The sequence below is a fragment of the Pseudomonas sediminis genome (genome assembly GCF_039555755.1).
Lineage (GTDB): Bacteria > Pseudomonadota > Gammaproteobacteria > Pseudomonadales > Pseudomonadaceae > Aquipseudomonas > Aquipseudomonas mendocina_D.
The window spans coordinates 1-55,631 of record NZ_CP154631.1; the positions used below are offsets into that span (position 1 = coordinate 1).

58 protein-coding genes and 1 pseudogene (1 of these 59 running past the window's edge) are annotated in these 55,631 nt (G+C 62.2%); 12 read left to right on the forward strand and 47 right to left on the reverse strand.

The genetic code is table 11. The features are described from left to right. Positions 1-36: 36 nt before the first annotated feature. A pseudogene (locus AAEQ75_RS00005) lies at positions 37-1,772 on the forward strand (S8/S53 family peptidase). 7 nt (positions 1,773-1,779) lie between these two features. On the opposite strand, the gene AAEQ75_RS00010 reads toward AAEQ75_RS00005, so the two are convergent. From AAEQ75_RS00010 to AAEQ75_RS00025, 4 genes are all read right to left on the reverse strand, one after another. Further along, entirely contained in the window at positions 1,780-2,103 is a 324-nt protein-coding gene (locus tag AAEQ75_RS00010; protein ID WP_343350478.1) for a low molecular weight protein tyrosine phosphatase family protein, read from the reverse strand. After that, positions 2,100-2,630 (reverse strand): GNAT family N-acetyltransferase, encoded by a 531-nt coding sequence (locus AAEQ75_RS00015; protein WP_343350479.1) that lies wholly within the window; start codon positions 2,628-2,630, stop codon positions 2,100-2,102. Before AAEQ75_RS00015 ends, AAEQ75_RS00010 begins: the two co-directional genes overlap by 4 nt. Positions 2,631-2,694: 64 nt before the next feature. Further along, entirely contained in the window at positions 2,695-3,264 is a 570-nt protein-coding gene (locus AAEQ75_RS00020; RefSeq protein ID WP_074675208.1) for a DUF1285 domain-containing protein, read from the reverse strand. 262 nt (positions 3,265-3,526) lie between these two features. Then, on the reverse strand, positions 3,527-4,129 hold the full coding sequence (locus tag AAEQ75_RS00025; RefSeq protein ID WP_343350480.1) for a DUF4823 domain-containing protein: 603 nt from the start codon (positions 4,127-4,129) through the stop codon (positions 3,527-3,529). Between the two features lie 316 nt (positions 4,130-4,445). Between AAEQ75_RS00025 and AAEQ75_RS00030 the strand changes: the two genes are divergently transcribed. Further along, positions 4,446-5,522 (forward strand): ArsO family NAD(P)H-dependent flavin-containing monooxygenase, encoded by a 1,077-nt coding sequence (locus AAEQ75_RS00030; protein ID WP_343350481.1) that lies wholly within the window; start codon positions 4,446-4,448, stop codon positions 5,520-5,522. 24 nt (positions 5,523-5,546) lie between these two features. Here AAEQ75_RS00030 and arsJ read toward each other — a convergent pair whose 3' ends face one another. From arsJ to AAEQ75_RS00055, 5 genes are all read right to left on the reverse strand, one after another. Next, positions 5,547-6,776: an organoarsenical effux MFS transporter ArsJ gene (gene arsJ / locus AAEQ75_RS00035; RefSeq protein WP_343350482.1), complete on the reverse strand. Its 1,230-nt coding sequence runs from the start codon at positions 6,774-6,776 to the stop codon at positions 5,547-5,549. 118 nt (positions 6,777-6,894) lie between these two features. Further along, positions 6,895-7,899 carry an ArsJ-associated glyceraldehyde-3-phosphate dehydrogenase gene (locus tag AAEQ75_RS00040; RefSeq protein WP_343350483.1) on the reverse strand — a complete coding sequence of 335 codons (1,005 nt, stop codon included), beginning with the start codon at positions 7,897-7,899 and terminating at the stop codon, positions 6,895-6,897. Positions 7,900-7,912: 13 nt separating this feature from the next. Continuing rightward, positions 7,913-8,413 carry a cyclin-dependent kinase inhibitor 3 family protein gene (locus AAEQ75_RS00045; protein ID WP_343350484.1) on the reverse strand — a complete coding sequence of 167 codons (501 nt, stop codon included), beginning with the start codon at positions 8,411-8,413 and terminating at the stop codon, positions 7,913-7,915. 18 nt (positions 8,414-8,431) lie between these two features. Beyond that, entirely contained in the window at positions 8,432-9,145 is a 714-nt protein-coding gene (gene arsH, locus AAEQ75_RS00050) for an arsenical resistance protein ArsH (RefSeq protein WP_430523433.1), read from the reverse strand. 50 nt (positions 9,146-9,195) lie between these two features. Next, positions 9,196-9,972 (reverse strand): metalloregulator ArsR/SmtB family transcription factor, encoded by a 777-nt coding sequence (locus tag AAEQ75_RS00055; RefSeq protein WP_343350486.1) that lies wholly within the window; start codon positions 9,970-9,972, stop codon positions 9,196-9,198. 106 nt (positions 9,973-10,078) lie between these two features. Here AAEQ75_RS00055 and arsB point away from each other — a divergent pair, with 106 nt between their 5' ends. Then, entirely contained in the window at positions 10,079-11,149 is a 1,071-nt protein-coding gene (gene arsB, locus AAEQ75_RS00060) for an ACR3 family arsenite efflux transporter (RefSeq protein WP_343350487.1), read from the forward strand. A 185-nt stretch (positions 11,150-11,334) separates the two neighbouring features. Here arsB and AAEQ75_RS00065 read toward each other — a convergent pair whose 3' ends face one another. Together AAEQ75_RS00065 and AAEQ75_RS00070 are read right to left on the reverse strand one after the other, a co-directional pair. Beyond that, positions 11,335-12,303, reverse strand: coding sequence for a GTP 3',8-cyclase MoaA (locus AAEQ75_RS00065; RefSeq protein WP_343350488.1), 969 nt, complete (start codon positions 12,301-12,303; stop codon positions 11,335-11,337). Positions 12,304-12,382: 79 nt separating this feature from the next. Next, positions 12,383-13,006, reverse strand: coding sequence for a TetR/AcrR family transcriptional regulator (locus AAEQ75_RS00070; RefSeq protein WP_003461933.1), 624 nt, complete (start codon positions 13,004-13,006; stop codon positions 12,383-12,385). A 75-nt stretch (positions 13,007-13,081) separates the two neighbouring features. Here AAEQ75_RS00070 and AAEQ75_RS00075 point away from each other — a divergent pair, with 75 nt between their 5' ends. Then, the gene (locus AAEQ75_RS00075; protein WP_343350489.1) at positions 13,082-14,215 is read left to right on the forward strand and encodes an aminotransferase class V-fold PLP-dependent enzyme; all 1,134 of its coding nucleotides are present in this window, start codon (positions 13,082-13,084) and stop codon (positions 14,213-14,215) included. A 351-nt stretch (positions 14,216-14,566) separates the two neighbouring features. Here the strand turns inward: AAEQ75_RS00075 and AAEQ75_RS00080 are convergent, their stop codons facing one another. The 13 genes from AAEQ75_RS00080 to AAEQ75_RS00140 form a co-directional block, all read right to left on the reverse strand. Continuing rightward, entirely contained in the window at positions 14,567-15,355 is a 789-nt protein-coding gene (locus tag AAEQ75_RS00080; protein ID WP_343350490.1) for a TatD family hydrolase, read from the reverse strand. Positions 15,356-15,469: 114 nt separating this feature from the next. Continuing rightward, complete coding sequence (locus AAEQ75_RS00085; protein ID WP_003245164.1) at positions 15,470-15,826, reverse strand: PilZ domain-containing protein; 357 nt, start codon at positions 15,824-15,826, stop codon at positions 15,470-15,472. Between the two features lie 126 nt (positions 15,827-15,952). Next, entirely contained in the window at positions 15,953-16,945 is a 993-nt protein-coding gene (locus AAEQ75_RS00090; protein ID WP_343350491.1) for a DNA polymerase III subunit delta', read from the reverse strand. Continuing rightward, on the reverse strand, positions 16,938-17,570 hold the full coding sequence (gene tmk / locus AAEQ75_RS00095; RefSeq protein WP_343350492.1) for a dTMP kinase: 633 nt from the start codon (positions 17,568-17,570) through the stop codon (positions 16,938-16,940). The genes AAEQ75_RS00090 and tmk overlap by 8 nt, the downstream gene beginning before the upstream one ends. Positions 17,571-17,579: 9 nt before the next feature. Next, the gene (gene mltG / locus AAEQ75_RS00100; protein ID WP_343350493.1) at positions 17,580-18,635 is read right to left on the reverse strand and encodes an endolytic transglycosylase MltG; all 1,056 of its coding nucleotides are present in this window, start codon (positions 18,633-18,635) and stop codon (positions 17,580-17,582) included. A 3-nt stretch (positions 18,636-18,638) separates the two neighbouring features. Beyond that, a complete protein-coding gene (pabC, locus tag AAEQ75_RS00105) occupies positions 18,639-19,454 on the reverse strand; it encodes an aminodeoxychorismate lyase (RefSeq protein ID WP_343350494.1) in 816 nt (271 codons plus the stop codon). Then, positions 19,454-20,698 carry a beta-ketoacyl-ACP synthase II gene (gene fabF, locus AAEQ75_RS00110; protein ID WP_256834636.1) on the reverse strand — a complete coding sequence of 415 codons (1,245 nt, stop codon included), beginning with the start codon at positions 20,696-20,698 and terminating at the stop codon, positions 19,454-19,456. Before fabF ends, pabC begins: the two co-directional genes overlap by 1 nt. Positions 20,699-20,809: 111 nt before the next feature. Further along, the gene (gene acpP / locus AAEQ75_RS00115) at positions 20,810-21,046 is read right to left on the reverse strand and encodes an acyl carrier protein (protein WP_003245177.1); all 237 of its coding nucleotides are present in this window, start codon (positions 21,044-21,046) and stop codon (positions 20,810-20,812) included. Between the two features lie 228 nt (positions 21,047-21,274). Then, entirely contained in the window at positions 21,275-22,018 is a 744-nt protein-coding gene (gene fabG / locus AAEQ75_RS00120) for a 3-oxoacyl-ACP reductase FabG (RefSeq protein ID WP_343350495.1), read from the reverse strand. Positions 22,019-22,033: 15 nt separating this feature from the next. After that, on the reverse strand, positions 22,034-22,972 hold the full coding sequence (gene fabD, locus AAEQ75_RS00125) for an ACP S-malonyltransferase (protein ID WP_343350496.1): 939 nt from the start codon (positions 22,970-22,972) through the stop codon (positions 22,034-22,036). A gap of 126 nt (positions 22,973-23,098) precedes the next feature. Next, on the reverse strand, positions 23,099-24,109 hold the full coding sequence (gene plsX / locus AAEQ75_RS00130; protein WP_430523434.1) for a phosphate acyltransferase PlsX: 1,011 nt from the start codon (positions 24,107-24,109) through the stop codon (positions 23,099-23,101). 3 nt (positions 24,110-24,112) lie between these two features. Then, positions 24,113-24,295, reverse strand: a complete 183-nt coding sequence (gene rpmF, locus AAEQ75_RS00135; protein WP_037048542.1) for a 50S ribosomal protein L32 — start codon at positions 24,293-24,295, stop codon at positions 24,113-24,115. Positions 24,296-24,308: 13 nt separating this feature from the next. Continuing rightward, positions 24,309-24,836 carry a YceD family protein gene (locus AAEQ75_RS00140; RefSeq protein WP_343350499.1) on the reverse strand — a complete coding sequence of 176 codons (528 nt, stop codon included), beginning with the start codon at positions 24,834-24,836 and terminating at the stop codon, positions 24,309-24,311. Positions 24,837-24,946: 110 nt separating this feature from the next. Here AAEQ75_RS00140 and AAEQ75_RS00145 point away from each other — a divergent pair, with 110 nt between their 5' ends. Beyond that, entirely contained in the window at positions 24,947-25,528 is a 582-nt protein-coding gene (locus AAEQ75_RS00145; protein ID WP_343350500.1) for a Maf family protein, read from the forward strand. Positions 25,529-25,716: 188 nt separating this feature from the next. On the opposite strand, the gene sppA is transcribed toward AAEQ75_RS00145, so the two are convergent. Genes sppA through rluC form a run of 3 tightly spaced genes read right to left on the reverse strand, consistent with a single transcriptional unit; the run spans position 25,717 to position 28,325 of the window. Next, a complete protein-coding gene (gene sppA / locus AAEQ75_RS00150; RefSeq protein WP_343350501.1) occupies positions 25,717-26,694 on the reverse strand; it encodes a signal peptide peptidase SppA in 978 nt (325 codons plus the stop codon). Further along, entirely contained in the window at positions 26,684-27,379 is a 696-nt protein-coding gene (locus tag AAEQ75_RS00155) for an HAD-IA family hydrolase (RefSeq protein WP_343350502.1), read from the reverse strand. Before AAEQ75_RS00155 ends, sppA begins: the two co-directional genes overlap by 11 nt. After that, positions 27,372-28,325 (reverse strand): 23S rRNA pseudouridine(955/2504/2580) synthase RluC, encoded by a 954-nt coding sequence (gene rluC / locus AAEQ75_RS00160; protein WP_343350503.1) that lies wholly within the window; start codon positions 28,323-28,325, stop codon positions 27,372-27,374. Before rluC ends, AAEQ75_RS00155 begins: the two co-directional genes overlap by 8 nt. Positions 28,326-28,903: 578 nt before the next feature. Between rluC and rne the strand changes: the two genes are divergently transcribed. Beyond that, entirely contained in the window at positions 28,904-31,951 is a 3,048-nt protein-coding gene (gene rne / locus AAEQ75_RS00165) for a ribonuclease E (RefSeq protein ID WP_343350504.1), read from the forward strand. A 113-nt stretch (positions 31,952-32,064) separates the two neighbouring features. Here rne and murB read toward each other — a convergent pair whose 3' ends face one another. The 8 genes from murB to AAEQ75_RS00205 all read right to left on the reverse strand — a co-directional run bounded on the left by murB (position 32,065) and on the right by AAEQ75_RS00205 (position 38,875). Then, positions 32,065-33,084, reverse strand: coding sequence for a UDP-N-acetylmuramate dehydrogenase (gene murB, locus AAEQ75_RS00170; RefSeq protein ID WP_343350505.1), 1,020 nt, complete (start codon positions 33,082-33,084; stop codon positions 32,065-32,067). Beyond that, positions 33,081-33,545, reverse strand: a complete 465-nt coding sequence (locus tag AAEQ75_RS00175) for a low molecular weight protein-tyrosine-phosphatase (protein ID WP_343350506.1) — start codon at positions 33,543-33,545, stop codon at positions 33,081-33,083. The genes murB and AAEQ75_RS00175 overlap by 4 nt, the downstream gene beginning before the upstream one ends. Beyond that, on the reverse strand, positions 33,545-34,309 hold the full coding sequence (gene kdsB, locus AAEQ75_RS00180) for a 3-deoxy-manno-octulosonate cytidylyltransferase (protein WP_343350507.1): 765 nt from the start codon (positions 34,307-34,309) through the stop codon (positions 33,545-33,547). The genes AAEQ75_RS00175 and kdsB overlap by 1 nt, the downstream gene beginning before the upstream one ends. After that, complete coding sequence (locus AAEQ75_RS00185) at positions 34,310-34,495, reverse strand: Trm112 family protein (protein ID WP_013714804.1); 186 nt, start codon at positions 34,493-34,495, stop codon at positions 34,310-34,312. A gap of 22 nt (positions 34,496-34,517) precedes the next feature. After that, positions 34,518-35,519, reverse strand: a complete 1,002-nt coding sequence (gene lpxK / locus AAEQ75_RS00190) for a tetraacyldisaccharide 4'-kinase (protein ID WP_343350509.1) — start codon at positions 35,517-35,519, stop codon at positions 34,518-34,520. Further along, positions 35,520-35,948 carry an ExbD/TolR family protein gene (locus AAEQ75_RS00195; RefSeq protein WP_125878645.1) on the reverse strand — a complete coding sequence of 143 codons (429 nt, stop codon included), beginning with the start codon at positions 35,946-35,948 and terminating at the stop codon, positions 35,520-35,522. After that, on the reverse strand, positions 35,945-36,577 hold the full coding sequence (locus tag AAEQ75_RS00200) for a MotA/TolQ/ExbB proton channel family protein (RefSeq protein ID WP_017677620.1): 633 nt from the start codon (positions 36,575-36,577) through the stop codon (positions 35,945-35,947). The genes AAEQ75_RS00195 and AAEQ75_RS00200 overlap by 4 nt, the downstream gene beginning before the upstream one ends. Before the next feature lie 72 nt (positions 36,578-36,649). Then, on the reverse strand, positions 36,650-38,875 hold the full coding sequence (locus AAEQ75_RS00205) for a DNA internalization-related competence protein ComEC/Rec2 (protein ID WP_343350511.1): 2,226 nt from the start codon (positions 38,873-38,875) through the stop codon (positions 36,650-36,652). 128 nt (positions 38,876-39,003) lie between these two features. On the opposite strand from AAEQ75_RS00205, the gene AAEQ75_RS00210 reads away from it, so the two are divergent. Then, entirely contained in the window at positions 39,004-39,531 is a 528-nt protein-coding gene (locus AAEQ75_RS00210; protein ID WP_125878644.1) for a DUF2062 domain-containing protein, read from the forward strand. Positions 39,532-39,569: 38 nt separating this feature from the next. Here the strand turns inward: AAEQ75_RS00210 and AAEQ75_RS00215 are convergent, their stop codons facing one another. The 3 genes from AAEQ75_RS00215 to AAEQ75_RS00225 are packed head-to-tail and all read right to left on the reverse strand — an operon-like array spanning position 39,570 to position 42,767. Further along, the gene (locus AAEQ75_RS00215; protein WP_125878643.1) at positions 39,570-40,814 is read right to left on the reverse strand and encodes a lipoprotein-releasing ABC transporter permease subunit; all 1,245 of its coding nucleotides are present in this window, start codon (positions 40,812-40,814) and stop codon (positions 39,570-39,572) included. Then, positions 40,814-41,500, reverse strand: a complete 687-nt coding sequence (lolD, locus tag AAEQ75_RS00220) for a lipoprotein-releasing ABC transporter ATP-binding protein LolD (protein WP_371919635.1) — start codon at positions 41,498-41,500, stop codon at positions 40,814-40,816. The genes AAEQ75_RS00215 and lolD overlap by 1 nt, the downstream gene beginning before the upstream one ends. Positions 41,501-41,519: 19 nt before the next feature. After that, on the reverse strand, positions 41,520-42,767 hold the full coding sequence (locus AAEQ75_RS00225) for a lipoprotein-releasing ABC transporter permease subunit (RefSeq protein ID WP_125835824.1): 1,248 nt from the start codon (positions 42,765-42,767) through the stop codon (positions 41,520-41,522). A gap of 278 nt (positions 42,768-43,045) precedes the next feature. Between AAEQ75_RS00225 and AAEQ75_RS00230 the strand changes: the two genes are divergently transcribed. The 5 genes from AAEQ75_RS00230 to AAEQ75_RS00250 all read left to right on the forward strand — a co-directional run bounded on the left by AAEQ75_RS00230 (position 43,046) and on the right by AAEQ75_RS00250 (position 47,541). Then, positions 43,046-43,612: a PilZ domain-containing protein gene (locus tag AAEQ75_RS00230; protein ID WP_003461983.1), complete on the forward strand. Its 567-nt coding sequence runs from the start codon at positions 43,046-43,048 to the stop codon at positions 43,610-43,612. Positions 43,613-43,631: 19 nt separating this feature from the next. Continuing rightward, complete coding sequence (locus AAEQ75_RS00235; RefSeq protein ID WP_179545305.1) at positions 43,632-43,940, forward strand: phosphodiesterase; 309 nt, start codon at positions 43,632-43,634, stop codon at positions 43,938-43,940. After that, the gene (locus AAEQ75_RS00240; RefSeq protein WP_343350515.1) at positions 43,937-44,656 is read left to right on the forward strand and encodes a glycerophosphodiester phosphodiesterase; all 720 of its coding nucleotides are present in this window, start codon (positions 43,937-43,939) and stop codon (positions 44,654-44,656) included. The genes AAEQ75_RS00235 and AAEQ75_RS00240 overlap by 4 nt, the downstream gene beginning before the upstream one ends. 711 nt (positions 44,657-45,367) lie before the next feature. Continuing rightward, on the forward strand, positions 45,368-46,753 hold the full coding sequence (mgtE, locus tag AAEQ75_RS00245) for a magnesium transporter (RefSeq protein WP_343350516.1): 1,386 nt from the start codon (positions 45,368-45,370) through the stop codon (positions 46,751-46,753). A 59-nt stretch (positions 46,754-46,812) separates the two neighbouring features. Then, positions 46,813-47,541: an MgtC/SapB family protein gene (locus AAEQ75_RS00250; protein ID WP_343350517.1), complete on the forward strand. Its 729-nt coding sequence runs from the start codon at positions 46,813-46,815 to the stop codon at positions 47,539-47,541. Positions 47,542-47,871: 330 nt separating this feature from the next. Here AAEQ75_RS00250 and sthA read toward each other — a convergent pair whose 3' ends face one another. From sthA to AAEQ75_RS00295, 9 genes are all read right to left on the reverse strand, one after another. Beyond that, positions 47,872-49,266 carry a Si-specific NAD(P)(+) transhydrogenase gene (gene sthA, locus AAEQ75_RS00255; RefSeq protein WP_099526433.1) on the reverse strand — a complete coding sequence of 465 codons (1,395 nt, stop codon included), beginning with the start codon at positions 49,264-49,266 and terminating at the stop codon, positions 47,872-47,874. 96 nt (positions 49,267-49,362) lie between these two features. Further along, positions 49,363-49,593, reverse strand: a complete 231-nt coding sequence (gene nqrM, locus AAEQ75_RS00260) for a (Na+)-NQR maturation NqrM (RefSeq protein WP_161866466.1) — start codon at positions 49,591-49,593, stop codon at positions 49,363-49,365. Then, positions 49,590-50,513, reverse strand: a complete 924-nt coding sequence (locus AAEQ75_RS00265; protein ID WP_106734879.1) for an FAD:protein FMN transferase — start codon at positions 50,511-50,513, stop codon at positions 49,590-49,592. The genes nqrM and AAEQ75_RS00265 overlap by 4 nt, the downstream gene beginning before the upstream one ends. Before the next feature lie 104 nt (positions 50,514-50,617). Beyond that, entirely contained in the window at positions 50,618-51,841 is a 1,224-nt protein-coding gene (gene nqrF / locus AAEQ75_RS00270) for an NADH:ubiquinone reductase (Na(+)-transporting) subunit F (protein WP_343350519.1), read from the reverse strand. 15 nt (positions 51,842-51,856) lie between these two features. After that, complete coding sequence (nqrE, locus tag AAEQ75_RS00275) at positions 51,857-52,465, reverse strand: NADH:ubiquinone reductase (Na(+)-transporting) subunit E (RefSeq protein WP_160020372.1); 609 nt, start codon at positions 52,463-52,465, stop codon at positions 51,857-51,859. Further along, on the reverse strand, positions 52,465-53,139 hold the full coding sequence (locus tag AAEQ75_RS00280) for an NADH:ubiquinone reductase (Na(+)-transporting) subunit D (protein WP_343350521.1): 675 nt from the start codon (positions 53,137-53,139) through the stop codon (positions 52,465-52,467). The genes nqrE and AAEQ75_RS00280 overlap by 1 nt, the downstream gene beginning before the upstream one ends. Continuing rightward, positions 53,136-53,924 (reverse strand): Na(+)-translocating NADH-quinone reductase subunit C, encoded by a 789-nt coding sequence (locus AAEQ75_RS00285; protein ID WP_343350522.1) that lies wholly within the window; start codon positions 53,922-53,924, stop codon positions 53,136-53,138. Before AAEQ75_RS00285 ends, AAEQ75_RS00280 begins: the two co-directional genes overlap by 4 nt. Next, complete coding sequence (locus AAEQ75_RS00290) at positions 53,917-55,128, reverse strand: NADH:ubiquinone reductase (Na(+)-transporting) subunit B (RefSeq protein ID WP_024307551.1); 1,212 nt, start codon at positions 55,126-55,128, stop codon at positions 53,917-53,919. The genes AAEQ75_RS00285 and AAEQ75_RS00290 overlap by 8 nt, the downstream gene beginning before the upstream one ends. 3 nt (positions 55,129-55,131) lie before the next feature. Continuing rightward, positions 55,132-55,631: the 3' end of a Na(+)-translocating NADH-quinone reductase subunit A gene (locus tag AAEQ75_RS00295; RefSeq protein WP_343350523.1), read on the reverse strand. 838 nt of this gene lie beyond the right edge of the window; 500 of the gene's 1,338 nt are visible here — the last part of the coding sequence; its start codon lies off the right edge, out of view — the gene reads right to left on this strand; its stop codon occupies positions 55,132-55,134.

A 55,631-nucleotide genomic window follows, 5' to 3' on the forward strand; every position in this document is an offset into this window, starting at 1 on the left:
ATGCTGCCCAACCGCGTTCTTCTGTCCGCTCTCGTCATGGCTGTGCTCAGCCCGCTTGCCGACGCCCAGGAAGCTTTGCGCATCCAGAGTCTGCAACGCTGTGGCGATCTGCTTGCCAGTGAACGGCAGCAATGGTGCATGCAGGTGCGTGGCCTAGGCGAGAAGTTGCCCAAGCTGCATCTCGGCGACGACACCCTGCCCGCCTCGGCGGTGCAACGCAGCGGCGACACCCTGCGCCTGCAGCTCAACAGCAACGAACATCGCAGCGCACCGCTGTGGCTGGAAGACGGCTCGCGCGCCAGCAACCCGGTGTGGCTGTCGCTGCATCGCAGCCACGTGCTCGCCGCCGGCCCGGATGAAGTGGCGAAGAACATGGATGGCCTGACCACCTATGTCGATCTGGTCAGCCTGCTGATCGAGGAGAGCCACGACGGTCTCGACGAGGCCAAGCGTCTGGCGAAGAAATACGACGCCGAGGTGGTCGGCGTCATCCCGCCCCTGAACGTCTACCAGTTGCGCCTGCCGGTGCAGAACCTGACCGAGCGCGATGCGCTGGTGCTGCGCATCGGCAATGAAACCAGCGTCGATGCCGTGGTCGTGGAGGAAAGCGCGCCGGAGCGCGGTGAGGAAAGCGAGGCCGCGCGCAAGCCGGCACACAAACCGGAGAAGAACTCCGAGGAATGGGCGGCCAACCGCTTCATGGATGCGGTGAACTATTACCAGCGGCGCATTCCGGCGGGCGATACACCCATCGAAGCCGAGCCGATCCGCATCGGCGTGATCGAGCGCAACGTCGACTTCGACGCCCCGACTTCGCCGATTACCTCGGTGCCTGCCCCGACGGCCAGCCGCGCACCTGTGTCTATGCTCGTGACGCCGACGAGCCGGACAACCACGGCAGCACCGTGGCCGGCATCCTCGCCGCGCACTGGGACAAGGGCGGCAACACCGGTTTCCTGCGCGGGCTGGACAAGGCCAGCCAGGGCTTCGAGGTGATAGTCGAGCGCAACTCGGATGCCGGCATCACCGCCAATATCGCCGCGTCGGTCAACCTGGTGGAAGACGGCGTGCGCGTGCTCAACTGGAGCTGGGGCATTCACCGCGTCGGTACGCGCAACGTCGAAGGCGACGAGATCGACTCGCTGGTGCGCTCCGGCATCGCCATGAGCGGCTACGAGGAACTGCTGGAAGAATTCTTCCTGTGGCTGCGTGAGGAACACCCGGACGTGCTGGTGATCAACTCCGCCGGCAATGGCTCGTCCTACTCAGGCAGGGACGAGTACCGCCTGCCCTCCTCCTTCATCACCGAGCAACTGCTGGTGGTCGGTGGGCATCAGCGCAGCAAGAAGGACGAGGTTGAAATCGACGACCCGAGCTACGCGGTCAAACGCAACTCGTCGAACGTCGACATGCGCGTCGACATCACCGCCGCCGCCTGTGCCCGCGCCTCCACCCGTGAAGTCGACGCAACCGGCGAGGTGCATTGCGGCACCTCCTACGCCACGCCGCTGGTAACTGGCGTGGTCGCCGCCATGCTGTCGATCAATCCGCGCCTGCAACCGGAACAGGTGCGCATGCTGTTGCGCCGCAGCGCCATGACCATTGGCGGTGATTACGACTTCGAACCGATGGACGCCGAAGACCTGACCGCGCCGATCCTGCCGTCCGAGCGCAACTACCAAATAAGCAACAAGGACGTGGGCCGCTCGGCGCGGCTGGACATGCAGAAGGCGCTGGACCTGGCGGTACAGAGCCGGGATCGGGTGCGCTGAGCCAGGCTCAACGCAACAGAGCGGGCACCTTGCGCTGCAACAGGCTGACCAACTCCGGCTGCATGTAGCCGTAGTCATCGGGAATATCCAGGCAGATCACCCGCTTGCCTGCCAGTACCGCCCGGTACTGGCGCGTCAGCTTGCTGCGCTGGTTCTTCTCCATCACGAAAATCAGGGTCGCCCAGTCGAGCTGTTCTGCCGAAACACGAACCTCGGCGTCAGGGGCGAGCCCGGCTGAGTCGGTCTCGACGCCTGGCCACTGCGCGAATACCCGCTCGGCTGTCGGGCTGCGCAAACGATTGCGACTGCAGATGAACAGAGCGCGGATCACTCGCCGGAAACCCGCTCATAAAGCTCGACCGGCTCCAGCTTGCCCTGGCAACCGCACTGGCTGTGGCCCAGGCCCAGATGGCGGAACCCGGCCTTGAACAGTACACGGCCGGATTGCGGATTGCGCGCCAGATGGCTGGCGTGCAGGCGACGCAGACGCAGTTGCTGGAAGGCGAAATACACCAGGGCATTGCAGGCTTCGCTGGCGTAGCCACGGCTCCAGTAGGGCACGCCGATCCAGTAGCCCACCTCGGCCTCGCCTCGATTGATGTCCTTGAGCGCCATGCTGCCGACCAGCTTGCCGCTGTCCGACTCGGTGATGATGAAGTTGGCCGCCGCACCGCTGGCCCAATCCTGCGCGCAGCGTTCGATCCACTGCTGCGCCAGCGCGGGCGGATAGGGATGGGGAATGCTGCGGGTGACATCGGCGATGCGAAAATCACCGGCCAGGCGCTGTATCTCGTCGGCATCCTGCGGCTGCGGCGGGCGCAGCGTCAGGCGTTCGGTTTCGATGCGATGCTCATCCATTTGCGTCTCCTGTCAAACCCGTTGGGTGCGCTGCGCGTACCGGCGTTGCTCCCGAATTGCCCGCTCAGACCGGGGACGGCCCGATGGGATAGAACTCCCCGGCACTCCACACGCCCAACCAGGGCTCTCCGCCTATTTCGCGCTCCACCGCCAGTTCTACCAACTGGTAGAACACGTTGCGGTGAATCAGCGCCTCGAGGTTACGCCGCACCAGAATGTAGGGCGAGGGTTCGAGTGTCGCAGGATCGATCTCCACCCGAATCGGGTGTTCGACGCCGGCCACGACTTCGTCCTCGACATTGGTGGTAAAGCGCAGCACCTGCGCTTCGCCCTCACCTTCCACCTGCAGGGTCACGGCAACGAAGGGCGCATCCTCGACCTGGATGCCGACCTTCTCCACCGGGGTGATCAGGAAATAGTCCTCGCCGTCACGGCGGATGATGGTGGAAAACAGCCGCACCATGGGTTTGCGGCCGATGGGCGTACCCTGGTAATACCAGGTGCCATCGCGGGCGATGCGCATGTCGATATCGCCACAGAAATCGGGGTTCCACAGGTGCACGGGGGGCAGGCCCTTGCCTTCGCCCTTGGGGATCTGCGCCAGCAGGTCGCCGGCCTTGCCTGGATCGCTCATGCTCTCTCCTCGTCCATTGCTGCGAACCGAAGAGGATACACCGTGGCAGCTGTCGCGGCTAAAGCCCCTCCCACGAAGGTAGCGCGCGGATTGTGCCCTTTAAAGACGGTCTGAAATAGTCGTCATTCCCACGAAGGTGGGACAGCGGTTTCATCGCTGAACAGCGCTTGCGCTGGCCCGGAGGGGAATCATTCAGAGGCCACGAAAGTCCCAGACTCCCGCCTTCGCGGGAGTGACGGTAAATAGTTTTTTCAGGGCATCCTTAACGCCCGACACCGATCAGGCTGCGCGCGTAATCATGCAGCGGCGGGCCGATCAGGTCCTGCGGTCGGGCATCGTAGAACGTCAGGAATCCGCCACGGCTGCGAATCCGCGCGGTGTCCACCAGGTAGCGAGTGTTGGTTTCGATCAGCATCAGCTGAATCGATGCCCGGTCGGCGCCGAGACGATCCAGTGCTTCCTGATCTTCCCACTCCTCCAGGGTGCCGATACGGTCGTCGCTGTAGGCGAAACGGGCGTACAGCAGGTAGTGCGCGCCAGCAGCACGGGCTTCGGCCATGGCTTCGTCAAGACCTGCCGGCTGACGCGCGCGGCGCACCAGCGGGAAGTATTCGACGAAGCCCTTGAAGGCCTCCTCGGCCACCACATTGGGCCGCGGGTAGCCGTGGCCTGGCGGCACGAAGTGGCCTTGGGCGATGTAGATGAAGGAGTCCTGCTGCAGGCGCCGCGAAGCCATGCGCTCGGTGCGGCCATGGTCGAGAAAACCGGCATCGCGCAGGTGGTACTCGGCGCCACTGGCCAGATCGCTGACCTTCATGCAGCCAGCCAGCCCCAGCAGCGCCACCAGTAGAAGCAGGTTACGCATGAATCCATCCTCCTTATGCCGGTGACGGAAAACCGGCGGATAGCGCATAGATGCAGATTCTGCGCCAGCCTCATTCACGATGGTGTTACCAACGCCTGATGCCGGCTCATCTGCGCTGGATACTTCAGCGTCTCACCGAGGTCAGGGCACTGCTCAATGCCATGGCCCCGCGGTGCTCACCCCGCGCGCTGACAGCCGCATTTTGCCGCTGCTCGCTAACCTTCCCTCAACCAATGGCAGCAGACTTGTCGCACATCACCGTCCCAGGCCTGCATGGCGATAGACTCTCCCTTCCAAATAGCGCAGGAGCCCACAGATGACCGTTCAATCTGAAGCCATGCACGACGTGGTCATCATCGGTGGCGGCCAGGCCGCTCTGGCGACCGCGTACTTCCTGCGTCGCACCGGTTTGTCATTGGTGATGCTCGATGCCGAGGATGGGCCCGGCGGCGCCTGGCGTCACGGCTGGAATTCCTTGCGACTGTTCTCCCCGGCGACCTGGAGTTCGATCCCCGGCTGGATGATGCCGCCGGTTGAGGATGGCTACCCCACGCGCGATCACGTCGTCGATTACCTTACGCGCTACGAGCAACGCTACCAGTTTGCGGTGCAGCGCCCCGTGCGGGTCACTTCGGTGGAGCGCCTGGCGGGGGCGCTGCGCGTGTATGCCGAGCAGGGGTATTGGGACGCCAGGGCGGTGGTCAGCGCCACCGGTACCTGGAGCCATCCGCACATCCCTCACTATCCTGGCAGCGAGCTCTTTGGCGGCCAACAGTTGCACTCGGCCCACTATGTCGAGGCGCAGCCGTTCGCAGGTAAACGGGTGCTGGTGGTGGGCGCTGGCAACTCCGGGGCGCAGATCCTAGCAGAGGTTTCCAAAGTGGCCGACGCCACCTGGGTGACGCCCACCGAGCCGCTGTTTCTGCCCGATGATGTCGATGGTCGCGTGCTGTTCGAACGCGCCACCGAGCGCTGGAAAGCCCAGCAGGAAGGTCGCGTCATCGACCAGCCGGTGGGCGGGCTCGGCGATGTGGTGATGGTGCCGCCCGTGGTCGAGGCGCGGGAGCGCGGCGTGCTGCACGCGGTACGCCCCTTTCAACGTTTCACCCGCGATGGCGTGGTCTGGTCCGATGGCACGCAGAGCGAGGTGGATGCGGTGATCTGGTGTACCGGTTTCAAACCTGCGCTGGAACACCTGGCCAGCCTGGGGCTGATCACCGATGAAGGGCGAATCGAGGTCGACGGTACGCGCGCCATCCACGAACCCAGGCTATGGCTGGTGGGCTACGGCGAATGGACCGGCTCGGCCTCGGCCACCCTGATCGGGGTGACTCGCACCGCGCGCAGCACTGCCGCCGAGATCGAGCAGTTCCTGAGCACAACGCAGACCTGAAAGCCTCCGCTCCGAACGGCTGGGTCAGGCCTGCCGAGCGGACTCGCGATGTCTGGGCAAGGCGATGGAAATCAGCGCGGCGGCCAGCACGAACACGCTGGACACCCACAGACAGGCCTCCAGCCCATGGGCCTGGAAGACCCAGCCCGAAAGCAGCGTGCCGATCAGCCGCCCCAGCGCGTTGGACATGTAGTAGAAGCCCACGTCCAGCGATACGCCGTCCTCCTTGGCGTAGCTGACGATCAAGTAGCTGTGCAGCGAGGAATTCACCGCGAACAGCACGCCGAACAGCATCAGCCCGCCGAGCAAGACCACCTGCGCCGACCAGCCAGTGCCCAGCCCCAAGGCAATCAGCGCCGGCAGACCGGCCAGCAGTGCGGCCCAGACGAAAGCCGCGCGGCCGTCCGGCACATGCCCGCTTTGCTTGCCGGTGATGCGCGGGGCAAGCGATTGCACGATGCCGTAGCCGATCACCCAGGCCGCGAGAAAGCCACCGACCAGCCAGAAGTCCCAGCCGAACACGGTGCTCAGGTACACCGGCAGCGCCACCACGAACCAGACGTCGCGCGCACCGAAGAGAAACAGCCGGGCCGCCGAAAGAATGTTGATCGCCCGGCTCTTGGAGAGCATGTCGCGAAATTTCGGCTTGGCCTTGGCCTTGCCCAGGTCCTTCTTCAGCAATACCAGGCTGGCCAGCCAGATCAGCGCCAGTGCAGCGGCCATCGCCAGCACTGCGCCGGCAAAGCCAAGCACGGCGAGCAGCGCACCACCGAGGAAGAAGCCGACGCCCTTGAGCGCATTCTTCGAACCGGTGAGGATGGCCACCCACTTGTACAGCGTGCCCTGCTGACTGTCCGGCACCAGGAGCTTGATCGAGCTCTTGGCGCTCATCTTGTTCAGATCCTTGGCGATACCGGACAGCGCCTGGGCGCCCATGACCCAGGGCACCGTCAACCAGGCAGCCGGCACGGTGAGCATCAACAACGCCAGCACCTGCAAGCCGAGGCCGATGTTCATGGTGCGGTTGAGGCCCAGACGTGCGCCGAGGTAGCCACCCACCAGGTTGGTGACCACGCCGAAGATCTCGTAGAACAGAAACAGCGCGGCGATCTGCAGCGGCGTGTAGCCGAGGCTGTGAAAATGCAGCACCACCAGCATGCGCAGTGCGCCGTCGGTGAGGGTAAAGGCCCAGTAGTTGCCGGTTACCAAGAGGTACTGGCGGATCTCGGGGGAAAGTCGTGCGAGGGCGTGCATATCGATTCTACTCGGGGAGGTAGGTGCGATCAGGTGGGAGGGCTGGGCGGCATTCCGTTTTAGCCGCGACCTGCAGCGCTCCGGTCGCGGCTAAAGCCCCTCCCACACATCATCGATGTCAGCCGGCCTGGCCGACCATCCGCGCCAGCTCCACCACACGGTTGGCATAGCCCCATTCGTTGTCATACCAGGCATAGATCTTCACCTGAGTGCCGGCCACCACCATGGTCGACAGCGCATCGACGATGGACGAGCGCGGATCGGTACGGTAGTCGATGGACACCAGCGGGCGCTCCTCGTAACCAAGGATGTTCTTCAGCGGGCCATCGGCGGCCGCCTTGAGCAGCGCATTGACCTCCTCGGCGGTGGTGGCGCGCTCGACCTCGAACACGCAGTCGGTCAGCGAGGCGTTGGCCAGCGGCACGCGCACGGCATGGCCGTTCAACTTGCCGCGCAGCTCCGGGAAGATCTCGGCAATCGCCGTAGCAGAACCGGTGGTGGTCGGAATCAGGCTCATACCCGAGGCACGGGCGCGACGCAGATCCTTGTGCGGTTGGTCGAGGATGCTCTGGGTGTTGGTCAGGTCGTGGATGGTGGTGATCGAGCCGTGGCGAATGCCCAGCGCCTCGTGGATCACCTTGACCACCGGCGCCAGACAGTTGGTGGTGCAGGAGGCCGCAGTGACGATGCGGTGCTGCGCCGGGTCGAACAGGTGCTGGTTGACGCCCATCACCACGTTCAGCGCGCCCTGCTCCTTGACCGGCGCGCAGACCACCACGCGCCCCACGCCCTGGTCCAGATAGCCCTGCAGCACGGCGACCGTCTTCATCTTGCCGCTGGCCTCGAGCACCAGGTCGCAGCCACTCCAGTCGGTGTCGGAAATGGCCTTGTTGGCAGTCACCGCGATGCGCTTGCCGTCGATCAGCACGCAGTCGCCGTCGCTGCTCGCCTCATGCTGCCAGCGGCCATGCACCGAGTCGAAGTTGAGCAGGTGCGCGTGGGTAGCAGCGTCGCCTGCCGGGTCGTTGATCTGCACGAACGCCAGTTCGGGCCAGTTCCAGGCGGCACGCAGAGCCAGACGGCCGATGCGGCCAAAACCGTTGATGCCTACTTTGATGGTCATTTCGATGCCTCTGTCAGTGGGTCGTGTCGAACTGGTTGATCCAGTTGACGTGGGCGGGATGCTGGATGGCCTTGGGCCGCAGCGCCTGCACCAGGGCAATGGCCTCACTACGCGCGATGCCGGCTTCGATGAGGATGCGCGCAGCGATCAGGCCGGTACGCCCGGAGCCGCCCTTGCAGTGAATGGCCAGCGAGCGGCCTGCACGCAGGTGCTCGACGATCACCTGGCGGGACGCCCGCCAGCCCTCGCCGAAATCCTCCAGCGGCACCTGTTCGTCGGCCACCGGCAGGTGATACCAGGCCAGGTCCAGGGCCTGGCACTGCTGGGCGATCCGTTCGGCGCCGTTGGCGGAAAGCTCGTTGTAGGGCATCAGCGTGATCACACCCGCAGCACCGGCCTGTTTGAGCGCCAGCAGCGCATCTTCGAGCGTGGTTTCGCGGGTGCCAGGGCACGGTGTGAAGATCAGCGTGCCGGCCAGGCCGGGCACGTGCAGTACATCGTATGGATGAGTCATGGCGGGCAGTTCCTTCGCTCAGATGGCGCGCTGATTGACGCGTTTGGACAGTTCTTCGGCCGACTCCTTGCGCTCGGAGTAGCGATCGACCAGGTAGTCGGAGCGATCGCGCAGCAGCAGGGTGAACTTGACCAGTTCCTCCATCACGTCCACCAGGCGGTCGTAGAACGAGGACGGCTTCATCCGGCCCTCCGCATCGAACTCCATGAAGGCCTTGGGCACCGAGGACTGGTTGGGGATGGTGAACATGCGCATCCAGCGCCCCAGCACACGCAGTTGGTTGACCACGTTGAACGACTGCGAGCCGCCGCAGACCTGCATCACCGCCAGGGTCTTGCCCTGAGTCGGGCGGACCGCGCCCATGGCCAGCGGCACCCAGTCGATCTGCGCCTTGAACACGGCGGTCATCGCGCCGTGGCGCTCCGGGGAACACCACACCTGGCCTTCCGACCACTGCATCAGCTCGCGTAGCTCCTGCACCTTGGGATGGCTGTCCGGCGCATCGTCCGGCAACGGCAGGCCGCGCGGGTCGAAGATCCGCGTCTCGGCGCCGAAGTGCTGCAACAGACGCGCGGCCTCCTCGGTCAGCAGGCGGCTGAAGGACTTCTCGCGAGTGGAGCCGTACAGCAGCAGGATGCGCGGCGCGTGGGTCGAGGCCGATTCGATGATGAGCTTGTCCGCAGTCGGCAGATCGAGCAGTTGCAGCTCGGCGTTGGGCAGGTCGTCTTGCACGGTGTCGCTCCAGAAATGGGTCAGAACAGAATCTTTACGAGGCTCGCCTCTCAGTCACAGGCAGGCTTGCGCCCAGGGCGGTCACGCATCTGCCACAGGCGCTGCACATCCGGGCGCAGCCACTCGGCATTGCTGTCCAGGGTTCGCTTGAGCACATCCCTGACCCACTCGGGCAGGTGCGGATGCAGGCGGTAGTACACCCACTGCCCATTGCGCCGATCTTCCAGCAGACCGCTGCTGCGCAATAGCGCCAGGTGCCGGGAAATCTTCGGCTGAGCCTCTTCCAGCGCGGCGGTCAGCTCGCAGACGCACAGCTCCTGCTCGAGGGTAACGAGCATGGCGATACGTGCTCGCGTCTCATCGGCCAGGCACTTGAACAGTTCGGTGGGCGTCATGCCATCGTTGGCAGCAATGGCTGGCTTGCTCTTGATCAGCACGAACATCTTTATACGCTCGTGGATCTCGTGCAGGGTCTTGCGATAGGCGTCCTTCTGCGAGCTGGTCGCCGGATCTTCGAAATTCCAGGCGATGTATTCGCCAGTACCAGGCAGCGCCAGGCACTCCAGCGCAGACTTGTCACATAGCGTGATCACATAGTCGAAAGGCTCGCCCGCTACCTGCTCGACGGACTTGCTGAACAGCCCGGCGGTGGAAACGCCAAGGTGCTCCAGGGCATCGCGGGTGCGCGGATCGACCTCGGTGGGTGCGGTGCCTGCACTGAAGGCTTCGAAATGTTCGGAGTCGGTATGGCGCAGCAGCGCTTCGGCCATCTGCGAGCGCGACGAGTTGGCCACGCAGAGGAACAGGACACGCTTTTTCTGGCTCATGTTGATTTCCATCAAGGATGCACACGAGCGAATATATTATTTTTCAGATATACAGTAAATCGAATATATTTGAGCCATGCGCCCGTGACGAGGATAGGCAGCGAAGATGACAAATGCGTGCGACACCGCCCTGAAGCAATCCGCAGGCGCGCCCCTGGGTTTCTTCGAACGCTACCTGACTCTGTGGGTGTTCCTCTGTATCGCGGCCGGTACGGCACTCGGCCTGGCCGCTCCGCAGGCCGCCCAGGCGGTGGGCGCCATGGAGATTGCCCAGGTGAACATCCCGGTCGGCCTGCTGATCTGGGTGATGATCATCCCCATGCTGATGAAGATCGACTTCGGCTCACTGCATGAAGTACGCGGCCAGAAAGCCGGCATCGGCGTCACCCTGTTCGTCAACTGGGTGGTCAAGCCCTTCTCCATGGCCCTGATCGGCTGGCTGTTCATCAAGATCCTGTTCGCCGACTGGCTGCCGGCCGACCAGCTCGACAGCTACATGGCCGGGCTGATTCTGCTCGGCGCCGCACCCTGTACGGCGATGGTGTTCGTGTGGAGCAACCTGTGCAACGGCAACGCCAACTTCACCATCAGCCAAGTGGCGCTCAACGATCTGGTGATGGTGTTCGCCTTCGCCCCCATAGTCGCCCTGCTGCTCGGCGTATCGTCGATCCCGGTGCCGTGGGATACCCTGCTGCTGTCGGTGGTGATGTATATCGTCATCCCCCTGGCCATCGCCCAGGCGGTACGCGCCCACCTGCTCAAGCGCGGCAAGCCCGCCTTCGATGCGGCACTGGCGAAAATCTCCCCCTTCTCCATCATCGCCCTGCTGGCCACCCTGGTGCTGCTGTTCTCCTTTCAGGGCCAGGCCATCGTCGAACAACCGCTGGTGATCGGCATTCTGGCCATGCCTATCCTGCTGCAGACACTGTTCATCGCCGCGCTCGGTTACTGGCTCAACCGCTCACTGAAGGTACGCCATGACGTGGCCGGTCCCTCGACCATGATCGGCGCCTCCAACTTCTTCGAACTGGCCGTGGCGGTGGCCATCGTGCTCTATGGCTTCGACTCCGGCGCCGCGCTGGCTACCGTGGTCGGTGTGCTGATCGAGGTGCCGGTGATGCTCTGGCTGGTACGCATGGTCAACAAGAGTCGCAGTTGGTACGAGCGGGCCTTGTAGCTTGCAAGCGAGCACGATGCCTCTACGCCTGGCTAGACGCACAAGTGAACAACACAGTGAAGAAGACCGCGCCGCACCCGACCTGCACAAGCAGGCCGACGCCTGCTTTTCAGGGAGCAGCTCGGGCAGGCAGCAAGACTTGAAGGATTGCGCTACCCAATCGCTCCAGAACAGCGAGCAACGCGTCAGCCGCCGATGATCTTCATCACCGTCACGCCGCCGGAGAAGGCCAAGTCCTGCTTGTCACCCAGCGCCTTGACCAGTAGCCGCTGCAACGCCGGCAAAGCCTGGTGACGGGGTTTGTCCAACAGATCGCCAACGTAGTGGCGGTTGCTCGACGACAGGCAGCCGTGCAACCAACCGGTAGAGGACAGGCGCAGACGCGAGCAGGTACGGCAGAACGGCACGCTTTCGTTGGCGATCACGCCGAAATGACCGGCACCGGGAATGGCGTAGCGCATCGCCGTGGCGTCCACTGGTGCGCTGGCCTGAACGTACTGGTGGCGGCTGCCGATCAGCTCGAGCAGCTCGGGCAGACCGACGAATTGCTGGTTGAAGGCATTGGGGTCACGCGCCAGGTGGCCCATGCGCATCAGTTCGATGAAGCGCAGCTCGAAACCGCGTTCCAGGCAGTACTCCAGCAGCGGCAGTACCTGGTCGAGGTTCTGCCCGCGCAACGGCACCATGTTGACCTTGATCTTCATCCCGGCTTCGCGCGCCGCTTCCATGCCGGCCAGCACGGTGGCCAGGTCGCCACCACGGGCGATGCTGCGGAAGGCGTCGGCGTCGAGGGTATCGAGGGAAACATTGAGACGGCGGATACCGCATTCGACCAGCAGCGGTAGCTTGCGCTCGAGCAACTGGCCGTTGGTGGTCAGGCTGATATCGTCGAGACCGAGTTGGCTGACCTGGCGCAGGAAAGGCTCCAGGCGCGTGCTGACCAGCGGTTCACCACCGGTGATGCGCAGGCGCTCGATACCGGCTGCTTCGATCAGATAAGCCACGCCACGCGCCATGGCGTCGGCGGAGAGTTCGTCCTGAGCGGCGACCAGACGCTTGCCGTTCGGCACACAGTAGGTGCAGGCGTAGTTGCAGGCGGCGGTCAGGCTGACGCGGAGGTTGCGAAAGCGTCTGCCCTGGCGATCGACGATCATTGAGAGCTCCAGTTCGTTAAGAACCGGAGTATATCGCTATGTCAGCCACGGCACATTACCGTGGCCGACATGCCAGGCATCAGGCGTCGCGCTTGCGCTTGTTACCCATGCGTACGCCGATGTCCATGAGGAACTGGAAGAAGCCTTCCTGATCCTCGAGCACGTTGCTCCAGAACGGCGAGTGATACAGCGCCACAGCGCCGTGCACCAGGGCCCAGGCTGCGCAATAGTGGAAGTACGGCGGCACGTCTTCCAGCTTGCCTTCGGCGATGCGGCCCTTGATCAGCTGGGTCAGACGCTCGAAGTTGGAAGCCCGGATCTTGTGCAGCTGCTCGACCATTTCCGGCACTTGATTGCCCTTGACCACCTTCTCTTCCAGACGGTCGAACAGGCGATAGCGCTGCGGATCGCGCATGCGGAATTCGAAGTACGCACGCGACAGCGCTTCCTTGTCACGATCCACATCGGCCGAATGCAGCAGCTCGTTGAGATCGCGCTCGTAGTCGAGCATCAGGCGCAGGTAGATCTCCGCCTTGGACTTGAAGTGCTTGTAGATAGTGCCTTTGCCGATACCGACCGCATCAGCGATCATCTCGACGGTCACGCTGTCTTCTCCTTGTTCGAGGAAGAGTTTCAGCGCGGTATCGAGAATTTCTTGCTCGCGGCGACGGAATTCGCGGACCTTACGGGGTTCTTTCTGCATAAAGGGACTACGGGGTCAAAAATCGAAGCCGCTTATTATGCCCAAATGCGGCCAAATTGCACGGATCATCCGACCATGTACGTGTTTCATGATGAGTTCCCCCTGGAAAATGGGCTGCGCTATCTGAACCATGCGGCAGTCGCCCCCTGGCCAAAACGCAGTGCTGAAGCGGTTCGACGGTTCTCGGAAGCGAACGTGAGCAGCGGTGCACGTGACTATCCCGACTGGCTGAAACTTGAGCGTAGCCTACGCGAACGCCTTGTGCGCCTGATGAACGCTCCAAGCACCGGTGATATTGCACTGGTCAAGAATACCTCCGAGGCACTCTCCTTCGTGGCCTTCGGCCTGGACTGGCGAGCCGGTGACCAGGTGATCATCAGCGACGAGGAGTTTCCTTCCAACCGCATCGTCTGGCTGGCATTGGCCGCACAGGGCGTCGAGGTAGTCGAGGTCAACCTCAAGAGTGATGATCCGGAAGCGGCCTTGCTCACCGCCTTCACCCCGCGCACACGCCTGTTATCGATCAGTGCTGTGCAGTTCGCCAGCGGCCTGCGTCTGGATCTGCCGCGCCTAGGCCGCGGCTGCCGCCAGCATGGCGTGCTGTTCTGCATCGATGCCATCCAGCAACTGGGCGCCCTGCCCTTCGACGTCCAGGCCTACGACTGCGACTTCGCCATGGCCGACGGCCACAAATGGATGCTCGGCCCGGAGGGCCTGGGGGTGTTCTATTGCCGCAGTGCGGTACGCGACCAGCTGAAACTGCACGAGTACGGCTGGCACATGCTGGAGCACGCCGGCGATTACACCCGCCAGGACTGGCAACCGGCCCGCAGTGCGCGGCGCTTCGAATGCGGCAGCCCGAACATGCTCGGCGCCTTCGCCCTAGAGGCGAGTTTGTCGTTGCTCGAAGAAGTGGGTATGGAGCGGGTCGGCGCCTTGCTGGAGAAACGGGTGCAGCGCCTCGACGACGGTATTCGCGCATTACCCGGTGCGGTGATTCATAGCCCGCTCGACCCCGCGCGCCGTGCCGGCATCCTCAACTTCAGCCTGGCAGGCTGGAACAACCCCGCGCTTTATCAACGTCTGCGCGAGGAACAGGTGATCTGCGTGCAGCGCGGTCCAGGCGTACGCCTGTCGCCACATTTCTATACCAGCGAGCAGGTGATCGAAGAGACCTTGGGCCTGCTAACCCAGCTGGCAAAAGGGTGAGGACTCAGCAGCGTCCGCGGTATTCCAAATCCGTTTAAAAAACTCAGGCTTTGGCCTGGACGCTCGCTGATCATGGCTAATACTGGAACTTACTGGTGCGCGGCATCTCCCCCCAAGTGCCCCGCCAGCCAAGGTACCGTGGACCGCGTACCTTGATTTACTCCTAATGGTCTTAACCCGGATTCATCCCCCAGAGTCCGGGTTTTTTTTGCTCAGCGGATCGCCGTTCCCGTAGGGTGGGTTAGCCGCCTGCCACGGTCGCTGACTGCTTCGCTGATCTGGGTGCGGCGTAACCCACCATGGCTGCAACGCCTCACATCGCCTGGTGCGCGCGGCGCCCCCTACGGGCTGTTATGCGTCAGCCACACCTGCCAGCGGGAACAGACGCTTGAAGTTGCTCGAGGTCTGCTCAGCCAGCGCCTCGTAGCTAACCCCACGCAGCACCGCCAGGTACTCCGCCACTTCACGCACGTATTGCGGCAGGTTGGGCTTGCCACGATGCGGCACGGGCGCCAGGTAAGGCGAGTCGGTTTCCACCAGCAGACGGTCAGCCGGCACCTGGCGCGCCACATCGCGCAGCGCCTCGGCATTGCGGAAGGTGACGATGCCGGACAGGGAAATATAGAAACCGATGTCCAGCGCGGCCTTGGCCATCTCCCAGTCTTCGGTGAAGCAATGCAGCACGCCAGCCTGCGGTAGCGCCGCTTCGCGCAACAACGCCAGGGTGTCGGCGCGGGCCTCGCGGGTGTGCACGATTACCGGCTTACCCGTGATGCGCGCCGCCTCCAGATGCAGACGGAAGGAGGCCTGCTGCAGCGCAGCGGATTCCGGCTCATAGTGGTAATCCAGACCGGTCTCACCAATGGCCACCACTTTTGGGTGTGCCAGCTCGCCCAGTAGCCAGTCCAGCGCCGGTTCGGCGCCCGGCTCGAGATCCAGTGGATGCACGCCCACCGAGCAATCGACATCGACATAGCGCTCGGCCAGGCCCTTGACCGTGGCGGCGTTGTCAGCGCTGACGCCAATGCACAGAAAATGCCCGACGCCGGCGGCGCGCGCCGCATCCAGGGCAGCATCCAGCGAACCGCCATGGGCAGCGAGGTCGAGACGATCAAGGTGGCAATGGGAGTCGATCAGCACAACGGGAGAACTCGGGCAAATGGAAAGCCCGAATTGTAATCGAAAGTGGCAGGCGCCTGGACGCTCTGGAGGAGATGCTTCGGCCGCGAGGACAGTACGCGCGCGGCCAGCAGGTTACATGGTGTGAGTCGGGCGGTCGGACTTCAGCGCGCCAGCGAGGTAGGTTTCGATCTTGTTGCGAGCGGTGTTATCGCCGTCGTTGAACTGTACGCCGACACCGGCGGCGCGGTTGCCCTGAGCGCCTTTAGGGGTGATCCACACCACCTTGCCAGCCACCGGAATCTTCTCCGGCTCATCCATCAGGTTGAGCAGCATGAACACTTCGTCACCGAGCTTGTAGCTCTTGTTGGTGGGAATGAAGAGGCCGCCATTCTTGATGAAAGGCATGTAGGCCGCGTACAGCACGGACTTGTCCTTGATGGTCAGGGACAGAATTCCGTTACGGGGACCCAGATTGGGTGGCAGGCTCATCAGCACATTCCTGGCGTTTATTGCTCAATGCCTGATTCTAGGGCCTGACCATACTCATGCGCAAACAACCAGGTGGCAGGCAGCCAGCAGAATGTGACGCCCTGCCGAATCCTGCCATGACGCGGCTCAGCCGCGATCCTGCCCAGGCAGTGACGCCCATTGCACCAGCAGCGCTTCGAGCAGCAGCACGCGGTTGAGGTTGGCTTTGCCCATCACCTTCTGCCGCTGCGCGAGCAGCCATTCCTGAATGGCCAATACCTTGGCCTGCGCGCTCTTGTCCGCCAGGTATTGCACCACCTTGCGCATATCGGCCTGGCCGAGGCTTTCCTCGTCCTTAGTCAGTTGGTAGCGCAGCATCAGCTGCGCCCAGTCGCAGAACCAGTCGAACAACAGATTCAGCGGCAGTGAGTTCCAGCTTTCGGCCAGTTGGCTCGGCGAGATCTGCTGCTTGAGTAGCTTCTTCACACCCTCCACGGCCTGGGCACGCTGTTCGCGCACGCCCTGAGCCTGCAGGCGCACGGCGGCCAGCGGCGAGCCCGCCGCGAGCGTCAGCAGGTCGGCGCGCTCATCGTCACCCAGTTCGGGCAATGCCTGGGCCAGCCAGGCCAGGCTCATCGCCTCGCTCGGCAAGGGGCAAGCCTGCTGCACGCAGCGACTCTTGATGGTCGGCAGCAGTCGGCTGGGCTGGTGACTGATGAGCAGCAGCACGGTATTGCCGGACGGCTCTTCCAGGCTTTTCAGCAGCGCGTTGGCGGCGTTGAGGTTCATCGCCTCGGCCGGCTCCAGCAGCACCACCTTGCGCCCACCGAGCTGCGCGGTCTGCACCACGAAATCGACCAGCTCACGCACCTGATCGACCTTGATCGGCTTGTCCGCCTCTTCCGGCTCCAGCACATAGTTGTCCGGGTGAGTACCGGCGGCCAGCAAATGGCAGGATTTACAGTTGCCACAGGCATCCAGCCCGTTCGGACTCTGGCACAGCAGGCGCGCCATCAGACGCTCGGCCAGGGCACGCTTGCCGATCCCGACCGGGCCATGCAGCAGATAGGCATGAGCATGTTGCGTACGCCCGGCCAGTTGCTGCCAGAGCGTTTGTTGCCAGGGATAGACCTCAGCCACGGCAGGCCTCCAACAGGCTCGGCAACAAGGTGTCGATATCGACTTGCACCTGAGCCAGGCTCTGCCCGGCATCCAGCACGCGATAACGTTGTGGCGCCTGCGCAGCGCGCTGCAGATAGGCCTGGCGTACGGCCTCGAAGAAGCCACGGCCTTCCTGCTCGAAGCGATCCAGACGCCCGCGTGCCGCCGCGCGTGCCAGACCAACCTCGACCGGCAGATCGAAAATCAGCGTCAGATCTGGACGCAGCTCACCCTGGACGAACTGCTCCAGTTGCGCGATGCGCTCGATGGAAAGACCCCGGCCGCCACCTTGGTATGCGTAGGTGGCATCGGTGAAACGGTCGCACAGCACCACGCTGCCTTTGGCCAGAGCCGGACGAATCACCTGCTGCAAATGCTGGGCACGGGCAGCGAATACCAGCAGCAATTCGGTATCGGCCGCCATCGGCTCATCGCTGGGATCGAGCAGCAATTCGCGGATGCGCTCGGCCAGCGGTGTACCGCCGGGCTCACGGGTCAACAACACGTCAATGCCGCGCTCGCGCAGGCGCTCGGCCAGGTACTCGCGGTTGGTGCTTTTGCCGGCGCCTTCCGGGCCTTCCAGGGTAATAAACAGACCGGTCACGGATTGCCCTTATTCAGTTTCGGCCGACGCGCGCGGCGCGGGGCTGGAGCGGTAATCGGCGCGACGCTTGAGCTGATATTCGCGCACCGCGCGATTGTGCTCGACCAAGGTGTTGGAGAACACGTGGCTACCGTCGCCTCGCGCGACGAAATACAGCGTGGTGCCATCGAGCGGGTTGAGCGCGGCATTGATCGCCTCACGGCCGACCATGGCGATGGGCGTCGGCGGCATGCCGTCGATGGTGTAGGTGTTGTAGGGCGTTGGCGTGCGCAGGTCGGCGCGGGTGATGCGGCCGTTATAGCGTTCGCCCATGCCGTAAATGACGGTGGGGTCGGTCTGCAGGCGCATACCGATGCGCAGGCGGCGCACGAATACGCCGGCAATCTCGCCGCGTTCTTCGGGTACACCGGTTTCTTTCTCGATCATCGACGCCATGATCAGTGCATCGTAGGGCTCGCGATAGGGCAAGCCCTCGGCGCGCTTTTGCCATTCTTCGGCAAGCACAGCCTCAAGACGTGCGTTAGCCTGCTTGAGCAAATCCTCGTCGCTCATACCACGAACAAAGCGATAGGTATCGGGGAAGAAACGCCCCTCCGGATTCTGTCCGGCCAGGCCCAGGCGCTCCATCAACTGCGCATCGCTGAGATCGGCCAGACGCTGCTCCAGGCGTTCCTGGCGCGCCAGAGCGGCACGCACCTGACGGAAGTTCCAACCCTCGACCAGAGTGAGGCTGTACTGCACCACCTCACCGCGCCGCCATAGCCCGAGCATATCCCGCGCGGTTTGTTGTGGCAGTAAACGATATTCACCGCTGTGCATGGCAGGCGCATTCAGATTGAAGCGCCAGTAAAGGCGCAGCCAGAAGGCATTGTCGATGACACCTTCTGCTTCCAGACGATTGAGCAGGCCGCTCGGCGTAGCGCCGGACGGAACCTCCAGAAGCATTTCTTCAGCCAGATGCAGAGGCTGCTCCAGCGCTCTTTGCTGCTGCCAGGCAGCACCAACTACCAGTAGAGCAGCCAACAACACGCCGCATTCAAGCAGCACCAGGATCTTGCGTAGCACCAGTTAGTTACTCAGTAGGTCGCAGACGATGGCCTGCAGTTTACGGGTGAGCGGCCCGACCGACCAGTGTCGCTCTTGCAGCGCCCGTACAGGCCAGATGCCGTAAAGGCTGTTGCAGAGAAAGACTTCATCGGCATCCAGCAGTTCGTCGAAGGAAACATCGCGTAACTCGACAGACAGTCCGAGCAACTGCGCCTGCTGCAGGATCTCCGCACGCATCACGCCGGCCACGCCACAGCGCGACAAATCAGCCGTCACCAGCCCGCCGACGACGACGAGGAACAGGTTGCTGTAGACGCCCTCGATAACTCGGCCACTGCTGTCGCGCATCAGGCCTTCGGCGCACTCGGCATCCTGCCATTCGGCGCGCGCCAACACCTGTTCCAGGCGGTTGAGGTGCTTGAGCCCGGCCAGCAGTGGTTGCTCAGCCAGGCGCGTCTCGCAGGGAAACAGACGCACGCCCTGCTCGGCATGCGCGGCAGGGTACTGCGGCAACGCCGCAGACTGCAGGATGCGCAGCGGCTGACAGGGTTGCGGTGGCGCGTAGCCGCGCTGGCCCTCGCCACGGGTGACGATGAGTTTGGCCACACCCTCGCCCAACTGCCCGGCGAACGCCAACAGCTCGCGCTCCATGAGAAGCAGATCGAGAGGAATGGACAGACGCCGACAGCCATCGGCCAGGCGCGCCATGTGCCGCGCCAGCAGCGGAATGTGCCCGCCGCGCACGGCGATGGTCTCGAACAGACCATCGCCGTAAGCCAGGCCACGGTCGCGAACCGACGACTGCTCGCCGGGGGCGCCGTTGACCCAGCTCAGCATCAGCCGTTGAACCGACGGAACAGCAGCGAGCCGTTGGTGCCGCCGAAGCCGAAGGAGTTCGACAGGGCGATCTCGATCGGCCTGGCTTTGGCCTGATGCGCGACGAAGTCCAGATCGCAGCCTTCGTCCGGCTCATCCAGGTTGATGGTCGGCGGCGCAACCTGATCGCGCAGCGCCAGCACGCTGAAGATCGCTTCCACAGCGCCTGCAGCACCCAGCAGGTGACCGGTCATGGACTTGGTCGAGCTGACCGACAGCTCGTAGGCGTGATCACCGAACACGCTTTTCACCGCGGCGACTTCAGCCTTGTCGCCCGCAGGCGTCGAGGTGCCATGCGCGTTGATGTACTGCACCTGATCGGCATTGATACCCGCATCACGCAGGGCGGCAGCCATGCAGCGCGCTGCACCGGCGCCATCTTCGGGTGGCGAAGTCATGTGGAAGGCATCGCCGCTCATGCCGAAGCCAATCAGCTCGGCGTAGATGGTGGCGCCACGCGCCTTGGCGTGCTCCAGCTCTTCCAGCACCAGGGCGCCGGAACCATCGGACAGCACGAAGCCATCACGGCCCTTATCCCACGGACGGCTGGCCTTGGTCGGCTCGTCGTTACGCGTCGACAGCGCACGCGCGGCACCGAAGCCGCCCATGCCCAGGCCGCAAGCCGCCATCTCGGCACCGCCGGCAACCATCACGTCGGCTTCGCCGTAGGCAATGTTGCGCGCGGCCATACCGATACAATGCGTGCCGGTGGTGCACGCCGTGGCGATGGCATAGTTCGGCCCCTGCAGACCCAGGTGGATCGACAGGAAGCCGGAAATCATGTTGATGATCGAGCCCGGCACGAAGAACGGCGAAATACGCCGCGGTCCCTGCTCGTGCAGCGATTTGCAGTTGTTCTCGATATTGGTCAGGCCGCCGATACCGGAGCCCATGGCCACACCGATCCGCTCACGATTGGCGTCGGTGATATCCAGCCCGGAATCACGCACGGCCTGGAAGCAGGCAGCGAGACCATACTGGATGAACAGGTCGAGCTTGCGCGCCTCTTTGGCGGACAGGTATTCCTCGACGTTGAAGCCCTTGAGCGATCCGCCAAAACGGGTGGAGTAGGCGGACAGGTCCATATGCTCGATCAGACCGATGCCACTGCGCCCGGCCAAAATGCCCTGCCAGCTGCTCGGCACATCGTTACCCAGCGGCGACAGCATGCCCATACCGGTAACCACGACGCGTCTACGCGACACAGCAATCTCCTCTTGTTCTACTCAGGCGCCACATGCGCCTTGCACGTAAAGAAAAGCCGCACGCCTGATTAGGGCAGTGCGGCTTTTCTCGGTCAGAAAGCTGACGGTGACTTATTGCGCGTGGGCAGTCACGTAGTCGATAGCTTCCTGAACGGTGGTGATCTTCTCAGCTTGCTCGTCCGGGATCTCGGTCTCGAATTCTTCCTCGAGAGCCATCACCAGCTCAACGGTGTCAAGAGAGTCGGCACCCAGGTCTTCAACGAAGGAAGCGCTGTTGGTTACTTCCTCTTCCTTGACGCCAAGTTGCTCAGCAACGATTTTCTTGACGCGTTCTTCGATGGTGCTCATACCTTGTTTTCACTCCTATTGGACAAATCCAGGCAGCTGGTAGCGGCCAAGTGTATAGAAAGGGTTTTTAGCATTTCAAGCTGAATGCCGGGGAGCCCCCAGGAACACTTCAACGATCTGTCTATAAACCTGTTGCAGCTTTATAACGGATTTTAGACAGCCACTATGACAGTTTTCTGATGGCTCGCGTCACATTCGAGAGCCTCCGATCATTCGAAGGCGCCCTTTTTAGCTCATGTACATACCGCCGTTCACCGGAATAGTAGCGCCAGTGACGTAGCCTGCGCCATCGGAAGCCAGGAATCCGACAACTTTGGCAATCTCTTCAGCCTGGCCCAGACGCCCCAGCGGAATCTGAGTCAGCAGCGCGTCGCGCTGTGCTTCCGGCAGTTCGCGGGTCATGTCGGTATCGATGAAACCAGGGGCCACCGAGTTGACGGTAATGCCGCGCGAACCGACTTCACGCGCCAGAGCGCGGCTGAAACCTTCAAGACCGGCCTTGGCGGCAGCGTAGTTGGCCTGTCCGGCATTGCCCATGGCACCCACCACGGAACCGATGTTGATGATCCGGCCGAAGCGCGCCTTGGTCATGCCGCGCAGCACGCCCTTGGACAGGCGATAGAGGCTGTTGAGGTTGGTGTCGATGACGTCGAACCACTCGTCGTCTTTCATGCGCAGCATCAGGTTGTCGCGGGTGATACCAGCGTTGTTGACCAGAATCGCCGGCGCACCGAACTGCTCGGCGATGGCACCCAGCACGGCCTCGACGGACTCGGCACTGGTCACGTTCAGCTCCATGCCGGCACCGCTGATGCCGTGCTCTTTCAGCGTGGCAGCGATGCGCTCGGCACCGGATGCCGAAGTAGCAGTACCGATTACGGTAGCCCCCTGACGACCCAATTCCAGAGCGATTGCCTGACCGATGCCACGGCTGGCGCCAGTGACCAGCGCGACCTTACCTTGCAGACTCATGTTCGTTCTCCTTTCTCAAGCCAACGCAGCACGAGCAGCGGCGAAAGCATCGGGGGTATCCAGGTTGTAAGTGTTGATGCCTTTGACGCAGCGCTTGTTCAGGCCGCTCAGCACCTTGCCCGGGCCGCACTCGACCAGCTCGGTAACGCCCTGCTCGGACAAACGCACCATGGACTCGACCCAGCGTACCGGGCTGTATAGCTGCGCCAACAGGTCGGCTTTCAGCGTGGCCAGATCGGACACCACGGCTGCACTGACGTTCTGTACCAGCGGGATCTGCGGCGCCTGCCAGCTCAGCGCTTCCACCGACTCGGCGAAACGCTCGGCGGCCGGCTTCATCAGCGCGCAATGCGACGGCACGCTGACCGGCAGCGCCATAGCGCGCTTGGCGCCACGGGCCTTGCACGCCTCGATGGCGCGCTCGACGGCAGCAGCGCTACCGGCGATCACCACCTGGCCAGGTGCGTTGAAGTTCACTGCACTGACCACATCACCCTGCGCAGCTTCGGCGCAGGCAGCGAGTACGTCGGCATCTTCCAGACCGAGGATGGCGGCCATACCGCCTTGCCCGGCTGGAACGGCCTGCTGCATCAATTGACCACGGCGCTCCACCAGCTTCACGGCATCGGCAAAGGCGATGCTGCCAGCGGCGACCAGCGCGGAATATTCACCCAGGCTGTGACCGGCGACGAACGCCGGCTTGGCGCCGTTTTCGGCGTGCCAAAGGCGCCACAGGGCGACGGAGGCAGTGAGAATGGCCGGCTGAGTCTTGTCGGTCTGGTTCAGTTGCTCTTCCGGGCCTTGCTGGGTCAGCGCCCAGAGGTCGTAGCCGAGCGCTTCAGAGGCTTCACCGAAGGTATCGAGCACCAGCTTCTGCTGGGTACCGTGGTCGGCAAGCATGGCCAGGGCTTGCGAGCCTTGACCGGGAAAGACGAATGCGAGGGATGCAGACATGAATAAGTCCCTTGAGTCGAAAAACCAACGCCAGGCGAGCCTGGCTCAGCAAACTGACAGTTGGATGACAGGCTACGCGCGGCAGTCACATTCCGCTGCAGCTCATACCCTGAAAACGTGACGAGTCTACAGCAACAAGTCTTCGAGGCGACCATGCAGTCGCTGCGGCAAATTTTCCTGCACCTCGCGCAACGCACAACGAATGGCGCTCTGGAAACTCTCCTGCCCCGCCGCACCATGGCTCTTGACCACGATGCCCTGCAGCCCGAGGAAACTCGCACCATTGTGCTTGGCGGGCGCCAGGTCGGCCTTGAGGCGACGCAGCAGCGGCATCGCAAGAGCACCGATGGCCTGCGCGAACAACCCCTCACTGAACAGCGTCTCGACCCGCCCGGTGATCATCTTGGCCAGGCCTTCGCTGGACTTGAGCAGGATATTGCCAACGAAGCCGTCGCACACCACGACATCGGCTTCGCCGCGGTACATGCCGTCGCCCTCGATGTAGCCAATGAAGTTCAAACCAGGCGCCTGCTGCAGCATATTGGCCGCCAGCTTGACCTGCTGATTGCCCTTGATGTCTTCGGTACCGACATTGAGCAAGGCGATCCGCGGCCGAGGGACGCCCAGCGTCTCGGCAGCCACGGCGCCCATGATGGCGAACTGATAGAGGTGCTCGGCACTGCAATCGACGTTGGCGCCCAGATCCAGCAGGTAGCAATGACCGCGCTCGGTAGGAATCGGGCTGACCATGGCCGGCCGGTCGATGCCCGGTAGCGTCTTCAGCACATAACGCGACAGCGCCATCAGCGCACCGGTGTTGCCCGCGCTGACGCAGGCATACGCCTGACGCTGACGCACCAATTCCAGTGCCACGCGCATCGAGGCATCCGGCTTGCCGCGCAGGGCCTGAGCTGGACGCTCGTCCATGGCAATCACTTCACTGGCGTGATGAACCTGCAGGCGCGAGCGATCGACGCCAGACTGGCGAGCGAGCTGTTCTTCGATAAGAGGAGCTTGACCGACAAGGGTCAGGTGCAGCGAGGGGAATTCGGCCAGCGCAGAAATGCAGGCCGGAACAATGCAGTGGGGACCGAAGTCCCCACCCATTGCATCAATCGCGATGATCGAGGCGGACAAGGATTACTCGTCAGCGCCCTTGTCGATCACTTTGCGACCGCGATACACGCCTTCCGGAGAAACGTGGTGGCGCAGGTGAACTTCACCGGTGCTCTTCTCTACGGACAGGGCGCTGGCCTCGAGGGCGTCGTGCGAACGACGCATGTCGCGGGCGGAACGGGATTTTTTGTTCTGCTGAACAGCCATAACTCATTAACTCCTAAACGTTTGGGTCACGCTTTAACTGCGCCAATACACTGAACGGGTTGGACCGCGATACCTCGTCCTCGCCTGCCTCGGGCTCATCGAGACCGTCCGGCTGCTGGCAATCACCTGGGGCATGAGCAGGAACGATTGGCAGGGCGAGAAGTAATTCTTCCTCGACCAGACCAAGAAGCTCCAGCGGCTCTTCGCCCACTTCCAGTATGTCGTAGCCCTTGGGCAAGGACTGAGTGTTCGCTCCAACCCGAACCACGGCGTATTCACATTCGCTGCGGATGGGTAGCGCGACCAGCTCCAGACAACGCTGGCAGACCATTTTGACCTCAACCTCGAGCTCACTGCGGATAACCACAGTTTTCTGCTCGTCACGGGCGAAATGAAACTTCGCCTGCACCGTACCAGCCGTATCGGCAAGCGGGTCGCAGAGACGCGGCAGGCTGGCCAGTTCGAGCTGCCCTTCAAGGGTAGCTTCGCGGTCGGCGAGCTTGCGCGGATCAACGTGAGGTGGAATCGGCCCATTCAACATAGGCGCAGCATTCTAGGGATGCACCCTTCCGCTGTCAAAGGAAATTCGGCCTGTTTTCGAGCCGCAGCGGTCAGTAGAATTTCCCACCCACACGTATAAAGGAAGAGAACATGCCCGCACTGCTGCTCGCCTCAAGCTCACCGTATCGCCGCGAGCTGCTCGAACGCCTGCAACTGCCCTTTACCTGGCAGTCACCCAGCATCGATGAAAGCCGCCGCGAGGGCGAAGCCGCCATCGACCTGGCCAAACGCCTGGCTGAAGAAAAGGCCCGCACCCTCGCCGCCAACCACCCGGACCACCTGATCATCGGCTCGGACCAGGTCGCCGCACTCAGCGACGGACGGATACTCGGCAAACCCCACGATCTGCCGAGAGCCCAGCAACAGTTGCGCGCCGCCAGCGGCAGCAGCGTCACCTTTCTGACCGGACTGGCACTGCTCAATTCGAGCACCGGCAAATGCCAGGTCGAATGCGTACCCTTCACCGTGCATTTTCGCCCACTGAGCGACGAGCAGATCCTGCGCTACCTGCAACGCGAGCAGCCATTCGATTGCGCCGGTAGCTTCAAGTCCGAAGGTCTGGGCATCAGCCTGTTTCGCAGCACCGATGGCGAAGACGCCACTAGCCTGGTCGGCCTGCCACTGATTCGCCTGGTGGACATGCTGCTGAACGAAGGCGTCGAGATTCCTTGAGAGGGTGCCTACAAAATGGCTGCACTTGGCAATACTGCGTTGAAAACGATCTCGAAATGCTCATTTACAGCACGTAAACTCCGCTTTCTCGATCGTTTTCGCCTTGTCTTGCCTTCGCTCGCCTATCTTGTAAACACCCTCTGAGCCATCAATGAAGAAGGCCCGCTAAGCGGGCCTTCTTTTATATATCAGCGCAGCGTCGGCCCCTGAAAGCCCATCCACAGCGCAATGCGATCCGCCACACTGGTACCCAGGCGCTTGGCGAAGCGATCAAATGGGGTATCACGCTGAGTGAAGTCGACCATCTCTTTCTGACCAATCACCTCACGCGCCACATAGCTGGCACTACCCAGCGCATCGACCAAGCCCAGCTGCAGCGCTTGCTCGCCGGACCAGACCAACCCCGAGAACAATTCGGGATGCTCGTCAGCCTTGAGGCGATCACCACGCCCCCGCTTCACGCTGTCGATGAACTGACGATGAGTGGTGTCCAGCACGGTTTTCCAGAAGCGGGTTTCCTCTTCCTTCTGCGGCTGGAACGGATCGAGGAATGCCTTGTGCTCACCCGAGGTGTAAACGCGACGCTCGACACCAAGCTTTTCCATGGTTTCAACAAACCCGAAACTGGCCGCTGTAACACCGATGGAGCCGACCAGACTGGCCTTGTCGGCATAGATCGCATCGGCCGCGCTGGCGATGTAATAGGCGCCAGATGCACCCAGATCACTGATCACGGCGTAGACCCTGGTCTGCGGATACTCGCCACGCAAGCGACGAATCTCGTCATAGATGTAGCCGGACTGCACCGGACTACCGCCCGGGCTGTTGATACGCAGGATCACGCCCTTGGTATTGGTATCTTCGAAGGCGGCACGCAGACTGCCCACCACCTTATCGGCACTAGCTTCCTCTCGATCAGCGATCATGCCGCGAATTTCGATCAGCGCCGTATGCGCCTCGGTGGTCGAGGCTTTTTTCAGATCGAGCACTGGCAATACCAGCGCCAACGCACCGAACAGGTAGATAAAGGTCAGCAGCTTGAAAAAAATACCCCAGCGACGCGAACGACGCTGCTCCTGAACACTGGACAGCAGTGCCTTTTCCAGCAACTTCCAGCTCTTGGCATCCTCGCCTGACGAAGACGATGACTTCCACTCATCCGACATATTCACTCACCTCTGCTGAACGCTGCGCACGACCGACTTCCAGCCACTCACGCAGCTCATTGAATTCGTTGATAGCCAAACGCGGCGAGCACTCGCGCAACACCGACAGCGGCTGCGCACCGAAACCCACCGCCACGGCATCCATCCCGGCATTGCGCGCCATCAGCAGGTCAAAGGTCGAATCCCCGACCATCAGCGCCTGCTCGGGTTGCACCCGGCAATGCGCGAGAATCTCGTGCAGCATCAGCGGATCCGGCTTGCTTGCCGTCTCGTCAGCGCAACGGGTGATATCGAAGTAATCCAGCCAACCCTTGTCAGCCAGCACCCTATGCAACCCCCTGCGCCCCTTGCCGGTCGCCACAGCCAGTTGATACCCCTGATCACGAAAGACTTCGAGCGACTCGCGCACACCCTCGAACAACGGTGACGGCTCGGTCTCCAGCGCCAGATACTGCTCACTATAGGCGCGCCGGATGGTTTCGATTCGCAGCGACTCATCGAGTTCCGGGTACAGCGTGCGAATCGCTACCCCCAGCTCCAGCCCAATGATCCCGCGCACTGCGACATCAGTGCAGCGCGGCACGCCCGCCACATCGGCCGCGCGATGCATGGCCTCGACGATACGGCCGATGGAATCCACCAGCGTGCCATCCCAATCGAAGATCAGCAGCTGATAATCAGGCACTCAGGCGCTCCAGGGTCTTGCCCCACATCTCGTCCACCGGCGCCTCGAGCTTCAGCACGCCACCATCAGGCAGCGGCACGTGCAACTCATAGGCATGCAGGAACAGGCGTTTGCCGCCCAGCTCGCGAATCTCGCGAGAGAAGTCGTCATCGCCGTATTTGCTGTCACCGGCAATACCATGGCCTGCATATTGCGCGTGCACACGAATCTGGTGGGTACGACCAGTGATCGGCCTGGCCTCGACCAGCGTGGCGAACTCGCCAAAACGGCGCAGCACACGAAATACCGTGAGCGCCTCCTTGCCCTCGGGATTCACCTCGACCATACGCTCGCCGGAGCGCAGATTGCTTTTCAGCAGCGGCGCAGCGATCTGCTTCTTGGCAGTCGCCCAATGGCCGCGCACCAACGCCATATAGCGCTTGTCCACGCCATCGCCGCGCAGCGCTTCGTGCAGATGGCGCAGCATGCTGCGCTTCTTGGCAATCATCAGCAGGCCGGACGTATCGCGATCGAGACGGTGCACCAGCTCCAGATCCTTGGCATCAGGACGCAACTGGCGAAACGCCTCGATCACTCCGTAATTCAAACCGCTGCCACCATGCACGGCGATACCGGCCGGCTTGTTCAGCACGATCAGCACCTTGTCCTCATAAACGATGGCGGCTTCGAGGCGCTGCAGCAGTCCCTGCGCCAGCGGCTCGGGCTCATCACGCTCAGCCAGACGCAGCGGCGGCACACGAACGACATCGCCAGCCTGGAGTTTGTATTCGGGCTTGATCCGACCCTTGTTAACCCGCACCTCACCCTTGCGCAAGATGCGGTAAATCAGGGTCTTGGGCACGCCCTTGAGCTGTGTCCTGAGGAAGTTGTCGATGCGTTGGCCGGCGAGTTCCGGTGCAACCTCGATCAGCTGAACGCCGGAGGTTGGAGAGGCAGGAGTAGTCATCGCGCAATCATAACAATTTTTTATGGAATTGAAGCACTTAATCATTGCTGCTATAGTCGCGAACGCCGCCAAAAGCGGCCTGGCTTGTGGATGAATGCCAAACTTGCCATCCCCTGCCCGCGCAAACGTATTTGGACGTGAGGCCGTCCGACGGATTCTTCAGGTTAGAAAGGCCGCAAAAGGCCACGAAGACTTCGGAAATAAAGCCTTGAGTATGATGCGCGATTCGCCCGCCGGGCGGTCGCGGTAACTGACAACCGCTGCGGAATCCGCGCGCGGCACCCGATTTTCAGCGATACGTGTAGGGTGGAGATGTACAACTGTCGGACTGCGTAGCACATCGCTTGATCAAAGACGCCTCATCTCGTCCGCTACCGCCAGTTGATTCCTCTTCCTGACTGAGTGCTTTCTGTCACCACAGCAAGCAGGAGACGTCCGTCGCGACCGCCGCCTGATAATGGCTGACCGTCGCTAGACAGTGGAACGATTTACGACCGTTTCTGACGCGCCTGACACCGACCCTGAGAGTCGTGTGTGCCTAACGTGGCTTCCGCTAGCCCGGAACCCATTGGTACCACATGAAAAGAATGCTAATTAACGCAACTCAGCCCGAAGAGTTGCGTGTTGCCCTGGTAGATGGCCAAAAACTCTACGATCTGGACATCGAGTCCGGAGCCCGTGAACAGAAGAAGGCCAACATCTACAAAGGCCGTATCACCCGCGTTGAACCCAGCCTTGAAGCCGCTTTCGTCGATTTCGGTTCCGAACGCCACGGTTTCCTCCCTCTCAAAGAAATCTCCCGCGAATATTTCTCCAAGTCTCCTGAAGGCGGCCGCGTCAACATCAAGGACGTGCTCAAGGAAGGCCAGGAAGTCATCGTCCAGGTCGAGAAAGAAGAGCGCGGCAACAAGGGCGCAGCCCTGACCACCTTCATCAGCCTGGCCGGTCGTTACCTGGTGCTGATGCCGAACAACCCACGCGCTGGTGGTATCTCCCGCCGCATCGAAGGCGAGGAGCGCAACGAACTGCGCGAAGCGCTGAATGGCCTCAATGCACCAGCCGACATGGGCCTGATCGTGCGCACCGCCGGCCTGGGTCGTTCCAGCGAAGAAATGCAGTGGGACCTCGACTACCTGCTGCAACTGTGGAGCGCCATCAAGGAAGCCTCCACCAGCCGCCCTGCCCCGTTCCTGATCTATCAGGAATCCAATGTCATCATCCGCGCCATCCGCGACTACCTGCGCCAGGACATCGGCGAAGTGCTGGTCGACAGCGTCGAAGCCCAGGAAGAAGCCCTGTCCTTCATCCAGCAAGTGATGCCGCAGTACGCCAGCAAGATCAAGCTATACGAAGACAGCGTGCCGCTGTTCAACCGCTTCCAGATCGAAAGCCAGATCGAAACCGCCTTCCAACGTGAAGTGAAGCTGCCGTCCGGTGGCTCCATCGTCATCGACCCGACCGAAGCCCTGGTGTCCATCGACATCAACTCGGCGCGCGCCACCAAAGGCAGCGACATCGAGGAAACCGCACTGCAGACCAACCTAGAAGCGGCTGAGGAAATCGCCCGCCAACTGCGTCTGCGTGACATCGGCGGCCTGATCGTCATCGACTTCATCGACATGACCCCGGCCAAGAACCAGCGCGCCGTCGAAGAAAAGGTGCGTGAAGCCCTGGAAGCAGACCGCGCCCGCGTTCAGGTCGGCCGCATCTCGCGCTTTGGCCTGCTGGAAATGTCCCGTCAGCGCCTGCGTCCGTCCCTGGGCGAGACCAGCGGCATCGTCTGCCCGCGCTGCAACGGCCAAGGCATCATCCGCGACGTGGAATCCCTGTCGCTGGCCATCCTGCGCCTGATCGAAGAAGAAGCCCTGAAGGATCGCACCGCCGAAGTCCGCGCTCAGGTGCCGATCCCGGTCGCCGCCTTCCTGCTCAACGAGAAGCGCAACTCGATCACCAAGATCGAACTGCGCACCCGTGCGCGCATCGTGATCCTGCCCAACGATCACCTGGAAACCCCGCATTTTGAAGTGCAGCGTCTGCGTGACGACAGCCCGGAAGCCCTGAGCGGCCAGACCAGCTACGAAATCGCCGCCACCGCGGAAAACGAGGAAGCTGCCGCTCACCCAACCGCTGCCACGCGCACCCTGGTTCGCCAGGAAGCCGCGATCAAGGCCGCGCCGCGCAGCAGCGCTCCGGTTGCCGCCGAGCCGCAACCGGCTCCGCTGGCTCCGACCAAATCGCCTGAGCCGAGCCTGTTCAAGGGCCTGGTCAAATCGCTGGTCAGCCTCTTCGCCGGCAAGGAAGAAGAAGCTCAGCCTGCGGTCACCGAGAAGAAGAGCAACGAGCGTCCGCCGCGCGAAGAGCGCCGCAACGGTCGTCAGCAAAGCCGTAACCGTGGCGGTCGCCGCGATGAAGAGCGCAAGCCCCGCGAAGAACGCGCCCCGCGTGAAGAGCGTCAGGGCCGTGAGCCGCGTGAAGAGCGCCAACCTCGCGAAGAGCGCGCTCCGCGTGAAGAACGCGCCCCCCGCGAAGGCCAGGAAAACCGCCGCGAGCGCAAGCCGCGCGAAGAGCGTGCTCCGCGTGAAGAGCGCGTACGTGAGCTGCGCGAGCCGCTGGACGCTACTGGCAACGAACAACGCGAAGAGCGTGCCGAGCGTCAGCCACGTGGCGAGCGTCAGGAACGTCAGCGTCCGCCGCGCGAAGAGCGCCAGCCACGTGCCGAGCAGGCCGAGGCCCTGCAGGACGAAGCGCTGCCGAACGAAGAGCAGCTGCAGGATGACGAGCAGGACAACAACGATGGCGAACGTCCGCGTCGCCGCTCTCGTGGCCAGCGTCGCCGCAGCAACCGTCGCGAGCGTCAGCGTGATGCCGACGGCAACCTGATCGAAAGCGCCGAGAACAGCGAAGCCGCAGGTAACGAAGCTCAAGCCGCCGCTCCAGCTGCCGTAGCCACTGCCGCCGCCGTGGTTGCAGAAAGCGTCGATAGCAGCGAAGCCATTGCCAGCGAGGCTCCGGTCAGCGAAGCCCCGGCCGTCGAAGCACCCTCTGTTCAGGTTGAAGAAGCCCCTGCTGCTCAACCGGTCGGGGCGCAAGCCGAGGCTGCTGTGAGTGAAGTGGTTGAAGCTGCTCCGGTCGCAGAGAAAGCAGTTGAGGCAGAACCGGCCGCAGTCGAAACCCCTGCTGCCGTTGAAGCGCCAGTTGCCGAACCGGTCGCTCAAGCTGAGCCGACTGTCGAAGTCGCCCAGGAGCCTGTTCCGGCACCGGTCGAGCAAGCCCCTGCTGCCGCAGCGGTTCCGGCAAATGCCACTGGCCGTGCGCCGAACGACCCGCGCGAAGTGCGTCGTCGTCAGCGTGAAGCTGAGCGCCTGGCGCGCGAAGCTGCACAGGCTGCCGCTGCAGCCCCGGCTGTAGAGGCTGCGCCAGCAGTCGAAGTTGCTCCGGCCGCCGAAGCAAGCGCCCCGGTAGAAGCCGAAGCCACTGCAGTCGAAACCGCTCCTGCGGTCGAGCCAGTCGCCGAAGCCGAAACCACTCCTGTCGTCAGCGAGCAAAACGCGAGCGAAGCGGTAGAGCAAGCGCAGCCGGAAGAACAGACGCCAGCCGACGAGGAAGAGGTCAAGCCCCAGGCTTGATCCTCCTGCGGTCACTAAAAAGGGGATGCCTAGGCATCCCCTTTTTCATTTCCGTGTCTGGCGCTGCAGAAGCGTAGCCTGGATGCAATCCGGGAGTGGCAAGCAGGAACAGATCAGAGCACGTTAGGCTCGATCTCCAACTCAACACCGAAGCGCTCGAATACATCAGCCTGGATACGCTGCGCCAGCTGCAGCAGTTGCGCACCCGTGGCATTGCCGTAGTTGACCAGCACCAGCGCCTGCAAACGATGCACACCGGCATCACCCTCACGCGCGCCCTTCCACCCTGCCCGCTCGATCAACCAGCCAGCCGCCAATTTGGCCAGGCCAGCACCAGCCGGATAGCTGACCAGATCGGCATGCTCGGCGCGAATACGCTCGGCCAGTTCGAATGGCACCACCGGATTCTTGAAGAAACTGCCGGCGTTACCCAGCTCGGCGGGATCTGGCAGCTTTTCGCTGCGAATGGCGCAGATAGCCCGGCTGACATCGCTGGCGGTCGGCGCTTCCACGCCCATTTCTACCAGGCGTTGACGTACCGGACCGTAATCCAGACGCAGCGAAACCAGGCGACTCAAACGAAAGCGCACGCGCAGAATCAGCCAACGCCCGGCTTCGCGCTTGAACAGGCTGTCGCGATAGGCGAAGGCGCATTCTTCGAGGGAAAAGTCGCGTAGTTCTCCGGTCTGTCGATCCAGCGCGGTCAGGCCTTCAAACAGATCCTTGATCTCCACGCCGTAGGCACCGATGTTCTGCATCGGCGCGGCGCCGACGGTACCGGGAATCAGGCTGAGGTTCTCCAGGCCATTGAGGCCTTGCGCCAGGCTCCATTGCACAAAGGGATGCCAGGGCTCACCAGCTTCGGCCTCTACCAGCACCTGCTCGCCGTCGTCCTCCAGAATGCGAATACCACGACTGGCCATGCGCAGCACCAGAGCCTCAACATCACGTGTGAGCAGCAGGTTGCTGCCGCCGCCGATCACCAGCAGCGGCAAGCCGTGCTGTTGCGCCAGGCCTAACGCCTCGCGCACGTCGTCATCGTGACGGGCTTCGGCGAATAGCCGGGCACGCACGTCAACGCCAAAGCTGTTGAAGGCCTTGAGCGACACGTCGCTCTGCAGATTCAGGCTCACAGGCGCCCCTTGATCTCGATTAACAGCGCATCACTGGCCTGTTCGATCAGGTCCAGCACCTGCTCGAAGCCATCTTCGCCGCCGTAATAAGGGTCCGGCACCTCATCCAATGCCAGCTGATAACGGCGCAGATAGAGATCGAGGTCAGCACCGGCATTGGCAGGGCGCAACGCCTCAAGGTTGCGCAGATTGCTCTGGTCCATAGCCAGGATCAGGTCGAAGCGCTGAAAGTCGGCAGCCTCGACCTGGCGCGCACGCTGTGCGGACAGATTATAGCCACGGCGCAGCGCGGCCTGGCGCGTGCGACTGTCCGGTGCCTTGCCGACATGCCAGTCGCCGGTACCGGCGGAATCCACCTGCACTCGATCTTCCAGGCCAGCGGCGCGCAGCTTGTAGCGAAACACGCCTTCTGCCGTCGGTGAACGGCAGATGTTGCCCAGGCAGACGAACAGAACCTTCATTAGGCCCCCAGCAGGTGGCGTACCCGCTCCAGGTCTTCGGCGGTATCCACGCCAGCAGCCGGCGCTTCCAGCGCATCGGCGACGTGGATGCGCACGCCGTTGTACAACGCGCGCAGCTGTTCCAGGCACTCGGTATCTTCCAGCCAGCATGGGCCCCAGGCGACGAAGTCATGCAGGAAACCAGCGCGGTAGGCGTAGATACCAATGTGGCGACGGTATGGCACACCTTGCGGCAGCGCATCGCGGCTCTTGGCGAAGGCGTCGCGCGCCCAGGCCAACGGCGCACGGCTGAAGGTCAGGGCCAGGCCGGTTTTGTCGGCGACCACCTTGACCACATTGGGATTGAACAGCGCGGTGACGTCCTCGATGGGCTCGGCCAGAGTGGCGATACCGGCCTGCGGATTGGCCGCCAGGTTGGCCGCGACCTGATTGATGATCACCGGCGGAATCAAGGGTTCATCGCCCTGCACATTGACCACGATGGCATCGGCCGGCAAACCAAGCTGGGTGGCGACTTCAGCCAGGCGATCGGTGCCGGAGTTGTGATCCTCGCGGGTCAGCAGCACCTCGGCGCCGAAGGCCTGGCAGGCTTCGACGATACGTGCATCGTCGGTGGCGATGACCACACGCTGGGCCGAACTCTTCTTCGCCTGCTCCCAGACGTGCTGCACCATGGGCTTGCCGGCGATGTCCTGCAACGGCTTGCCGGGCAGGCGGGTGGAGGCGTAACGAGCAGGAATCACGACGGTGAAGGCTGCGTTCATTTACTTGTCCAGACGCTCATCGGTATTCAGGGTACGCGCTTCGCTTTCCAGCATCACCGGAATGCCATCGCGAATCGGGTAGGCAACGCCGGCACCCTTGCTGATCAGTTCGGTCTTGTCTTCGGAAAGCTGCAGCGGGCCTTTGCAGATCGGGCAAGCGAGAATATCGAGCAGTTTGAGGTCCATGGCGCAGTCCTTGGTGGGGTCATCAAGACCCCGGTATGAGGCGGGCCAGTTCGCTATCCAGCCAGTCGACAAAAGCCGGCGTGGGCACGGCGTCGACGGCCAGGTACCACCAGTCGGCGGCGGCGAAGGCCCGGCATTTCACCGCATCCTTTTCCGTCATCAGCAGGGGCAGCGACGGCTCGAAACTGAGCTGCGCGGCATCGTACTGGGCATGGTCGGCGAAGGGGTGCGGAACCGGCCGCCAGTTTAGCGCTTCGAGGGTATTGAAGAAACGTTGCGGATTACCGATACCGGCCACCGCATGCACTGCCTGGCCTCGCGGCAGATGATCGAGGCCGACGCGCTCACCACTGGCCAGATTGACCAGTGCGGTCGGCTGCAGGCGAAAGGCGTAGCCATCGGCGCGGTCGGCTTCGGCGCCATTGAACAACACCGCATCCACCTCACTGAGACGCTCGGCCGGTTCACGCAGAGGCCCGGCAGGCAGGCAGCGGCGATTACCCAGGCCGCGCGCAGCATCGATCAGCACCAGTTCCAGATCGCGCGCCAGACGGTAGTGCTGCAGGCCATCGTCGCAGAGGATCAGGTCCAATGTTTCTTCGGCCAGCAACGCACGCACGGCGCGACTGCGATCCGGATCGATCATCAAGGGCACGCCTGTACGCTGGACGATCAGCAAGGGCTCGTCACCTGCCTCGGCCGCAGGTTGCTCGGCACGCACGCGCCACGGCAGGCTCGGCGGCGTGGCGCCATAGCCACGACTGACCACGCCGACCTTGAGGCCACGGGCGCGGCAATGTTCGATCAGAAAGAGGATCAGCGGCGTCTTGCCGGTACCGCCGACGGTGATGTTACCCACCACCAGCACAGGCACCGGAGCGCGGTAGATATCGCCCTCGCCGGCCAGAAAGCGTGCACGCTTACCCTGCACCACACGACGGTACAGCCACTCCAGCGGGCGCAGCAGCGCCAGCGCCGGGTGGCCGCGGTACCAGGCCTCGAGCAAGCGATCAGCAGCGCTCACTTAGGGGGTTTCCTGTGCTTCCACCGTGGTGATGCGCAGGTGCGAGAAGCCCAGCTTGCCAGCAGCGTCCATGGCCGTAATCACCGCCTGGTGCGGGGTCTTGCCATCGGCACTGAGGATCAACGGCAGGCTGTTGTCGCCGTCGGATTCCTTCTGCAGCGCCGCCATCAGGTTGCTCAGGTTGCTCTCCAGCAGCGCGTTGCCATTGACCGAGTAGGCGCCATCGGCACCAATCAGCACCTCGACCTGCTTGAGCTCGGTCTGCTCGGGCGGCGTACCACTGGCGGCCTCAGGCAGATCGACCTTGAGCTGGGTCTCGCGGGTAAAGGTGGTGGTGACCACGAAGAACAGCAGCAGGATGAATACCACGTCGATCAACGAGGCCAGGTTGATCTCGACGTTCTCCCGCGGTTTGCGCCGGAATTTCACGCCTTGCCCTCACCCAGGTCGACGTCGCGATCACCCTGCACCATTTCCACCAGCTTGATCGCTTCCTGCTCCATGCCGACTACCAGTTCGTCGACACGACGCTGCAGATAGCGGTGGAAGAACAGCGCCGGAATCGCCACCATCAGGCCGGCCGCTGTGGTAATCAACGCCTTGGAGATACCACCGGCGAGCATCGGCGCATTGGCCATGCCCGAGCCCATGAAAGAACTGAAGATTTCGATCATACCCAATACGGTACCAAGCAGGCCGAGCAGCGGCGCGATCCCGGCAATGGTGCCAAGCGCATTGAGGTAGCGTTCCAGCTCATGGATGACGCGAGCCGCGGCCTCCTCGATGCACTCTTTCATGATCTCGCGACCATGCTTGGAGTTGGCCAGGCCGGCAGCGAGAATCTGCCCCAGCGGCGAATCCTCGCGCAACTCCTTGAGTTTCTGGTTGTTAAGTTTCTTGTCCTTGATCCAGCGCCATACCTGAGCCAGCAGATTGGCTGGGGTGACGCGGGCGGGCCGCAGGGTCCAAAGGCGCTCGGCGACGATGCCGGCAGCAGCGATGGAACAGAGAATGATCGGCAGCATCATCCAGCCGCCAGCTTTGACCAGTTCCCACACGGTAGAGAATCCCCCTCGAAAAAGTCGCGCCACTCTAGCACAGGGCGTAACGCCCGCCGACCGCCGCCGTTCTCATTTTTCCCGCCAGAAACGTGGCTCGCTTCGCAACCCGCGAGGCGCGACCTGTTCGCCCAGACGTAAATGCAAGGCACCGCGCAACGCCGTGTCATGCACCTCGACGCCTGCCGCCTGATAGCGCGCCAACACCTGCGGGTGAGGATGCCCAAAGGCATTGTGGCGACTGCGCGTGATCAGCACATGCTGCGCACCGACCGCATCGATAAAAGCCTGACTGGATGACGTTCGACTGCCGTGATGGGGCGCCAGCAACCAACGCGAGGCCAGGGGAAAGTCGGCCTGCATCAGCGCGCGTTCGGCGCGGACATCGATATCACCAGTCAGCAACAGGCGCTCACCCGCCGCCTCGATCTGCAATACACAAGAACGCTGATTGCCGGATACGGCCTGATCCCACTGCCACAGCCTGAACGTCACGTCGTTCCATTGCCAGCGCTGCCCCGATTCGCAATCCTCAGCGCCGAGCGTTCTGGCCAGCCGGTGCGGCTCGCCACTGATGATCCGGCTCACCGGCATACCGGCTTTGATCGCGGCAGCCCCGCCGGCATGATCATTGTCGGCATGACTGAGCAACATCAGGTCGAGCCGCCTGAGGTTCATTGCTCGCAGTGAAGGCAGGACAATACGCTCCCCTGTATCGAAATCGCCGAAGCGCGGGCCTGCGTCGTACAGCAGGCTGTGTTCCCGGGTACGTACCAGCACCGCCAGCCCCTGCCCTACGTCTAGCACCCAGACATCGGCGCGACCATCGTCCAGCTGTTTCGGCGGCAACAGCAATGCAGGCAATAACAACGCAAGGCCGGGTAGACGCAACGGTACTCCGGCCGGCAGCAGGAGCAACAAGGCACCTGCCACCGCCAATAACCAGGCCCACAGCGGCAGGTTGCTAGGCAACCAGGCAGGTAGCCAAGCAGCGATCACGCTCAGCAACTCGAACAACAGATACAAAGCACCACCGGCCAGCCACAGCAAGCTCTCCCCGATCACCGGGACAGGCAGCAGCAGAGTGCCCAGCAAGGCCAGGGGTACGACTACCAGCCCCACCCAAGGCACGGCAACCAGATTGGCCAACGGCCCGCTGCTACTGACGGGCAGACCGAGAATCAGCATCATCGGCAGCAGGCCGATGGCCATGGTCCACTGCGCACGTGTCAGCCCGCGCCACCAACCCCAGACACCGAGCCGACCGCCAAACACCAGAGCAAGAATCGCCACCGCCGAAAACGACAACCAGAAACCCGGCTGCAACGAGGCCAGCGGCTCCAGCAGCAGAACCACGATCAAGGCCAACAACAATGGCCACCAGGCGCCCAGATGACGAAAGCGCATGCGCCAGAGCAGCACCAGCGCAACCATCACGCAGGCCCTGCGCACCGGCACCTCAAAACCAGCCAGCATCCCGTAGACCAGAGCTCCGCTCAAGGCCAACGCACAGGCGCAGGGCAACCAGGGCCAGCGCCTTGGCCAGGCACCGACTCTCGCCAGCAAAGCCACCAGTCCGTAAAGAAAGCCGGCTAGCAGGGCAATATGCTGGCCGGAGATGACCATCAGGTGCACCGTGCCCGTGTGCTGCAGCAGGCGCCAGTCGCTTGTACTCAGGCCGGAACCATCACCGAGGACCAGAGCGGCAATGGCACCTTCGCGCCCAAAGGCCGGCACAGCCAGCAGATGCTGGCGAAGGCTGTCGCGCCAGCTACCAAAGCCCGTCGCGGGGGATAACCGTTCGCCAGACTTGATCGTGCCCGTGGCGCCGATACGCTGCGCCAGCAACCAGGCTTCGTAGTCGAAGCTCTGCGGATTGACCAGGCCATGCGGCCGCTTCAGGTTGACCGCCAGACGCCAGCGCTCGCCGCCTTGCACCGGCGGCCCACCATACCAGGCCAAGCGCATTCTTTTCGGCAGCTCGGCGCGCCGCGAGTGCGCCTCTTCGAACTGGAAGCGCACGACACCATCGGCCACTTCAGGCAGGCCGACCACCCGCCCCTCCAGCCACAGGGTACGGCCATCGAGCGGTGGAGCAAGGCGGTCATCCAATGCCGATTGCGCCGAGCTGCAGGCCCAGGCCAACCCCAGCAAAAAGAACCCAAGCGGATAGAGGCGCGAGAACAGCAAAGCCAGAGCCGCACAGACCGCCACCAGCAACAGCCAACTCGGCGGCAGGCTTGGCAGAAAGCGCAGCGTCAATAGCCCCAAGGCCAGTGCCAACATCCCTGTTCGCATCCCCTTCCTCCCTGCTCATCGAGCTGCAGCGAACGCGTCCGGCGCTCACCTTCGGTCACAATATGGAAACGCTGGCCAGAGCGAATCCGTGCATAATATTGGCGCTTTTGCCTGCCCAGAGACTCTTCATGCCGCGTCGTTTATTCAAGCGCTACATGCCCAACCCCGACAGCATCAAGGGTAACAAGTCCCTGCGCTTTCTCGGCAAACTCATTCATGATCCCAATCTCTGGCATCTCAACCGTCACTCGGTAGCTCGCGGCATGGCCATCGGCCTGTTCTGGGCGATGATCCCCATGCCAATGCAGATGCTGGCCGCCGCCGCAGTGGCCATCCCGTTGCGCGCCAACCTGCCAATTTCCATCGGCCTGGTGTGGCTGACCAATCCCATCACCATGCCACCGGTTTTCTATTGCACTTACAAACTGGGCGCATGGATCATGCAGACACCGCCCGTGCGCATGCCGCAGACCCTAAGTCTAGAATGGATCACGGCCGAGGTAGCGGTGCTGTGGAAGCCGCTGTACCTGGGCTCCTTCGTCGCGGGGATCATCCTCGCGATACTGGGCTACGTGCTGACCATGCTCTACTGGCGCTGGTGGGTACAGCGTAGCTGGCGCAAGCGTCAGGAAAAGCGCCGACTGGAGCGCCGCTGAAAAAGAAAAAGCCGTCTAAGTTGACGGCTTTTTCGTTCTTACTCGTAGCGCAGCGCCTCGGCCGGCTGCACCTGCGCCGCCCGCCATGAGGGGTAGAGCGTGGCAAGGAAGCTCAGGATCAGCGCCGCCGAACAGATCAGCGCCACATCCAGCCACTGCAGATCCGATGGCAGGCTGCTGATGAAGTACACGTCGGAACTCATCACCTGCTGCCCGGCGAACGACTCCAGCCAAGCCACCAGCGCGCTGACATTGAGCGCCGCCAACACACCCAACACCGTACCAATCAGCGTACCGACCAGGCCGATCACCGAGCCTTGAACCATGAAAATCGCCATGATCTGCCGTGGCGTAGCGCCCAGGGTACGCAGGATGGCGATGTCACCGCTCTTATCGGCGACCACCATGATCAGCGTGGCGATGATGTTGAACGCTGCCACCGCGACGATCAGCAGGAGCAGCAGACCGATCATGGTCTTCTCCATCTTCATCGCGCTGAACAGGCTGCCCTGGGTGTGGGTCCAGTCATCGGTGCGGTAACCGTCGCCCAGTTCGGCGACCAGCGCTTTGGATACCTGCGGTGCCTGGTAGAGGTCTTTCAGCGCCAGGCGAATGCCCGGCACCGTGCCTTCCGGCAAGCGCTGCATGGCAGCGGCGTCGACGACGTTGATCAGGGCCAGCGAGCTGTCCAGCTCGGCACCGACCTTGAACACCGCCGCCACGTTCAAGCGCTGCATGCGCGGCGTGACGCCACCAGGCGCGCTGCTCAGCTCAGGGATGATCAGCGTCAGCTTGTCGCCCACCTGCAGGCCGAAACGACGCGCGGTGATATCACCGATCACCACGCCGAATTCACCGGGCTGCAAATTGTTCAGGCTGCCCTGGCGGATGTGCTCGGGCAGGATCGATACCTTACCCTCTTCTGCCGGATCGATGCCGTGAATCTGGATCGGCTGCATCAGCCCGCGATGCGAAAGCATGCCCTCCAGCTCGGCATAGGGTGCCGCCGCCTGCACCTGCGGATTGGCCATGGCCTTGTCCGCCAGGGCGCGCCAGTCGGCAACTGGCTCGGCTCCGTAGAGCATGGCGTGCGGCACCATGCCGAGAATGCGCGAGCTCATTTCCTTCTGGAAACCGTTCATCACCGACAGCACCACGATCATCGCCAGCACACCGAGCGCCAGGCCGATCATCGAAGTCAGCGAAATGAAGGAGATGAAATGGTTGCGGCGCTTGGCCCGTGTGTAGCGAGCGCCGATGAAGATACTCAGCGGACGAAACATCAGAGGGTCACCAGCTTGCCGTCCTGCAGGCTGAGCACGCGATCCATCTGGCGGGCCAGCTGCATATCGTGGGTCACCACCAGAAACGCGGTGTTGGAATCGCGGCTAAGCTCGCGCATCAGCTCCTGAATGCCTTCGGCGGTATGCTGATCGAGGTTGCCGGTCGGCTCATCGAGCAACACCAGCCCTGGGCGGTTGACCAGGGCACGGGCAATCGCCACACGCTGACGTTCGCCGCCGGACAGCTCTGACGGCTTGTGATTCAGGCGATGCCCCAGGCCTACCCGCTCCAGCAAGGCTGTCGCGCGCTGACGCGCCTCGGCGATCGACGTCTTGCCGATCAGCAGCGGCATGCAGACGTTCTCTAGCGCGGTGAACTCGGCCAGCAGGTGGTGAAACTGGTAGACGAAGCCCAGCGCGCGGTTGCGCAGCAGACCCCGAGCGGTCTCGCTCAGCGCCGAGAGTTGCTCGCCGGCCAGCCAGACGCTGCCCTCGCTGGGCGTATCCAGGCCGCCGAGCATGTTCAAAAGGGTGCTCTTGCCGGAACCGGAGCTGCCGACGATGGCCACACGTTCACCGGGAAAGAGTTCCAGCTCGAGGCCATCGAGCACCACCACAGACTCGGGACCCTCGTCGTAACGCTTGCTCAGGTTGCGACAGCTGAGCACGGCATTGTGCTGTTTCATGGCGTTCTGGTTCATGGACTCACTCATAGCGCAGGGCCTCGGCCGGCTGGGTACGCGCAGCGCGCCAGGCTGGATACAGGGTGGCGAAGAAGCTCAGCAGCAACGCCGCGGTACAGACCATCACCACGTCGGCGCTCTGCAGTTGCGAGGGCAGGTAATCGATGAAGTAGACATCGGCATTGAGAAACTTGATGCCCAGCAGACGTTCGATGCCGGCGATCAGGCTGCTGATGTTCAGCGCCGCAAGAATGCCCAGCAGCGCGCCGATGACGGTGCCGACCACGCCGATCACGGTGCCCTGGACCATGAAGATGGCCATGATCTGCCGCGGCGTGGCGCCGAGGGTACGCAGGATGGCGATGTCGCCCTTCTTGTCGGTCACCACCATCACCAACGTGGAGATGATGTTGAATGCCGCCACCGCGACGATCAGCAGCAGGAGTAGGCCGATCATGGTCTTCTCCATGCGAATAGCCTGGTACAGGTTGCCGTGGGTACGGGTCCAGTCGCGGGCATAGAAATCGCCGTCGAGGGTCTGAGCGATCTCCCAGGCACTGCGCGGTGCCTGGAACAGATCATCGAACTTCAGCCGCAGGCCCTGCACCTGATCGGGCTTCCAGCGCTGCAGGCGCGCCAGGTCGCTGATATTGGCCAGGGCCAAGGCACCGTCGATCTCACCGGCGCCGACATGGAAAATACCGGTGACGGTGAAGCGCTTCAGGCGCGGGAACATGCCCGCCGGGGTCACGGTGACCTCGGGCGCGACGAAGGTGACCTTGTCACCGAGCTTGAGACCCAGCTTGGCTGCTGCCTTGTCGCCAATGACCATGGCGAAATCGCCCGGCTGCAAACTGTCGAGACTGCCCTGCTGGAAGAAGCCGTCGATGATCGACACCTTGCGTTCCTGCTCGGGATCGATGGCATTGATCAGCACCTTCTGCACCTTGCCGTCGTTCGTCAGCAAGCCCTGCATCTGCGTGAAGGGGGCCAGCGCCTCGACGCGCGGATGGCGCTCCACCTGGCGCGCCAGGGCCTGCCAGTCACTGACCGGGGTCGGCGACTCGACCGTGGCGTGAGGAATCATCCCCAAGACGCGCGTGCGCATCTCGTGGTCGAAACCGTTCATGACCGACAGCACCAGGATCATCACCATCACCCCCAGGGTGAGGCCGAGCATGGACGTCAGCGAAATGAAGGAAACGAAATGGTTGCGGCGCTTGGCTCGCGTGTAGCGCGTACCGATGAATACGAACAGAGGTCTGAACATGTCGGAGAGATTCGGGGGAAAGAAAAACGTCCATGTGGCGGGGCCAGATCAGCGGCCTTACACTCAGAAGCAACTCGAAGTCGGCTGCGTAACGGGCCTGCTGCGTTAAAAACACTTGGAAAGCCGCTTATGGCTGGTGCGCTTCAGTGTGGCCCCGAAGGAACGAGCGAAGCGAGCAATGCTCGTTTACCATTCGTAACCGACGCTTGCCTGGCACGCATCCAGCTCGCGAGACTTTCAACAGGGTCTTCGACCACCACCGCTTTCATGGGTTCGCCATGTCGACTAACGATGTAGATGATCGCCGCGAATACTATCGTATCGACGATACGATCGCACTGGAATTCAGCCTGCTGTCGGGGGCCGAAGCCCATGCCAGCGACGCGCTTCACGATCCATCGCCGCTGTTCAACCTGCTCAGCGACCTGCACCTGATGGACTTCGAATCCCAGCATCTGCTGCGTCATATCACTGAACGCGACCGCACCCTGGCCAACTACCTGAAGGTGATCAACAAACGCATCGACCTGCTCGGCCAGGCTGTGGCGCAAAGCCTGCTACGCGACATCGGCGCACCACGCCAGGTATCGCTGTCCGAAGGCGGTATCAGCTTCAATAACGCCCAGCCCGTGGCGCCGGGTAGCCATCTGGCGATCAAGATGGTGCTGATGCCACAAGCACTCGGCCTCCTGCTGCGTGGTCAGGTGGTGCACTGCAGCCAACGCGCGGACGGCCAATTCGAGATCGGCACCGAGTTCGAAGCGTTGACCGACGCACAGCGCCAGCTACTGGCTCGGCATATCCTGCAGAAGCAGGCTCTGGAGCGTCGCCAAGCCCGCGAATGACACTCGCCAAGGAACCGCCATGTATCGTCTCGCACTGCTTCTCACCCTACTCGCCCCTACTGCCCTGTTGGCCGACACCCTGACCATTCCCGTGGGCGACCAGGGCGCCGACCTCGACGCCAGCAACCTGCCGCACAAAGGACAGTCCAAGCGTGCGGTGCTGGAGCGCTTCGGCCTGGCCGATGAAGAGCACAAGCCTGTCGGCCAGCCGCCGATCACGCGCTGGGATTACCGCGAATTCAGCGTCTATTTCGAATACGATCACGTGATCAACAGCGTGCGCCATCACCAGCCGCGCCACCTCGACACCGTCAAGGAGCAACAGTGACTCTCATTTATGGCCATCGCGGCGCCAAGGGCGAAGCCCCGGAAAATACCCTGACCAGCTTCCAGCGCTGCCTGGAGCATGGCGTCAATCGTTGCGAGCTAGACCTACACCTGTCACGCGACGGTGAGCTGATGGTGATCCACGACCCAACCTTGAAGCGCACCACGGGCCTGCGCGGCAAGGTGGTCGAGCACGATGCTGCCGAGCTGATCAAGTACGACGCGCGCAAGGGCGGCCCTGGCTGGGTGCGCCCCTGCCCGATTCCGCGCTTGGAGGAACTGTTCGAGCAGTGTACGTTCGAGCATTGGCAGCTGGAGGTGAAAAGCGCCTCCAAGGTCCGCGCCGCACGCACCGTGCTGGCCATCTCGGAACTCGTCGAGCGCTTCGGCCTGCGCGAGCAGATCACCATCACCTCCAGCTCACGCGAGGTACTCAAGGCCGCACGTGAACTGACTCCGCAGTTGCAGCTGGGCCTGGTTGCCGAGTACGCCTGGCTCGACCCGCTGAAAGTCGCGGCGCATTACGGCTGCCATCTGCTGGCGCTGAACTGGACGCTGTGCACCCCGGAGCGCCTGCTCAAGGCGCAGAAGCAGGGGCTGCACGTGTCGGTATGGACGGTCAACGAGCCGGCGCTGATGCGCCGTCTGGCCGACTTCGGCGCCGACAGCATCATCACCGACTTTCCAGGCCTGGCGGTACAGACGCTACGCGGCTGATGACGCAGGACAGAGAATGCCGAGCCCGGCAAGCCTCTTGTCCTGCAGGGCGAATGGCGAGCCCCGAACATGATCCCGGAGACCATGGCTCCGGTGCTCGCCGTGCCTGTCAGGAAATGCAAATACCACTTAACGCAACCTGAACAACATTCGATCAGGCGGTTGCCAGGCGCTACCTGGGGAACTACCATTGCGCCCGTCCAAATCTTGGAGTTCTTGCTGTGGAAGGTCCCAGTAGTCGATCTCGTATCGATGAAACACAGGCAAGGTAATCGCGGGCTCTTCTTCTCGCCACTGCCTTGCCAATCTGGCAGGTAGTGGTATCAAACGACCTTACGTCGGTCGCGCCTTACTACTCCCCATATAAATCCGGTCTGTTGCCATAAACAGTGGCAGCCACTTCACGGCTGCGCGCTTTTAGGCGCCAGCCTTGGGAGACGTTTCGACTGTTTCGCGCCGGACTCATCGTCTGCGGCCGCGCGCCATTGTGTGGGCTTTCTTGATAAGAATTTTTCGCGCCTCGGGTGTTCAGCCCCCTTGGTATTTCATCAACCTGCTGGAGACATTCATGGACCCTGACCCGAGTCGATCTTACCGTTTGAACATCAATTTCTTCACCCCGTTATCAGCCTGTGGCTGCCGGGGCTTGTCCATGGTCTGACAGATCGGGCATGCCTGCGGCCGTCATGAAGGCCTGAAAGGAATATGCCCATGAATCGCGAAGACCTGCTGTTTTCTGTTCGTACCCTGGCTCGCTCGCTCGATGCGGCGAGCTTTGCCAGCCTTGTAAAGCACACCCACTCTTCCGACCTGGTAGAGGTACTCGATATCCTCACCACGGAGGAAACAGTATCCCTACTGTTGACCCTGGCCCCGCCTGCCCGGGCAGAACTGTTCGCCCATCTCCCCGAGAAACGCCAGGACGCCCTGCTGCGTGCGATGCCGCGCGAGGCCGTGGTCGAGTTGTTTGAGCACATGCCGTCCGACGACCGAGCCGATCTCTATAACCGCCTGAGCGAGGATGCCAAGGAAAAGCTTCTGCCTGCGCTGGCCAAGGTCGAGCGCGATGACATCATCAAGCTGGCGGCTTATCCGGAGGGAACTGTCGGATCGGTAACAACCTCGGATTACGTCCATGTCTCGCCCGAGATGACGGTGACCGGCGCGCTGGACCATATTCGCGCGACCGCCCCCGACAAGGAGACCATCTATGTCATCTATGTACTGGACCAGGAGCACCGGCTCAGTGGCACCGTGTCACTGCGCGATCTGGTGCTGGCGGATGCGAACGCGACCATCGGCGAAATCATGCGCAGCAGTCCAGTGTTTGCACGAGCCCAGTGGCCTCGCGAGCAGGCTGCAGAACTGATTCGTCGTTACGATCTGCTGGCACTGCCGGTGATCAACGGTGGTGAACGCATGATCGGCATCGTCACGGTCGATGATGCGATGGATATCGAGAAGGAGCAGGACGCTACCCAGCTCGCCCGTTTCGGCGGCACTGCCACATTGGGCGGACCTGATCTGGATGTGATCGCGTCCCCGTTCAAGCAGATGTTTACCGTACGCGTGTTCTGGCTGGCGATCCTGACTTTCTTCGGCATTCTGACCAGCACCTTCGTCGCTGCGCAGGAGGAAATCCTGACTCAGGTGATCGTACTGGCGGCCTTTATCGCGCCGATCGTGGACATGGGCGGCAACACCGGCAGCCAGTCGGCCACCTTGGTAATTCGTGCGATGGCCCTCGGCGAGCTCAAGCTCCAGTGGCGTGACGTGTGGTTCATCATCAAACGTGAACTGCCCGTGGCGGCAGCGCTGGGTGTGGCAATCGCGGTGCTCGAAGTGATACTGGCGTTCTTCGCCAAAGGCGTCGGCTTCGATGTGCTGATGGTAGTCGGCTTGAGCATGCTGGTATGCACCGTGCTCGGCGGCATCATCGGTGCACTGCTGCCGTTCCTCGCTCGACGCATCGGCACCGATCCCGCCACGCTGTCCTCACCACTGATCACCTCGATCATGGACCTGCTGGGCGTGTTCATCTACTTCGGCTTTGCCTATGCCTTCCTGGGCGACCTGCTGAGCCAGGCAGCGGCCTGATTGCACAATTGTGTCACGAGGCCCAGCTAAGCTGGGCCTCGTTATTTAAGGGGGGTGCCATGTATATCGCTCAACATATGGATCTGACAGCCTCACTCAATACCCTGGCGAGTCTGCTGACTGCGTTCCTGCTGGGAGCCGTGATTGGCCTGGAGCGTCAGTATCGTCAGCGCACGGCCGGCTTGCGTACCAACGTACTGGTTGCAGTCGGTGCCGCACTGTTCGTCGATATTGCCATGCGTTTTCATGCCATCTACGGCGGCAGCCCAAGCCCTTTGCACGTGGTGGCCTATGTGGTTTCGGGCGTAGGTTTCCTGGGGGCCGGCGTGATTATGCGTGAGGAAGGCAATATCCGTGGAATCAACACCGCTGCGACACTGTGGGGCTCCGCCGCAGTGGGTGTCGCCGCAGGCACCGGCATGCTGGTAGAGGCCGTGCTGGGGACGCTGTTTGTGTTGTCGGCCAATACCTTGCTACGCCCCATAGTCAATGCCATCAACCGACAACCCCTCGATGTGGAGTCGGTAGAAGTAACCAATACGGTCTGTGTGATCGCGGACAAGGAACGTCAGAAGGCAATCATGATGGCGTTGGAGGCTACCCTGGAGAGTGGTCGCTACCCAGTACGTGACTTGGAAGTCAACGCCTTCGGCGAAGACGATGTGGAGATTGAAGCCACTCTCACCGTTACATCGGTCGATGGCGATGAGCTGGATGCGCTGATGCGTAAGTTGACGTCATTGCCGGGGGTACGACAGGCGTTCTGGAGTCCCAGCACCACCGGTTGAGCCCCAGCAAGATCATATCTGTGCTGGCAGTGAGATGCGCCGTGCCACGAAAGCGCCCTGGCCAGCGTCAGGCCCAAGCAGAGCGCCCACGTCCTGGAACCGCCGCAGCAAGCGCGCATGAAATCCGATACCTGAAAACAGGTATCGGATTGTGCTGACAACGCCCGCGTACACCAGGATCGAGGCTAATCCGACTCGTCTGAGCCACATAGCCGCTTTCAACTTTCTGCCGCCTGAGACGCTAGAAGCTCTCCCGATTCGGCCAGCGCCACTCGGAAGCCACTACCCAGCCTGTCTCTCCGACCGGCTCAGGCCGCCGGCCGGAGCCGCTCAAAAAAGCCGGTTGAGGCCGTCGAACGCGGCAACCCGATAGGCCTCGGCCATGGTCGGGTAGTTGAAGGTGGTGTTGATGAAGTACTTGATGCTGTTGGCTTCACCCTTCTGGTTCATGATTGCCTGGCCGATGTGGACGATCTCCGAGGCCTGATAGCCGAAGCAGTGCACGCCCAGCACTTCCAGGGTTTCACGATGGAAGAGGATCTTCAGCATGCCCACCGGTTCGACCGAGATCTGCGCACGGGCCATGCCTTTGAAGAAGGCCTTGCCCACTTCGTAAGGCACCTTGGCCTGAGTCAGTTCACGCTCGGTCTTACCGATCGAACTGATCTCCGGAATGGTGTAGATGCCGGTCGGCACATCATCGACGAAACGCCAGCTGCCGTTGTCGACGATGCTGCCGGCAGCCGAACGGCCCTGGTCGGCAGCGGCGCTGGCCAGGCTCGGCCAACCGATCACGTCACCGGCGGCGTAGATGTTGCTGACCTCGGTGCGGTAATGCTCGTCGACCTGGATCTGGCCACGACTGTTGACCGCGATGCCGATGTTCTCCAGGCCCAGCTGGTCGGTATTACCGGTACGACCGTTACACCAGAGCAGCGCGTCGGCCTTGATCTTCTTGCCCGACTTCAGGTGCAGGATCACGCCGTTTTCCAGCCCCTCGATGCGCTCGTACTCTTCGTTGTGACGAATCAGCACATTGTTGTTGCGCAGGTGATAGCTCAAGGCATCGGAGATTTCCGAGTCGAGGAAGCTGAGCAGTTGATCGCGGTTGTCGATCAGGTCGACCAGCACACCCAGGCCGCTGAAGATCGAGGCGTACTCACAGCCGATCACCCCGGCGCCGTAGATGATCAGGCGGCGCGGCGTGTGGCCGAGGCTGAGAATGGTGTCGCTATCGTAGATACGCGGGTGGCGGAAATCGACATCGGCCGGGCGATAGGGGCGCGAGCCAGTGGCGATGACGATCTGCTTGGCCACCAGCTTTTCCACTACGCCATTGAGGCAGACCACTTCGATCGTCTGCTCGTCGGCGAAGCTGGCTGTGCCGAAATAGGTGTCGATGCGGTTGCGCGCGTAGTAGCCCGTGCGCGAGGTGACTTGCTTGGCGATCACCTTCTCGGCGCTTTTCAGCACATCAGGGAAGGAGAACCAGCGCGGCTCGCCAATCTGGCGAAACATCGGGTTGGTGTTGAACTGCATGATCTGCCGCACCGAGTGGCGCAGCGCCTTGGAGGGGATGGTGCCGAGGTGGGTACAGTTGCCACCGACCAGCGGACGGTTGTCCACCACCGCCACCTTGCGCCCGGCCTTGGCAGCGTTCATTGCCGCGCCCTCGCCCGCCGGGCCGGAGCCCAGCACCACCACATCGTAGTTGTAGACCGCCATGTTTACTCCTTCAGATCAGGCCGGAGCGCTTGTGGCGCACCCTCGGCAGGGCCGGCAGTGGATTACATCTGCCGGCTATCAAAGCTACCAGCCGGCTTAGCGCTTGCTCGCGTCGTAAGCCAGGTCGGTGTTGGGCGCTTCGCTCTTGTCGCGATTGACCTCTTCGCACTTCTCACGGCTACCGCCACAGATCGAGCACTCTTTCTCGATACCGAGGTTGGCGATGCCACCGCAGGAACCGGCGATGGGTTTGCGCCCCATGATCACGCCGACGGCCATCATGCCGACGACCAGAACCATGGCCAGAAATACAACCAGAAAAGTCATTGCTCATCTCCTGCAGCGAATAGCTGCTCGAATGCGGCCGTGCCCTGTGTGACGAAACCCTCGCCCTCACGCGTCACGAAAAACGCCGCGATAGCGTTGCGCTCGGCGAAGGCCATACCGGCGTCCGGTCCAAGCACCATCAATAGGGTAGACAAGCCATCGGCGCGCAAGGTCGATGGATCTGCCACCGTAACAGCTGCCAGTTTGTGATTGACCGGTTTTCCAGTCAGCGGATCGAGCGTATGCGAGTAGCGCTGGCCGTTCTCTTCGAAGTAATTGCGATAGTCCCCCGAGGTGGAGATACCGTAACCATCGAGCTGCAGGATGCGCTGAGCGACACGCTGATCATTGCGCGGCGCCTCCAGACCAATACGCCAGTGGCTGCCGTCAGGCTTGAAGCCAGCCGCCTTGAGCTCGCCGGTGGCCTCGACCAGGTAACTGGTAACGCCCAGCTCGCCCAGACGCGCGACGATCTGATCGACAGCGTAACCGGCAGCGATGCTGTTGAAGTCGACTTCCACGTCGACGTCCTTGCACAGCTGTTCGCCTTCGATGCTCAGATGCTGTTGGCCAACCCGCTTACGCACCTCAGCCAGACGCTCGGCATCCGGCACGGCCTCGCCCTGCCCTTTGGGCCCGAAACCCCAGAGGTCGAGCAACGGCTCCAGCGTCAGGTCGAAGTAGCCCTGACTCTCCTCGTGCAGGCGATTGCCGGCGCGCACGAGATCCAGCACGCCCTTGGGCATGGCCTGACAGGTACCAGCCGGCGCCTGGTTGAACTGCTCGATCAGCGAATCATCGCGATAGGTGGACATCTGCAGATCGATTTCGGCGAGGATTGCCTCGGTCGCGGCCTTGAGTTCGGCTTGCGGCGCGACACCTTCACTGCGGACGTATTTGATCGAATAGGTGCTGCCCATGGTCGGGCCACCGAACTCTTCGATCCGTTCAGAATGCAAGCAGCCCGTTAGGGCTGCCGCCAGGGCGACAGCGATAACGGGCTGGAGTACAGCAGACCTCATGCTTAGCCGCCGAAGTCGTCGAGGAGGATGTTCTCCGGCTCGACACCCAGGTCGGTCAGCATCTTGATCACTGCGGCGTTCATCATGGGTGGGCCACACATGTAGAACTCACAATCTTCCGGAGCCGGGTGGTCCTTCAGATAGTTCTCGTACAGCACGTTGTGGATGAAGCCCTTGAGGCCGGTCCAGTTGTCTTCAGGTTGCGGATCGGACAATGCCAGATGCCACTCGAAGTTCGGGTTCTCCGCGGCCAGCTGATCGTACTCTTCGTTGTAGAACGACTCACGCATGGAGCGCGCGCCGTACCAGAAGCTGATCTTGCGCGTGGACTTCAGGCGCTTGAGCTGGTCGAAGATGTGCGAACGCATCGGCGCCATACCGGCACCACCACCGATGAAGACCATCTCGGCATCGGTGTCCTTGGCGAAGAATTCACCGAACGGCCCGTACACGGTGATCTTGTCGCCCGGCTTAAGGCTGAACACGTAGGACGACATCTTGCCCGGCGGCAGATCGTCCTTGCCGGGGGGCGGCGAGGCGATACGGATGTTGAACTTCACCAGACCGCGCTCTTCCGGGTAGTTGGCCATGGAATAGGCACGGATCACGGTCTCGTCGACCTTGGACACGTACTTCCACTGGTTGAACTTGTCCCAGTCGCCGCGGTACTCCTCCTGGATGTCGAAGTCCTTGTAGTTGACGGTGTGCGGCGGGCATTCCAGCTGCACATAACCACCGGCGCGGAAGTCGACGTTCTCGCCTTCCGGCAGCTTCAGCGTCAGCTCCTTGATGAAGGTTGCGACGTTGGGGTTGGACTCGACGGTGCATTCCCACTTCTTGACGCCGAAGACCTCTTCGGGGACTTCGATCTTCATGTCCTGCTTGACCGGGGTCTGGCAGGAAAGACGCCAGCCCTCACGGGCCTCGCGCCGGGTGAAGTGCGACTCCTCGGTGGACAGCATCTCGCCGCCGCCGGACTCGACGACGCACTTGCACTGCGCGCAGGTGCCGCCGCCGCCGCAGGCGGAGGACAGGAAGATGTTGTTGTCGGCCAGGGTCTGCAACAGCTTGCCGCCAGCCGGTACCACGATGGTTTTTTCGCCGTTGATCTCGATGCTCACGTCACCGCTGGAAACCAGCTTGGCGCGCGCAGCAAGGATGATCAGCACCAGCGCGAGAACGATGGCGGTGAACATGCCGATGGCGAGGAAGATTTCGTAATTCATCTGTTCATCCTTTCCTTACAGCTGCACGCCGGAGAAGGACATGAAGCCCAGCGACATGAGACCGATGGTGATGAAGGTGATGCCCAGACCCTGCAGGCCAGCCGGTACATCGCTGTACTTGAGCTTCTCGCGGATACCGGCCAGCGCGGCGATGGCCAGTGCCCAGGACACGCCCGCACCGACACCGTAGACGGTGCTCTCGGCCAGGTTGTAGTCACGCTCGACCATGAACAGCGAGCCACCCATGATGGCGCAGTTCACGGTAATCAGCGGCAGGAACACGCCGAGGGCGTTGTACAGCGAGGGCACGTACTTATCCAGGGTCATTTCCAGGATCTGCACGATGGCCGCGATCACGCCGATGAAGGTCAGCAGACCGAGGAAGGACAGGTCCACCTCAGGCATGCCAGCCCAGGCCAAGGCACCATCCTTGAGGATGTTGGTATAGATCAGGTTGTTCACCGGCATGGTGATACCCAGCACCACGACCACGGCGATACCCAGGCCGATGGCGGTTTCCACCTTCTTGGAGATGGCGATGAAGGTACACATGCCGAGGAAGAACGCCAGCGCCATGTTCTCGACGAACACCGCACGGACGAACAGGCTGATGTAATGTTCCATTAATAGGCCTCCTTGCTGGATACCTGAGGCGCCATCTTGTAAGCGTTGGCCTCGATCTGATCCTTCTTCCAGCTACGAATGGCCCAGATGAACAGACCGATCAGGAAGAACGCCGAAGGTGGCAGCAGCAGCATACCGTTGGGCTGGTACCAACCACCGTCGTTGACCACCGACAGAATCTCGTAGCCCATCAGCTTGCCGGCGCCAAACAGTTCACGAATAACGCCCAGGGCAATCAGCATGGCGCTGTAGCCCAGACCATTACCAATACCGTCGAAGAACGACAGCACAGGCGGGTTCTGCATGGCGAAGGCCTCGGCACGGCCCATCACGATGCAGTTGGTGATGATCAGACCAACGAACACCGACAGCTGTTTGGACAGGCTGAAGGCATACGCCTTGAGCACCTGGTCCACCACGATTACCAGCGAGGCGATGATCACCATCTGCACGATCATGCGGATCGAGCTCGGAATCTGACTGCGGATCATTGAGATGAACAGGTTGGAGAAACCGGTCACCAGCGTCAGCGCGGCGGACATCACCAGCGCGGTCTGCAGGTTCGAGGTCACCGCCAGCGCCGAGCAGATGCCCAGAATCTGCAGGCCGATTGGATTGTTGTTGAAGATCGGGTTGAGCAGGACTTCTTTAATAGTCGGCTGCGACATGATCAAGCCTCCCCTGCACGCAGGTTAGCGATAAACGGACCGAAGCCGTTCTGGCCGAGCCAGAACTTCAGCAGGTTGTCCACACCGACGCTAGTCAGAGTGGCGCCCGCCAGGCCATCGACCTGGTGGGTAGCGTTCGGGCTTTGCGGATCGACACCACCCTTGACCACCTGTACGGCCAACTTGTCGTTGTCGTCGAACAGGGTCTTGCCCGGCCACTGACCCTTCCACTTCGGGTTGTCCACCTCGCCGCCAAGACCCGGGGTCTCGCCGTGCTGGTAGAAGCCCATGCCGACCACGGTATTGAGGTCGCCCTTGACGGCGATGAAACCGTGAAGGGTGGACCACAGACCATAGCCGCGAACCGGCAGGATCAGGGTTTCGACTTCACCATCCTTCTCCACCATGTAAACGGTGGTGTAACGCTCCTGGCGCTTGATCCCGGCAATATCCTCGCTGCCTTTCAGAGCCTCGGAGGTTTTCGGGTCCTTGGCAGCCTTGAGCGGGTCGAAGGTGATCGGATCGAACGCATCGGAGAACTTGCCGCTCTCCAGGTCCACCAGCTTGGCGGTGATGGTGCTGTCGAACACTTGCTTGACCTTGGCACTGGACATGCCGGCCTCACCCAGGCCGGCGATGGCCAGGATGCTGCGCTGCTTGTCCAGCAGACGGTTTTCTACCTGGGTCGGCTTCAGTGCGATGGCAGCGCCGGCGACGAACACCGAGCACACCAGACACACCAGCACGGCCACCGTCAGCGTGCGAACGGTGGATTCTTTTTGACTAGACATTGCGTGCCAGCCTCCGCTTGATATTGGCCTGAACGACGAAGTGGTCGATCAGCGGTGCAAACAGGTTGGCGAACAGAATCGCCAGCATCATGCCCTCGGGGAAGGCCGGGTTGACCACACGAATCAGCACCACCATCACGCCGATCAGGGCGCCGAAGATCCACTTGCCGGTGTTGGTCATGGAGGCCGACACCGGGTCGGTGGCCATGAAGAACATGCCGAAGGCGAAACCGCCCACCACCAGATGCCAGTACCAGGGCATGGCGAACATCGGGTTGGTGTTGGAGCCGATCAGGTTGAGCAGCAGGCTCAGGCCGATCATGCCCAGCATCACGCCGGCGACGATGCGCCAGGAGGCGATCTTGGTGATCAGCAGAACCAGGCCGCCGATGGCAATGGCCAGGGTGCTGGTCTCGCCGATCGAACCGTGAATGGTGCCGATGAAGGCGTCCATCCAGGTGATGCCGTTGTTGATCACGTTCTCGATACCGCCGGAAGCCGCCAGGCTCAGCGAAGTGGCGCCGGCGAAGCCGTCCACTGCAGTCCAGACCGCATCGCCCGACATCTGCGCCGGGTAGGCGAAGAACAGGAAGGCGCGGCCGGTCAGTGCCGGGTTGAGGAAGTTCTTGCCGGTACCACCGAACACTTCCTTGCCAATCACCACGCCGAAGCTGATGCCCAGAGCCACCTGCCACAGCGGAATGCTCGGCGGCAGAATCAGGGCGAACAGCACGGAGGTGACGAAGAAGCCTTCGTTGACCTCATGCTTGCGGATCGAAGCGAACAGCACTTCCCAGAAGCCGCCGACGATGAAGGTCACCGCGTAGACAGGCAGGAAGTAGGCCGCGCCCTGGATGAAGTTGTCCCACAGGCTGTTCGGATCGAAACCGGCCAGCGAGCCGATCAGCGCGAAGCGCCAGCCTTCCTGGCTCGCCAGCAGCTCGGGGCTGTTGGCGAAAATAAGGTTGGCCTGATAGCCGGTGTTCCACATGCCGAAGAACATGGCCGGGAAGGTGCACAGCCACACGGTGATCATCATGCGCTTGAGGTCGATGCCATCACGCACGTGAGCGGTGGTCTTGGTCACACTGCCAGGACGATAGAAGAAGGTGTCGATGGCCTCGTAGAGGGCGTACCACTTCTCGTACTTGCCGCCCTTCTCGAAGTTGTGCTCGATCTTGTCGAGGAATGCACGAATGCCCACGGATTAACCCTCCTTCTCGATGCGGGTGAGGTTGTCCCGCAGGATCGGGCCATATTCATACTTGCCGGCGCACACGTAGGTGCACAGCGCCAGGTCTTCTTCGTCGAGCTCCAGGCAACCCAGTTTCTGGGCCATCTCGGTGTCGCCGACGATCAGGTAGCGCAGCAGTTGAGTCGGCAGGATGTCCAGCGGCATCACCGCCTCGTAGTTGCCTACCGGCACCATGGCGCGCGGGCTGCCGTTGGTGGTGGTGGTGAAGTTGAACAGCTTGGAGCCGACCAGCTTGGAGACGAAGATGTTCAGTACCGAGTGCTTGTTAACGCCGGCACGCAGGTAATGCATCATCTCGCGCTCGTTACCCTCGCTCAGGCAGGACACCTGGTTGTGGTAACGGCCAAGGAAGGCGAAAGCGCCCTGAGCGGTACGACCGCCGAACACCGAGCCGGAAATCACCCGGTTGAAACCTGGCTTGAGCTCACCGGCGGTGAGTTCTTCCAGGTTGG

What these genes read in the sequence shown, in the direction of transcription:
- sthA (WP_099526433.1), bottom strand. Translation starts at nt 49,266, where the DNA reads ATGGCGGTCTACAACTACGATGTGGTGGTGCTGGGCTCCGGCCCGGCG.
- AAEQ75_RS00140 (WP_343350499.1), bottom strand. Translation starts at nt 24,836, where the DNA reads ATGTTGAATGGGCCGATTCCACCTCACGTTGATCCGCGCAAGCTCGCC.
- pabC (WP_343350494.1), bottom strand. Translation starts at nt 19,454, where the DNA reads ATGCTGAGCTGGGTCAACGGCGCCCCCGGCGAGCAGTCGTCGGTTCGC.
- acpP (WP_003245177.1), bottom strand. Translation starts at nt 21,046, where the DNA reads ATGAGCACCATCGAAGAACGCGTCAAGAAAATCGTTGCTGAGCAACTT.
- nqrM (WP_161866466.1), bottom strand. Translation starts at nt 49,593, where the DNA reads ATGACTTTTCTGGTTGTATTTCTGGCCATGGTTCTGGTCGTCGGCATG.
- AAEQ75_RS00040 (WP_343350483.1), bottom strand. Translation starts at nt 7,899, where the DNA reads ATGACCATCAAAGTAGGCATCAACGGTTTTGGCCGCATCGGCCGTCTG.
- nqrE (WP_160020372.1), bottom strand. Translation starts at nt 52,465, where the DNA reads ATGGAACATTACATCAGCCTGTTCGTCCGTGCGGTGTTCGTCGAGAAC.
- AAEQ75_RS00015 (WP_343350479.1), bottom strand. Translation starts at nt 2,630, where the DNA reads ATGGATGAGCATCGCATCGAAACCGAACGCCTGACGCTGCGCCCGCCG.
- AAEQ75_RS00215 (WP_125878643.1), bottom strand. Translation starts at nt 40,814, where the DNA reads ATGTTTCGTCCGCTGAGTATCTTCATCGGCGCTCGCTACACACGGGCC.
- AAEQ75_RS00205 (WP_343350511.1), bottom strand. Translation starts at nt 38,875, where the DNA reads ATGCGAACAGGGATGTTGGCACTGGCCTTGGGGCTATTGACGCTGCGC.
- fabD (WP_343350496.1), bottom strand. Translation starts at nt 22,972, where the DNA reads ATGTCTGCATCCCTCGCATTCGTCTTTCCCGGTCAAGGCTCGCAAGCC.
- AAEQ75_RS00025 (WP_343350480.1), bottom strand. Translation starts at nt 4,129, where the DNA reads ATGCGTAACCTGCTTCTACTGGTGGCGCTGCTGGGGCTGGCTGGCTGC.
- AAEQ75_RS00225 (WP_125835824.1), bottom strand. Translation starts at nt 42,767, where the DNA reads ATGTTCAGACCTCTGTTCGTATTCATCGGTACGCGCTACACGCGAGCC.
- AAEQ75_RS00230 (WP_003461983.1), top strand. Translation starts at nt 43,046, where the DNA reads ATGTCGACTAACGATGTAGATGATCGCCGCGAATACTATCGTATCGAC.
- rne (WP_343350504.1), top strand. Translation starts at nt 28,904, where the DNA reads ATGAAAAGAATGCTAATTAACGCAACTCAGCCCGAAGAGTTGCGTGTT.
- mgtE (WP_343350516.1), top strand. Translation starts at nt 45,368, where the DNA reads ATGAATCGCGAAGACCTGCTGTTTTCTGTTCGTACCCTGGCTCGCTCG.
- AAEQ75_RS00030 (WP_343350481.1), top strand. Translation starts at nt 4,446, where the DNA reads ATGACCGTTCAATCTGAAGCCATGCACGACGTGGTCATCATCGGTGGC.
- AAEQ75_RS00175 (WP_343350506.1), bottom strand. Translation starts at nt 33,545, where the DNA reads ATGAAGGTTCTGTTCGTCTGCCTGGGCAACATCTGCCGTTCACCGACG.
- AAEQ75_RS00070 (WP_003461933.1), bottom strand. Translation starts at nt 13,006, where the DNA reads ATGCAGAAAGAACCCCGTAAGGTCCGCGAATTCCGTCGCCGCGAGCAA.
- rluC (WP_343350503.1), bottom strand. Translation starts at nt 28,325, where the DNA reads ATGACTACTCCTGCCTCTCCAACCTCCGGCGTTCAGCTGATCGAGGTT.
- AAEQ75_RS00145 (WP_343350500.1), top strand. Translation starts at nt 24,947, where the DNA reads ATGCCCGCACTGCTGCTCGCCTCAAGCTCACCGTATCGCCGCGAGCTG.
- AAEQ75_RS00250 (WP_343350517.1), top strand. Translation starts at nt 46,813, where the DNA reads ATGTATATCGCTCAACATATGGATCTGACAGCCTCACTCAATACCCTG.
- arsJ (WP_343350482.1), bottom strand. Translation starts at nt 6,776, where the DNA reads ATGCACGCCCTCGCACGACTTTCCCCCGAGATCCGCCAGTACCTCTTG.
- AAEQ75_RS00020 (WP_074675208.1), bottom strand. Translation starts at nt 3,264, where the DNA reads ATGAGCGATCCAGGCAAGGCCGGCGACCTGCTGGCGCAGATCCCCAAG.
- AAEQ75_RS00265 (WP_106734879.1), bottom strand. Translation starts at nt 50,513, where the DNA reads ATGGGCAGCACCTATTCGATCAAATACGTCCGCAGTGAAGGTGTCGCG.
- AAEQ75_RS00065 (WP_343350488.1), bottom strand. Translation starts at nt 12,303, where the DNA reads ATGATCGTCGATCGCCAGGGCAGACGCTTTCGCAACCTCCGCGTCAGC.
- AAEQ75_RS00235 (WP_179545305.1), top strand. Translation starts at nt 43,632, where the DNA reads ATGTATCGTCTCGCACTGCTTCTCACCCTACTCGCCCCTACTGCCCTG.
- AAEQ75_RS00185 (WP_013714804.1), bottom strand. Translation starts at nt 34,495, where the DNA reads ATGGACCTCAAACTGCTCGATATTCTCGCTTGCCCGATCTGCAAAGGC.
- nqrF (WP_343350519.1), bottom strand. Translation starts at nt 51,841, where the DNA reads ATGAATTACGAAATCTTCCTCGCCATCGGCATGTTCACCGCCATCGTT.
- AAEQ75_RS00285 (WP_343350522.1), bottom strand. Translation starts at nt 53,924, where the DNA reads ATGTCTAGTCAAAAAGAATCCACCGTTCGCACGCTGACGGTGGCCGTG.
- arsB (WP_343350487.1), top strand. Translation starts at nt 10,079, where the DNA reads ATGACAAATGCGTGCGACACCGCCCTGAAGCAATCCGCAGGCGCGCCC.
- AAEQ75_RS00085 (WP_003245164.1), bottom strand. Translation starts at nt 15,826, where the DNA reads ATGAGCCTGCCACCCAATCTGGGTCCCCGTAACGGAATTCTGTCCCTG.
- lolD (WP_371919635.1), bottom strand. Translation starts at nt 41,500, where the DNA reads ATGAAACAGCACAATGCCGTGCTCAGCTGTCGCAACCTGAGCAAGCGT.
- kdsB (WP_343350507.1), bottom strand. Translation starts at nt 34,309, where the DNA reads ATGAACGCAGCCTTCACCGTCGTGATTCCTGCTCGTTACGCCTCCACC.
- rpmF (WP_037048542.1), bottom strand. Translation starts at nt 24,295, where the DNA reads ATGGCTGTTCAGCAGAACAAAAAATCCCGTTCCGCCCGCGACATGCGT.
- sppA (WP_343350501.1), bottom strand. Translation starts at nt 26,694, where the DNA reads ATGTCGGATGAGTGGAAGTCATCGTCTTCGTCAGGCGAGGATGCCAAG.
- AAEQ75_RS00075 (WP_343350489.1), top strand. Translation starts at nt 13,082, where the DNA reads ATGTACGTGTTTCATGATGAGTTCCCCCTGGAAAATGGGCTGCGCTAT.
- AAEQ75_RS00055 (WP_343350486.1), bottom strand. Translation starts at nt 9,972, where the DNA reads ATGAGCCAGAAAAAGCGTGTCCTGTTCCTCTGCGTGGCCAACTCGTCG.
- AAEQ75_RS00210 (WP_125878644.1), top strand. Translation starts at nt 39,004, where the DNA reads ATGCCGCGTCGTTTATTCAAGCGCTACATGCCCAACCCCGACAGCATC.
- fabG (WP_343350495.1), bottom strand. Translation starts at nt 22,018, where the DNA reads ATGAGTCTGCAAGGTAAGGTCGCGCTGGTCACTGGCGCCAGCCGTGGC.
- AAEQ75_RS00045 (WP_343350484.1), bottom strand. Translation starts at nt 8,413, where the DNA reads ATGACTCATCCATACGATGTACTGCACGTGCCCGGCCTGGCCGGCACG.